Raw genomic sequence first — 55,109 nt, forward strand, 5'->3', positions numbered from 1 at the left:
CCGCCTCCGCCAGACCCACGCCTACTTCCGCAGCCGAACCACCGAGCAGCACCTCACCACTGCCGCCCCTTGGACCAGCCCCTGGCTACCCGAAGGTTTCGGACAAGACTTCTGGCCAGGTGCTTAGCGGTTCCACGGCCCGATCATCGAACGGCGGCAGGGCAGCGGCAACTTATTAAGGCTGAGGGTGACCGACGCCCCAGTCGTGCAACGCGGTCAGCACCGGCCACAACTCGCGCCCACGCTCGGTGAGTTCGTACTCCACCCGAGGCGGGATCTCCGGGTACAACGTCCGGGTCAGCACGCCGTCATGCTCCAGCGCCCGCAACCGGTCGGTCAGCGTCTTCGCGCTCGGATTCCCCAGCGCCGCCCGCAGTTCGCCGAACCGCAACGGCCCGCACAACAGTTCCCGGACCAGCATCGTGGTCCACTTCCCACTGAGCACCCGCAGCGCAACCTCGACCGCACCCGGCCGCGCCTGTCCACAAACCCCCTGCTCAACCCCAGTAACCACAACCCAACTATGCCACTTCCTGGGTACTGTTGTCGGCCCCCGCCTAGCGTCGAGGCCATGATCATCGCAGTGCACGGCCCCACCGGCGTCCAGGGCGCCCCCGTCGTCAGCCAGCTCCTCGCCGCGGGCCACGAAGTCCGCGCGGTGGCCCGCAACCCCCGCGACCTGCCACCCGGCGCCCAGCCCACCATCGCCGACCTGACCAACCCGGACTCCCTCGTCGCCGCCTACCAGGGCGTGGACGCGGTGGTGGTGCAACTCCCACTCGGCTTCGACAACGGAATGCACACCCAGGCCGAGTCGGTGCTGAAAGCCTTGTCCACCAACACAATCGACCACGTCATCTTCAACACCAGCGGCCCCTACCCCAGTCGCACCAGGGGAATCCCGTTCCTGGATGCCCGCTTCCAGCTCATCCGCGACCTGCCCGGCGTCACCCCCACCGCCTCGATCATCGGCCCCGCCGCGCTGTACAACGAGATTCTCGCCGACCCCGCGACCACGACGGACACCGAAGTCCGCCTCCCGCTCCCGGCGGAGATGCCCGTGCCCTGGACGGCTGCGGCCGACGTGGCTTCGGCGATCGTGGATCTCTTGGCCAATCCGGTTCCGGCTCAACTCATTGCCGGGCCGGAGGACCTGACCGGGCCGGACGTGGCGGCGGTGCTGTCGGAGGTGCGGGGGCGGGAGATTCGTTGGCGCACCATTGATCTGGCTGAGCATGAGCGGCTGATGACGCCGTATATCGGGGCTGAGCTGGCGGCGGGAGTGGCGGGGTCGTTCGCGGTGGTGGACGCGGATGAGGTGGATCCGGGGTTGATCCGGCTGGGCCGCACGACGTTGCGCGACTGGGCGGCTGTTTGACGGGAACTCACTCCGCGTGGTGGCTGACCGGATACAGTCAGTCACCATGTCGGAGCACGAGTTCGTCGCCCCCATCCTCGACCCGCCGGGCGATGGGAACCTGCCGGGCACGCCGCCGCCGTTCGTGGGCCGGACCGAGGAACTGGCCAGGCTGACCGAACTGATCGATCAGGCGCCGCCGAAACCGGTCGTGATCACTGGTGCGACCGATGCCAGAAGGTCAGCACTGGTCATGCATTGGGCCGACAACAACCCATCGCGTTTTGACGGCGTGCCGATTGTCCTCCGCACCACGCGGCTGCCGATGCGCAGGCTGCTGACCAGGCTGGGGGTGGCGCACGCGGCCATCCCGGAGGGACTGGCCGCCCAATTGCGACAGTATCGGGAGGCGGTCGGGTCCCAGCGACCGCTGGTGGTGCTCGACGGCATCGAGGAACCGGCCACGGTCGGACGCCTGCTCGGTGGTGTGCCAGGCAGCACGGTGCTGATCACCAGCCGGGCCGCGGTGGACTGGACGGCGACGCTGAGGCTGGCACCGGTCGACCAGGACCTGCCCCTGGGAATCCCGCCGGTGAGCAGGTCGGGCATGGCGCTGCTTGAGTGGTTGCGCAGCTCGCCGGGACTGGACATCAGCCTGGACACGCTGGTCGCGCTGATGCCCGATGGCCGGGCCGAGGCCGAGTTGGCGCTGCGGCCGCTGACACTGCACGGCCTGCTGGAGCGTCAGCGATCCCGGTTCTGGCTCGCGGACCGATCCCACCTCCGGCCCCCGGAACCGCCGTTGGCCGACGGTGCCCTCCAACCACGGCGGATCATCGACCACTACCTGAACTCCGCGCTCGATGCCGACCGGCTGCTGTCACCGATGAGGCCGCAGTGGGTTCCGGCGATCGCTGCCGACGTCACCCGCGATCACATCGCCGACGCGGGGGCGGCATTGGACTGGTTCGACGACGAGCACACTAACCTCCTTGCCATTCAACTGCTCTGCCTCCGAAAGGGCTGGTTCGAGCAGGCGTGGCAGCTTGCCTGGGCGCTGGAGACCTACCACCGCCGCCGGGGCCTGCTCGGCGACCCGGCGACGACCTGGCCCGCGGCCACCGACACCGCGCGGCTGCTCACGGACGCCGCCGGGATTTCCGTGGTGCGCCAGGCGGTCGCCGACCTGGACGACCCGGTCGGCGAAGCCACCCCGGAAGTCCTCGCGCTGGAGCGGATCGCCGCGGTGAACGCCGAACTCGGCGACTTCCAGGCCGCCCGTCGCAACTGGGACCGGGTGCGGGACCTCCGCCGTGGCCCGGTCACCGAGGTCACCGTCTACACCAGCGACAACGTCGGCGAGCCCCTGCGCGACGCCGTGGTGGAACTGCTCCAGGTAGCCGGGTTCGCGGTGGTCGGCAAGGACACGCCCGTGCGGGGTTCCTGGTTCCAGCGCCTCCGCGTCCGCGGTGACGCCAAAGCCGTCGACAAGCTCGGCGAGTTGGCTGGCAAGCTCGAACGCGCCGCCGAACTCAAATACATCGCCACCCCGCGCTCCGAGAATGACGAGCGCGAGGCCAACGCCATCGCCAAACTCGCCGAGGCCATGAAAGACGTCGACGAGGTGGTCATCCGCACCTCCTCCGTCCTGTTCGTCAAAACCGCGGGCTGCGTCATGTCGATCGTGCTCAGCGAGGAACAAATCCGTTGCCTGGACCGCAATCCCCAGCTCATGCAGGCCCCCGCCAAGGTCCTGGACGCGCTCGCCGAGCTGGTTCGCGGGGAGCCGGTGCCGCTCGCGGTCGAGGGACAAACCGGGTAGTGGCCGACCGGATGGGGTAAACCGGGACCATGCGAAGTCGAATTGTGCCGGTTGCCGGGTTGGTGCTGTTGCTCGCGGGGTGCGGGGGTAGCCCGACCGCGCCCGGGGGCACCACGCCCGCGCCGAGTTCCGGATCCTCCGCCACCAGCGCGCCGCCGCCGAGCAGTCCCGCGCCGACCTCGGGGCAGTTGACGTTGCAGGGCAAGGTCAGCGCCGGGGTGGAGTCGGGTTGCCTGGTCATGGAGTCAGGGGGCAAGCAGTACCTGCTGGTCGGCGGGGATCCGGCGGTGGTCAAGCCCGGCGCCGAGGTCGAGGTGCGCGGGGTGCTCAAGCCGGAGCTGGCCTCCTTCTGCCAGCAGGGTGAGCCCCTGGAGGTCAGCTCGGCCAAGGGCCGCTGAACCGGGTGTGGCACGGGGGCGTTGCCGATGCCACCGCCCGGGCGGTGCGCCCTCACTCCTCGATGGCGCCGCCGACCGCGCGCAGGTGATCGCGGAAGGTCAGGTCCGGATTCTGTTGGCGGGCAAGCAGATAACCGTCGAAGCCGACCTGAGCGCGCAGCGGCACCCCGGCGCGGATCCGGTCGGCCTGCGCGCGTTCGGTGTCCCGGATGCCCTCGGCCAGGGTGAGCAGTTCGGCGGCCCGGTCGGCCGGGGCGAAGAGCACGCCGTCCTCATCGCCGAAGACCAGGTCCGCGGTGGTCACCGTCCACGGGCCGACCCTGGCCGCGGTCAGCGCGTCCGCGGGGCGTGGGTCCAGGCGCAGCGGGCCGGTGGACAGGCTGCCCTGGCTGAACACCGGCAGGCCGATCGCCTGGATGTCCGCGGTGTCCCGGTGCAGGCCCCAGATCACGATGCCCTGCACCCCGGCCAGCTGCGCCTCCAGCACGACCAGATCGCCGACACAGGCCTCGTCGATCCGGCCGCCGTTGTCCACCACCAGCACATCGCCGGGCCCGGCCTGCTCGAAGGCCTCCAGGAAGATGTCCACACTGCCGACGTGCCGTGCGGGCAGCACCCGGCCGGCGAGCCGGGCGCCAGGGACCAGCGGGCGCATCGGGCCGGGCGCGCAGTGCACCGGCACCTTGGCCCGCACACAGGCGTCGGCCAGGTGTGCGGTGGTCAGCGTGGCGAACCGGCGCTGGAGTTCGTGCGTGTCCATGATTTTGTCCTTATCCGGCAAGGGTTTTCGCGAACCAGTGGTGAGCGTAGGGCTCGTCGTTGAACGCCGGGACCTCGCGGAACCCGGCCGCCCGGTACAGGCCGATCGCCTCGGCCAGTGCCTGGTTGGTCTCCAGCCGCAGCGTGCGCACCCCGCGCGCGGCGGCCCTGGACTCCAGCTCGGCGAGCAGGCGGCGGCCCAGGCCGAGTCCGCGTACGGTGGGGGAGACCCACATCCGTTTCACCTCGGCCCAGTCGGGCCGGTGCAGTTTCAGCGCGCCGCAGCCGACCGGCTCGCCGTGCAGCGTGGCCACCAGCAACAATCCGCGTGGCAGGGTCAGCTCGGCGTCCTCGGCCGGGATGCTGCGGGCCGGGTCGAAACCGTCGTCGAAGCGGGCGGCCAGGTCGGCGAAGTAGGCGTGCAGGCAGTGCCGCGCGCCGGGCGAGGCCGGGTCGGCCACCGCCACCTCGACCATCGAGGCCGCCAGTAACCGCTCCACCTCGCCCATCGCCGCGCTCAGCCGATCTCGCTGGGACTCGTTGAGCGGCGCCAGCATCGAGGCCGCCAGCTCATCCGACAACCGATCCAGCTCGGCCCGCTCGGCCAGTCCGGCCGCGGTCAGCCGCACCATCCGCACCCGCCCGTCCACCGGGTCCGCGCCGACCTCGACCAGGCCCTCCGCGCCCAGTGCCCGCAACATCCGGCTCAGGTAGCCGGAGTCCAGGTCCAGCCGTGCCCGCAGCTCGCGCACCTCGCGCCCGCCAGGGCCGATCTCCCACAGCACCCGGCATTGCCCGAGCGGCCGGTTGCGGGCCAGGTACGCCTCGTCCAGGGCGCCGAGCCGCTGGGTGACGGTGCGGTTGAACCGCCGCACCCGCTCGATCAGCCCAGGATCCATTCTCTGACCTTAGTCAGCGAATCAAGTCCTGTGCTGTGCTCAGTCGCGCGTCCACCGGCACTGGAGCTGATCAGTGGTGGATAATGATCGAGACCCAAGAGGCCGGAGGATCGGGATGCTCCTGCAGGTGCCCGGCTGGCTATGGGCAGCCACCATCGCCGCCCTGATCGCGCTGCTCGCGGTCGACCTCACCCTGGCCGTGCGGCGGCCGCACGCGGTCGGCGTGCGCGAGGCCACCGCCTGGCTGATCTTCTACTTCGGGCTGGCGGTGATCTTCGCCGCGGGGGTGTGGTACTTCGGCAGCGCCGAGTCCGGGATCGACTTCGTCACCGGCTACCTCACCGAGTACTCGCTCAGCGTGGACAACCTGTTCGTGTTCGTGGTGATCCTGTCCACCTTCGCCGTGCCCGCGGTGCATCAGCAGCGGGTGCTGCTGTTCGGCATCGTGATCGCGCTGGTGCTGCGGGCCGCGCTGATCTTCATCGGCGGGGCGGCGATCAACCAGTTCAGCTGGGTGTTCTGGATCTTCGGTGGGTTCCTGGTGTTCACCGCGGTGCAGCTGGCCCGGCAGCGCGAGACCAGCCACGAGTACCAGGAGGGCGCGCTGGTCCGGTTGCTGCGCAGGCGGTTCCGGGTCACCGAGGACTACGTGGGCGGCCGGGCGCTGGTGCGGATCGACGGCAAGCTGTGGCTGACCCCGATGTTCGTGGTGATGGTCGCGGTCGGTTCGGCCGACCTGCTCTTCGCGGTGGACTCGATCCCGGCCATCTACGGCATCACCCAGGACACCTACCTGGTCTTCGCCGCCAACGCCTTCGCGCTGCTCGGCCTGCGCCAGCTCTACTTCCTCATCGGCCACCTGCTCGACCGGCTGGTCTACCTCTCCTACGGCCTGGCCGTGATCCTCGGTTTCATCGGGGTCAAGCTGATCTTCCACGCGCTGAAGAAGAACGAGCTGCCCTTCCTCAACGGCGGCGAGCCGGTGAGCTGGGTGCCCGAGATCAGCAACTGGTTGTCGCTGGGTGTGGTGGCCGGAGTGCTCGTGGTGACCGCGGTGGCCAGCCTGGTCGCCACCCGCCGCCGCGCTGAGTGAGGCCGGGTAGCGTGCGGCCAATGACCTCGCGACACATCCCCTGCCGGGCCGTGCTCTTCGACTGCGACGGCGTGCTGGTGGACTCCACCGGCCCCGCCGAGGACGCCTGGAGCCAGTGGGCCCGCGAGTACGGCCTGGACCCGGCGGTGGTGCTGGACGGCATGCACGGCGTCCGCTCGCAGGACACCGTGGCCACCTACCTGCCCGCGGAACAGCGGGCGGAAGGGCACGTCCGGATCGAGCAGATCGAGATCGCCGGGGCCGAGGGCACGGTGCCGATCCCGGGCATCCCTGACCTGCTCGCCGCGCTGCCCGGGAACTGGGCGGTGGTCACCTCGGCCACCCTGCCGCTGCTGCGCGCCCGGCTGGCCGCGGCCGGCCTGCCGCTGCCGGAGGTCACCATCACCGGCGAGGCCGTGCGGCAGGGCAAGCCCTCGCCCGAGGGTTACCTGGCCGCGGCCGCGCGGCTGGGCGTGCCGATCGAGCAGTGCGTGGTGGTGGAGGACAGCGCGGCAGGCATCCAGGCCGGACTGGCCGCCGGGGCCGGGCACGTGCTCGGCGTCGGCAAGGGCGAGGCCACCGAGGCAGCGCACAGCGCGGTGCCCGACCTGACCGGGGTGAGCTGGGACGGCAGCGGGCTGCGGGTCGGCTGAGGCCGCTCCGGCCGGAGCCCGCCGCGGCCGCCTGCCTCACCCCGTCTGTCCACTCCGGACAGTGGCGGGCGAGCTGCCCGGCGGCCGCCTCGAATCCGGTAGTCCACAGTGGACGGCGCCGGCGATCGGGCTCTGGGGGAAGCCCGTCCGCCGACGCCGCTGATCCGTCACCGCCTGGCCAGTGGTGGCCCGCGGTGACGGAGGAATCGGTCGTGCCAAGGCGATCCGGTCACCGCGCGGCCCGCCGGCTCGGGCGAGTGGCCAGCTCCCCTGGCACGCAGCCGCGTTCCGGTCCGGTCCGCGGCGACCCGGCGAGCAGCACATCCAGTGGGGTGGCCGTGCCGGACTCGGCCGCGGTCACGAAGTCCAGGTCCAGCTCGGCGGCGTTGAGGCAGGCGATCGAACCCAGCGCGCCGCATTCCCGTTCCAGGCCGCCGAGCCGGTCCGATCGCCTGCCGTGGCTGACCCTGGCCAGGTAATGCCGGGCCCTGGCCGGATCCGCGCTCGCGCGCACCCTGGCCAGGATCACGTCCGCGACGTAGTCGGCGGTGCCGTGCACCAGATCGAGTTCGCGGACCGCGGCGACCTCCCCGGCACACCGGGACAGCCAGCGGTCGTACCAGTACGCGGCGATCCGCAGCTGCCGGTCCCGCTGCAACGGGTCGCGGAAGGCGCGCACCAGGGCGTCGTAGATCATCGACCGGATCAGCGCGGCCCCGGCAGGCCGCCGCCCCGCTGGTTCCGGCCGGGTGGAGCGCGGTGGCCAGCTGGCCTGCACCTGGTGCCGGAAGCCGGCTTCGGTGGCCTGCCGGAACCCGTCCAGGAGCTGATCGGCGAAGGGGCGGCCGGCGAAATCGGGGGCGAGGTCCAGCAGCAGCACGGGTTTGCCCCGCCAGTGCGCCGCGACACAGGTTCCCGGCAGGCCGGGTCCGCACACCTCCGTGGCAGGCACCTCGCTGATCCCGGTGCAGCTGACCAGTCTGGCGTGCGCGCCGTGCACCAGCAGCACGCTCAGCCTGCCCAGATCGGCGCCGGGCCAGCACCGGTTGCTCGCGCCCCAGCCGTACTGGAGGTGCCTGCCCAGCGCGCGGGCGTACCCGTCGAGGGTGGGCACGGCGGCGGGCGGGCGCTGCCCGCGCCGGTGGACGCTGCGTCCCGGAACCAGTTCGGTCATGTGGATCCCCAGTGAGTTGGTGCCAGGGCGACAACTCTGGCCTGATCCGCCGGGAAGTCAACAAGTCGCGGCCGGTGTCCAACCGCGACCGCTCGCACCCGCACGGCGTCACCGGAGTTCCAGTGGTGTCCAGCCGGTGCCGTCGCCGGAGCGCCGGTAGGGCAGCGGGATCTCCGTGGCGAGTCTGCTCGACCAGGCCAGGTAACCGCCGCGAGTCCACCGCACCCAGCCGATCTCGGGTTGTTCCGGTGCTGCGGCGGTGAAAGTGCGCCCGCCGTCGGCGCTGTGCCGTAACCGCCCGCCCGGCTCGGTGGAGACGAGCACCCGCTCACCCGGCCCGAACACCGGCACACCAAGGACCCGCAGCGGTGGGGTGCCAGGGGCCGGGCGCCAGGTGCGCTGCCAGCTCCGGCCGCCGTCGGCGCTGCGCAGGATCGCGAGCAGGCCGGTGCCAGCGGTGATCGAGGCGAACAGCACGCCGCCGCCCGTGCCTGCCAGGTGCACCACGGTCCGCTCCGGTCGAGTGTCCTGTGCGGACAGTCGATCCAGGCTGCCGCTCAGCGTCCAGCTCCGCCCGTCGTCCCGGCTCACCGCGAGCCGCCACCCGCCACTGGCCCGGTCCACCCCGGAGAGCCACCAGCTGCCGTCGGCGGTGGGCGCGGGGCCGGGGCGCAGCCCGGCCAGCCGGGGCACCCCGCGCAGCCGGGCCGTGCCGCCGGTGCTCGGTGAGACCACCAGGAACTCGCCCTGGCACGGGGTGTCGGCGGGACAACCGGATTCCGCGAGCGCACCCCTGGGGATCCGGTCGACCTCGCCATGGGGCGCGACCGGGACGCTGTGCCATTGCCGGCCCGCGTCGGCGCTGAACAACCGCCGATCGTGCTGCCGTGGCACCGAGAGCAGCACCGCCGCCGGGCCCAGCACCGCGAGTTCGCCGGGCAGGTTGACCTCCGGCGGGCGTGCCGAGGCCGCGGGCGCGGGCACCTGCTGCCAGGTCCGGCCGTCGCCGGTGCGCAGCAACTCATCCACGCAACCCGCCCGTGCCGTCTGCCCGCCCGCACAGTGCCTGCGCAGCGCGAAACCGGTGCGCTCGTCGGCGAAGTCCACCTGGGACACCGCGGTGTAAGGCGCGCGGCCGGCCTCGGTCCGCGCTGCTTCGGCGGTGGGTTCAGGGCGGGGTTCGGCGCGGTCGCGCAGCAGGGCGACCGCGGCGATCACCGCGACCACGATCAGACCGGACCAGGACTTGCGCCAGGACAGGTGATGCCACTTCACGGCGGAGATCCTGGCGCACCACCCGCCTGTCCAACTGCTGACTCAGGTGCGGGCCGCGCCCACCTTCCAGTACCCGGAGAACAGCACCCGCCGCCGGTCCAGGCCGCGTTCCTTGACCAGGTGCCGCCGCACTCCGGTGGCCAGCCCGGACTCCCCGCACACCCAGGCGTAGTCCAGCTCTGGCAGATCCGAGGCGCGCAGGGTGCGCACCAGTTCCGCGCCCGGCTCGCCATCGCGGGTCAGCCAGGTCACCGCGACCCGCTTATCCAGGGGCACCCGGTACTCCGTGCCGGGCACCTCCACCAGCACCCGCAGCCCGGCCACCGCGTCATCGTCCACAGTGGACAGAATCGCGGCCAGCGCGGGCAGCGCGGTGTCGTCGGCGGCCAGCAGCTGGGCGCGGGCGTCGGCCGGGGGCTGGTAGCAGGAGCCGCCGGTGCGGAAGCCGGCCACGTAACCGGGTTTGGCCGCGGCGGCCCAGGCCGAACCCGGGCCTGCGTCGGCGTGCAGCACGAAGTCCACGTCGATCTCGCCGTCAGCGGCGCGCAGGTCGCGGATGGTGTACCAGCGCAGCTCGGGCCGGACCGCCGCGGGCATCCGGCGGATCGCGGCCCGCACGTTCATCCGCTCGGCGGGCAGCAGTACGCCCTGTTGCCCGGCCCGCGGCATCAGCAACCCGAAGTACTCGTCGGGGCCGGAGCGGTTGAAGAACTCGAACTCGCTGGCGTGGAAGGTGATCCGCCGGACCTTGGGCGCCACCTGGCGGATGGTGGTGACCGTCATCAGGAACTGGTCCAGGTCCTCGCGTGCGGTCGGCGCGGCCATCACCAGTGAGGTGGCGGAGCTGAGTAGGTTCAACTGGAGGCGGTCGAACCGCGACAGCTTGGTCATGAGGGTAGCCTAACCTAAATTCCTGGCCGCTTGCGGGACTCGTCTGTCCTGTGGTTCATTAGTGGAGTAACGAACCACAGGACCGGAGTCCGGATGTTCAACGACGGCAGTCCGATCTACCGGCAGATCGCCGAGCGGATCGAGGCGGAAGTGCTCAGTGGCGCGCTGGCCGCCGATGAGCAGGTGATGTCGACCAATCAGTACGCCGCCTTCTACCGGATCAACCCGGCCACGGCGGCCAAGGCGTTCCAGCAGCTGGTCGAGCGGGGTGTGCTCTACAAGAAGCGAGGTCTGGGGATGTTCGTCAGCGCGGATGCCCGCGAGGTGTTGCGGGCCCGCCGGGGGGAGCGGTTCTTCGCCGATGTGGTGGATCCGATGGTGGCCCAGGCCAAGGCCATCGGGATTCCGCTGGACGAGGTCGTGCGACGGATCCGGGAACTGACTGAGGAGGGGGCATGATCACGGTCGAGGTGGACCGGCTGGAGCTGCGCTACGGCGCGACCACGGCGTTGCGGGACATCAGTTTCCGGCTGGACGGGCCGGGCATCTGCGGGGTGCTGGGGCACAACGGGTCGGGCAAGTCCAGCCTGTTCTCGGTGCTCGCCGCCTTCCGGCGGGCCAGCGGCGGCGCGGTGCGCATCGACGGCGAGCCGGTGTTCGAGAACCCGCGCAACACCAGGCGGATCTGCCTGATCCGGGAGGCCGGGGACACCGTGGAGAGCGGTGACCGGGTGGCCGAGGCGCTCGCCCTGGCCGCCGAGCTGCGGCCGGACTGGGACGCGGACTACGCCGCGGCGCTGGTGGACAAGTTCGGGATCGGGACGCGGAAACGCCTGCGGGAGCTGTCCCGCGGCCGGAGATCGGCTCTGGGGGTGGTGCTGGGGCTGGCCAGCCGGGCGCCGCTGACCATCTTCGACGAGACCTACCTCGGCATGGACGCGCCGTCCCGGATGGCCTTCTACGACGAGCTGATCGCCGAGCAGAGCGTGCGTCCGCGCACCTTCCTGCTGGCCAGTCACCTCATCGACGAGGTGGCCCCGTTGCTGGAACGTGTTGTGCTGCTTGACGACGGGCGGTTGGCCGCGTTCGAGGAGGTGGACGCGCTACTCGCCCGCGGGGTGTCGGTGACCGGACCCGCCGGGCTGGTGGCCGGGATCGTCGAGGGCCTGCAGGTCATCGGCGAGCGCACGCTGGGCCAGACCCGGCAGGCCGTCGTCTACGGCGAACTGGACGCCGACCGGCGGGCCGCGGCCCTGGCCGCGAACGTCGAGCTGGGGCCGTTGTCGTTGCAGGAACTCATCATCCACCTGGCTGGGAAGGGGGAACGGGCATGAGCGGGTATCGGCCGTTGCGGTTCCCGTTGCCGGGGATCTTCGCCTTCGTGACGTTGCTGTGGCTGGCCTACGCGGTGGTGGTCGGCCTGGTGCTGACCGGGATCGCGGTGTGGGGCACGGTCAGCCTGAGCGTGTGGGACAACGCGGTGCAGGTCGCGCTCTGGTTCGCTTTCGGGTTCACCGCCTGGCTGCTCTACACCTACCTGCCGGTGTATGTGGCCAACGGGATCACCCGGCGCGAGTTCACCGCGCGGGTGGCCGGGTTCGTCGGTGTGCTGGCCGCGGTGCTGGCGGTGCTGACCGCGGCGGGCTACCTGCTCGAAGGCGGGGTGTACGCGGTCGCGGAATGGCCGCAGGTGCTTGCCCCGCACCGGCATTTCACCGCCGTGACCGAGGTGCCGGTGGTGCTGCTGACCCAGTTCCTGTCCTTCGGCGCCTTCAGCGCGGTGGGCGCGCTGGTGGGGTCGAGTTTCTACCGCAACGCCGGGCTTGGGCTGGCATCCGTGCCGGTGGGCCTGGCGGTGCTCGTGGTCGCCAACATCCTGGCAGGCACCTGGGTCTCCGGCAGGATCGGTTTCACCTTCTTCGGGCCGCTGCCACTGGCCGTGGCCGTACCGTCGGGCCTGGCCTTGATCGCACTGGTGCTCGGCGGGGTCTGGTTGCTGCTGCGGGATATCCCGGTCCGACCGGTGTCCACTTAGGACTTTCTGGAGAATGGGGGAATTGATGGCTGTCATCGAGGTCGAGGGGTTGCACAAGCGGTACCGGGACACGGTCGCGGTACGGGACATCGGGTTCAGCGTCGCCGAGGGGGAGATCTTCGGCATCGCCGGGCTCAACGGGGCGGGGAAAACCACCACGGTCGAGTGCATCGAGGGGTTGCGTCGACCCAGTGGCGGGCGGGTGCGGGTGCTCGGGCTGGACCCGTGGCGGGACCGGGCGCGGTTGCGGCAGGTGGTCGGCTCGCAGTTGCAGGACAGTATGCTGCCGGACAAGCTGCGGGTCGGCGAGGCGCTGCGGTTGTTCCGTTCCTTCTACCGGGACGGCGCCGATCCGGAGACGCTGCTGGGCGAGCTGGGCATCGAGACCAAGCGGCACACCGCCTTCGCGGATCTCTCCGGCGGTCAGCGGCAACGGCTGTCCATCGCGCTGGCGCTGATCGGGAAACCGCGGATCGTGGTACTGGACGAGCTGACCACCGGCCTGGACCCGGTGGCCCGCCGCCGCACCTGGGAGCTGATCGAGAAGATCCGCGCAGGCGGGGTGACCGTCGTGCTGGTCACCCACTTCATGGACGAGGCCGACCGGCTGTGCGACCGGCTGGCCATCTTCCATCAGGGCAGCGTGGCCGCCCTGGACCACCCGGCCGCCCTGCGCGCCCGGCTCGCGGCCGATCGCGGTGTGCAGGACGTCTCCCTGGACGAGGTCTTCCTGGCACACACCGGCGCACACCCCGAACTGGCGGAGGAGGACGCATGAGCACCCTGACCCCGTTGCCGCGCAGCACCGGCTGGTTCGCGCTGACCGTCAGCGAGGCGAAACTGCTCTGGCGCGATCCGGGCGGCCTGATCATCCCGGTCGCGCTGCCGCTGCTGATCATGGTGATGAACGGTATGGGCGCCAAGGGGTTCAGCCCGCCCGGCGGGGTGCGCACCTTCGACACGGTGGCCACCCCGGTCGCGCTGGGGATGATCATCGCCACCACCGCGCTGGTGAACGTGCCCGCGGTGCTGGTCTCCTACCGCAAGACCGGGGTGCTGCGCCGGATGTCGGCCACCCCGGTCAGCCCGCTGGTGCTGCTGGGTGCGCAGGTCCTGGTCAACCTGGCGCTGTCCGCCCTCGGCATCACCCTGGCGCTGACCGTGGCCACCCTCGCCTTCGACCTGAGCGCCCCGGCCTCGCCGCTGGTGACGGTGATCGCGGTGCTGCTGGGCGTGTTCGCCAACTACGCCCTCGGTGTGCTGCTGGCCGCGCTGGCGCCCTCGGCCAACGCCGCGATCGGCATCGGGCTCGGCGTGTTCTTCGCGACCTTCGCCGCCGGCGGCGGTTTCCTGCCCGCGGAACGGTTGCCGCGCTGGCTGGCCGCGATCGGCGAGTTCACCCCGTTCGGCGCGATGCTGCAGGCGGTGCGGGACGGCTGGTCCGGCGCTGGACCAGCCGCCCCGCACCTGGTGGTGCTGGCCGCGCTGGGGGTGCTGCTGACCGCGATCTCGGTGCGGGTGTTCCGCTGGGAGTGACCCGGCGGCACACCCGGGTCAGGTGCTGACCTCCGCGGTCGGGCGCACCGACCGCAGCACCACCAGCACGAATCCGCTCAGCGCAAGGCAGGCCGCCGCGCCGATCCAGGCCACCCAGTGCAGACCGTCCACAAAGGACGTCCGGGCGGCGAGCAGCAGGGCCTGGCCCACCTCGCCGGACAGCTCACCGGCCAGCCGCACCGCGGTGGCCAGGGTGTCCCCGGCGGCGGCCAGCTGCTCGCCGGTCAGCCCGGCAGGCGGGTTGTCGAACAGCCCGGCGCGGTAGACCACCGCGCCCAGGCTGCCCAGGATGGCGATGCCCGCCGCGCCGCCGAACTCGTTGGCGGTCTCGGAGATCGCCGCCGCCGCACCGGCGCGCTCGGGCGGCGCGGTGGCCAGCACCAGATCGGTGGCGATGCTGGCCACCGCGCCCACACCCGCGGCCAGCACGACCTGCGAGCCCAGCAGCCAGGCCACCCCGCTCTCCACGCCGACCTGGGCGAACAGCGCGAACCCGGCCGAGGTGAGGATCAGTCCGGTGGCGACCAGCACGGCCGGGCGCACCCTGGCCGCGACCGCGGTGGCCAGGCCGACGCCGGTCAGCATCCCGGCGATGCCCGGCAGCGACCACAGCGCGGCCTCGAACGGGCTGTAGCCCAGCACCAGCTGCAGGTACTGCGAGACGAACAGCCCGATCCCGGCCAGGATCAGGAAGGTGATGGTGCAGGCGACGATCGAGCCGCTGAACCGGACGTGCCGGAACAGCCGCACGTCGATCATCGGCTGCCGCGCGCGCAGCTGCTGCCGGACGAACACCCAGCCCAGGATCAGGCCGAGGGCGATGGCCGCCAGGTGTGACCAGGCCACGCCCTCCTTGGCGATCTTCTTCACGCCGTAGATCACCGGCAGGATCGCGGCCAGCGACAGCGCCGCGCTGCCCAGGTCGAACTTGCCGGGGTCGGGGTTGCGGGCCTCTGGCAGCAGGATCGGGCCCAGCACCAGCAACAGCAGCATCACCGGCACGTTGAGCAGGAACACCGAGCCCCACCAGAAGTGCTCCAGCAGCAGGCCGCCGATCACCGGGCCGATCATGGTGCCGCCGGCGAAGCCCAGCGTCCACACACTGACCGCGATCTGGCGTTCCCGCGGATCGGTGAACATGGTGCGGATCAGCGACAGCGTGGACGGCGCCAGCGTCGCCCCGGCCACGCCCAGCAGTGCCCGCGCGGCGATCAGCAGTTCGGTGCTCGGCGCGTACGCGGCCAGCACCGAGGCCACCCCGAACAACGCGGCGCCGCCCAGCAGCACCCGCCGCCGCCCGAACCGGTCGCCAAGGGTGCCCATGGTGATCAGCAGTCCGGCCAGCACAAAGCCGTAGAGGTCCAGGATCCACAGCAACTGATCACTGCTCGGGCGCAGTTCGGCGCTGAGCGCGGGCACCGCGTAGAAGAGCACCGACAGGTCCATGGACACCAGCACGGTGGGCAGCGCCAGCACCGCGAGGCCAAGCCATCGCATGGGAGATCCCCCTGTTTACGTCGTAAACATCTCGAACGCTTACAACGTATACTTCGAATCGCCGCAGGGGCAACCGAGTGGAGGAACATGCGGGAGACGGCGACCCGGCGAGCCGGCCTGAACCAGGAGCTGATCGTGGCGACCGCGATCGGCCTGGCCGATGAGGGCGGGCTGGACGCGGTGACCATGCGCGGGGTCGGCCAGCGCCTCGGCGCCACCGGCATGGCGCTGTACCGGCACGTGGCCAACCGGGAGAAGCTGGTCGAACTCATGATCGACCGGGTCGCGGGGGAGTACGCCTACCCCGATCCGCGCCCGGCGCTCTGGCGGGACGCCCTGGAGGCGCTGGCCTGGCAGGACTGGCGGTCCTTCTACGCGCACCCGTGGATGCTGGCCGCCACCGCAACCGCCCGCCCGCCGCTGGGCCCCAACCTGATCGCCAACATGGAGTGGGCGCTGGCCAGCTTCGACGGTCTGCGGCTGGAGCCCCAGGAGCAGCTCTACCTGCTGGGCGTGGTCACCAGCCACGGCCACGGGCTGGGCATGGTGTGGCTGGGCGGGGCCGAGGTGCCCGACGTCAAGGCCACCACCGGCTGGTGGCGGGACCGGCTGCGCGAGTCCGACGCCTGCCCCCGGCTCAACGCGCTGGCCACCGCGCTCGGCCCGGAGGTCGACGTGCACCAGGAGTTCGAGTTCGGCCTGGCCCGCATCCTGGACGGCATCGAACTGCACCTCGTCCGGCGCTGAGCCGGCCATTAGACGCAGTCGGCGCTGAGCCGGCGGATATCGGGCTCAGCCCGCCGCGCGCACCGCCGCGGCCGTGGCGTGTTCCAGCGCCAGGTGCAGCGCGCCGTGCGCCGGGGCCAGCGCGCCGAGCACACCGTGGCCGAGCCGGACCGGCGCGGGGGAGCGGGCGGCGACCGCGGCGCGCACCGGTCCGAGCAGCGCCGGGTGGGTGCCGACCGGGCCGCCGAGTAGCACCAGCCCGGGATCCACCACCGCGGTCACCGATGCCACCGCGCGCGCGATCCCCGCGCTGAGCGTGCCGATCGCCTGGCTACGGACCGTGCTTTCGCTGGCGGACAACAGGTTCAGCACCGCGTCCACGTCGGTTCGGCCGAACCCGGCCGCGCTGAGTTCACCCGCCAGGGTGTCCTCGCCCGCGCCCGGCAGGTAGCCGATCTCCCCGGCCAGCCCGTGCGCGCCGCGGATGAGCCGGTCGCCCAGGTAGAGCCCGACACCCAGCCCGGCGCCGATGTGCAGGTAGGCGAAGCTGTCCGCGCCCGCCGCGCCGCCGCAGCGGTGCTCGGCCAGTGCGGCCAGGTTCACGTCGTTGTCCACCAGCACCGGCGCGGCGGTCACCTCGGCCAGGATGTCCGCCGGGCTGACCAGGCCCTCCGGGAACGGCGAGCCGGGCAGCGCGACCACCTCGCGGGAGCCGGGCGCGACCGGGTTGGCCACCGAGACCGCCACCGCCCGCAACGGCCCGCGCTCCGGCCCGATCGCCGCCAGCGCGTGCCGCACCACCGCCCGCAACCCGCTCGCCACGGCCGCGCTGTCACCGGGTTTCCCCGGCGGCCGGGTGTGCTCGTGCCGGATCGTCCCGGCCAGATCCGCCGAGCGCGCGCGGACCCCGGCCTGGTCCAGCACCACCGCGAGCACCCAGCCCGCGGCCGTGCCGAGTTCGTAGAACGTGCCGACCCGCCCGCGTCTGCCGGTCTCGGCCGGTCCGGTGGCATCCAGCAGCGCGGCCTCGACCAGGCGGCGCACCGACTCGGACACGGTCGGCTTGGAGATCCCGGTGGCGGTGGCCAGTTCCGCGCGGGTCACCCGGCCGCGGGCGATGACCTCGGCCAGCAGTCGCGCGTCGGTGCCCGTGCGCAGCACCGACTGCGGCAGTTCCCTGCTGAGGCTTGCGCGCTCTCGTGTCACCGGCCTAGCCTGCCATCAGGATCTAGTTAGGTGAGGTTACCAAATGACGTCAACCACCGCCGCTCCCGCCGACTTCCCGGCCGCCATCCGCGCCGCCAAGGCCGAACTACGGGCGCGGGTCGGCGATGTGGCGGGCGCGTTCGCCCAGGTGAGCGCGCAAATGCGGACCGAGGTCGCGGCGGTGCTCGCGCAGCGCGAGCGCGGCGAGGAGGTCTGGCCGGTGATCGAGTTCGCCGAGCTGGGCGTGGTCACCGCGGAGCAGCGGGCCGCGATCCGCCGCCGCGGCTGCGCGATCATCCGCGGCACCTTCCCGCGCGAGCGCGCCGAGTCCTGGGACGCCGAGCTGGTGGACTACCTGTCCCGCAACGACTTCGATGGCTCCTACCGCTACCTCGACGACGGCGTCTTCGGCGGCCTGGCCGCGGGCAGGCCGTCGATCTTCCCGATCTACTGGTCCGGCCCGCAACTGGAAGCCCGCTCGGACCCGAACATGGCTGCCGTGCGCGGTTTCCTCAACGGCTTCTGGAAACACGAGTCCGAGGGCCGGGTCTGGTTCGACCCGGCCCGCGACACCGCCTACCCCGACCGCGTCCGCCGCCGCGCCCCCGGCGCCAACTCCGCCGGACTGTCCCCGCACACCGACTCCGGCTCGGTGGAACGCTGGCTGCTGCCCGCCTACCAGCAGGTCTTCCGGCACGTCTTCGCCGGTGCGCCCGCGAAATACGACCCGTGGGACGGCGCGTACCGAACCGAGGTGCACGAATACGAGTCCACGGTGATGTGCTCGGCCTTCCGCACCTTCCAGGGCTGGACCGCGTTGTCGGACATGGCGCCGACCGAGGGCGTGCTGCACGTGGTGCCCATCCCGTCCGCCATGGCCTACCTGCTGTTGCGCGCCCTGCAGGACGACGTGCCCGAGGACGACCTGTGCGGCGCGGTCAACGGCCAGGCGCTGCCGATCAGCGAGCAGTGGCACGCGGAACTGTTGCCCGCGCTGACCCCGATCCCCGCGGTCGCGCCAGGGGACACGGTGTGGTGGCACGGCGACCTGATCCACTCGGTCGGCGCGGTCACCGGCCAGCGCGGCTGGGCCAACGTCATGTACATCCCGGCCAGCCCGCACTGCCCGAAGAACGCCGAGTACGCCGCCCACTGCGGCCAGGCCTTCCTGACCGGCGCCAGCCCAGCCGACTTCGCCCCCGAGAACTACGAAACCAGCTGGACCGGCCGCCCCGCCCCCGCCGACCTGAACCCCTTGGGCCGCAACCAACTCGGCCTGGACTGACCAGGGCGCCGCATTACCACACCGGATCGACCCCGAGGATCTTCACCGTCCGCTCCCACAGCTCCCGCCCGAACTCCGGGTCGTGCGGCTGGCGGCCCTTGGGCGGCTGCCGCTCCAGCAGGTGGAAGTAGGCGCCGTTCACCGACTCCGCGTCCGGCGTGGTCGCCAGGTGTTCCAGCGGCGCCGCGCCCTGGTCCGGGCTGACCGCCATCCAGCGCCCAAGCGGTGAGTTGATCATCACCTTGCCGAACAGCCCGAACACCCCGTCGTTGCGGAAGAAGTCGCTGGCGACCAGTCCCGGGTGGAAGCTGGACGCGGTCAGCCCGCTGCCCGCGGCCCGCCGGGCGAGTTCCTGGGTGAAGAGCACGTTGCCGAGCTTGGAGCGGCCGTAGACGTTGGTGCTGCGGAACCGGCCGCGGGCGGAGTTGAGGTCGTCCAGATCGAGCTTGGCCCAGGAGTGCGCGGCACTGGCCGTGGAGATCACCCGCGCGGTGCCGAGCGCCGGCGCGAGCAGGTGCGTCAGCAACACCGGCGCGAGGTAGTTGGCCTGGAAGGTCAACTCGTGCCCGTCCACGGTGGTGCTGCGCTTGGTGGCCTGTAATCCGGCGTTGTTGGCCAGGATGTCGATCACCGGGTGTCGCGCGAGCAGTTCGGCGGCCAGTCGCCGGACCTCGTCGAGCTTGCTGAAGTCGGCCAGGAACGACTGCGCGCCAAGCTTTTCGGCCACCGCCGCGGTCTTCTCCGGGGACCGGCCGACGATCGCCACGGTCGCGCCGAGCCTGCTCAGCCGCCGGGCCGCGGCCGCCCCGACTCCCGCGCTGGCACCGGTGATCACTACAACGCGGCCGTCGAGCCGCAGGGTTTCCGCCATGGGATCGATCTTGCCAGCATTGGCTGAGTTCGCGGGCACTGTCGTTTCAGTGAGGAGTGAAGTTAGTAGGGTGGGGCGCACAAGCGAAAAGCAGCCCGGAGACGGGGTGCCGGCGGAGGGGCTGGGGAGCATGGGGCGCTGGGGTGTGGCGGGGCAGGACGGGATTGTCGTGGGGCGGCGGAGGTTGACGGAGCGGGACGGAGTTCCCCTGGCGCGGCGGAAGTCCGCCCGTCGTGGCGGGATAGTCGTGGGCATCCTGGCCGGTGGGCTGATCGTGAGCGGGTGCACCGCCGCCGAAATCCCAGCACCGATGCCCGCACCCAAACCCGCCCCCGCCGACATCCACCCACCTGGCCGCTCACCCGTCCCGCGCCCCGCCACCCTCGAAGACGTGCCCGGCGACCCCGCCCGCCAGCGCTCACCGCGGCTCGAAGAGGAGCTTCGGCGGGCGCTGCCCGCCGGGTTGCTGGTCGAGCGGGTCACCTCCTCGGTGGAGCCCGCGCTGGGCAGCCGGTCCTACGAGATCGGCGCGCTGGTCACCGACGGCACCGGGTACGGCGTGGTGCTGGCGATCTTCACCAGTCCGCCGATCACCTCGGGCGAGCCGGGGTGTTTCAAGCACCAGGAGAAGTTCTGCCGGATCCTGCCGCAGGCCGGCGGGGACACCGTGTCCATGGTGGACCGTAGTGGCGAGAGCGAGCAGCGGGCGATCACGGCCGAGCGGTTCCGGCCGGATCGCAAGCTGCGGCTGACGATCCGGTCCCAGGACGGGGCCGACGAGATGCAGTCCCGGTTCTGGCGGGGCGGGCCGCGGCTGGGGCGGGTGCCGCTGACCGCCGACCAGGTGGTGGCGCTCAGCGGGCATCCCGGGTTCACGCCCGACTAGCGCCCGGCCCGCGCCGCTGTCCACACCGCACCAGCGTGACGCGGGAAAACCGGTGGTCCGTGACGCCAGGAACGAGCAGCATCGGTGATCGTGACCGTCGATCCGCGAGTGCTGGCCCTGATCGCCGCCCGGCACGGGCGGACCCTGCGCGAGGTCGAGCCGCTGCCGCCCGGCGTGGCCAACCACTGCTACCGCCTCGGCCCCGGCCTGGTGCTGCGCATCCCGCGCGGCGACCCGGCCGAGTTAGGCAAGGAGGCCGCCGTCATCCCGGTCGCGCGCGCCGAGGGCGTCCGCACCCCGGCGGTGATCGCCTACGACCCGGACCTGCCGTACCTGGTTCTCGAACACGTCCCCGGCGCCGAACTGACCACGCCCGACCCCGTCGCCCTGACCGAGCTGGGCCGCCAGCTCGCCCGCCTGCACCGCGTCACCCCGGCCACCGCCATCCCTGGCGTGCCCGCCGACACCGAGTCCGACCCGCGCCTGCTGGTGGACCACCTGGCCACCACCGGCCTGCTCGACCGGACCGCCGCCACCTGGCTCACCGACTGGTTCCACCACCTGGCCCGCTACCGCCCGGCACTGAAACCGGTACTCGTGCACGGCGACATCCACCCGCAGAACCTGTTGGCGCACAATGGTTCCATCACCCTCATCGACTGGGGCGACGCGGTCTGGGGCGATCCGGCCACCGACTTCGTCAAGCTCCCGCTCGACCACCTCCGCCCCGTGCTCACCGGCTACCTGCCCACCGCCACCGACCACCTGGACTGGGCCGCCCGGATCCTGTGGCACCAGCTGTCCTGGACCCTGGGCAGGCTGCGCGACCCGCGCCCCCGCCCGGACGAACGGCATTGGAGCGCGCCCCCGTACGCGCGCCTGCTGGACCTGCTCCGCTTTCTCGCCGAGGGCCCGCCCGAACCGTGGCGGTCACTGCTGCCGAACGCCCGCGCCGGGAAACACTGACCCACGGTTTACCGCCACCCGGTGGATCCGGCCGGGAACCCATTACCCGCGGCCAACTCGGGATCCGCGGTGGTAGCGCTTCCGCGTATTGATGCGGTACCACTATGCCTGTGGGATAACCATCAGTGACACGGGCATCGGTGGCTGACTGTTTGCCGAGGGGTGAGCGGGATGGGGGCACAGCCGCCAGAATCCGGCGAGAACGAGGAAACCGGGGCCACCCCGCCGGTTCCGCCACCCGGCTCGCACAACGATCTCTCTGGGCACATCTACGGCGGCGCGGTCCAGGGTTACCGGATCGGGCCAGTGAACTTCCACCAGGTACCCGGCCAGCGTCACCAGGTACCCAGGCAATTACCGCCCGCCCCCGCCTGGCTGGTCCATCGCGGTGACGAACTGGCCACCCTGGATCGCCTGGCCGAGGGCTATCGGCACCGTGGCCGGTCCATGGTGGCGGTGCTCAGCGGGTTGAGCGGAGTCGGAAAGACCGCGATCGCGCTCCAGTGGGCACACGAGAATCTGGCCCGCTTCGGTGGCGGGCAGCTCTATGCGGATCTGAACGAATACCGTCATCGCGGCGCCGTGGATGTGAATGAGGTGCTGGCCGGTTTTCTGCGCGCGCTGGGCGAGCACCGGCCGTTGCCGCTCCGGCTGTCGGAACGGAGGGCGAAGTTTCGCACCATGACCGCCGAGTCGAATGTGCTCGTGCTGCTGGACAACGCCGACCAGCCGGGCCAGGTGCGCGCCATCCTGCCTGGCTCGCCCGCGGGTGTGGTGCTGGTGACCAGTCGCAGCAAGCTCAGCGGGCTCGGCGAGGAGGACGCCGAGCTGATCCCGGTGCACCCACTGGATCCGGCGCACAGTGTGGAACTGCTGCTGGAGCAGGCCAGGCGGGGCAACGTGGAGTGCGATCGGGCCACGCTGGAGGTGCTGGCCGAGCTGTGTGCCGGGATACCGATGGCGCTGCGGGTGGTGGGCGCGCTGCTGGCGCACCGGCGGCACCGGTCGCCGCAGCTGCTGGTGGACTACCTCAGCGACGAACGGCATCGGCTGAGCAGGCTGTCCTCCCGGGACCAGGATCGTGATCCCTTCGACCAGCTCTTCGAGACCGCCGCCGGACAGCTCTCCGCTGACGGCCGCGCGATCTACCACTGCGTTGGCGCCCACCCCGGGCCGGATTTCGGCCAGCACGTGCTGGCCGCGGCCACCGGACTGACGCCGGAGGCGGTGGAGGACGCCCTGGACGAGCTGGGCGAGGCGCACCTGGTGGAAGTCACCGGGCCGGACCGCTATCGCATGCACGAACTGGTCAAACTGCACGCCGGTCAGTCCGCGCCCCAGGCCGCGGGGCACGCCGAGGTGTTGCGCGGCATCGTGGACTGGTACCGGCACGGGGCGGCCGCCGCGGACCGGGCGGTGCTCGGCGCGGACCGCTGGCGGCTGGCCCCGCGCAGTGAGACCGCGCCGACCTTCGTCTTCGCCGAGGGCAGCGGCACCGGCTGGTTCGAGCTGGAGCGGCGCAACCTGCTGGCCATGGTGCGCTGCGCGGCCGGACAGCGCTGGGACGAGGTGGTGTGGCAGCTGTGCGAGGCGCTCTGGCCCGCCTACCACACCCGCCAGCACTTCGCGGATTCCATTGCGGCACACCAGCTTGGTGTGGCCGCGGCGGAGCGGTGCGGGAACCTGGCCGCGGAGACCCGGATGCGCAGCCAGCTGGCCAGGGCCTGGCTGGAACTGGCCGAGTTCGCCGCGGCCGAGCGTGAGCTGGAACAGGCCCAGACCAGGGCGGCGGCCAGTGGCGAACCGAGGGCCCGCGCGGTGGTGGTGGAGTCCTACGGCGTGCTGCGCGGCAGGCAGAACCGGCTGGCGGAGAGTGCCGGGCACTTCCGGCAGGCGCTGGGCATCAACGAGGAGATCGGCGATGTGCGCGGCATCGCCATGCAGGGCTACCAGCTCGGCGGGGTGCTGCAGCGGCTGGGCGAGCACACCGAGGCGATCGCGGTGATCCAGCAGGCGCTGCTGAAGTTCTACCAGGTCGGCGACGAGTTCTCCGCGGCCCGCGCGCGGATCGTGCTCGGCGACGCGCACGTCGCGCTGGGTCAGGACCGGCAGGCCTGTGTGGAACTCCAGGTCGCGGCCCGGATCATGCGGATGCGCGGGCAGCCGGAGCGGGAGGTGCGCGCGTTGCGGGCGCTGGTGGAGATCGCCGGGCGGCTGGCCGATGCCGAACTCCGGCGCAACGCGCTGGACCGGCTGCGCGAGCTGACCGGCGGCGCCGCCTCAGACCTGCGGTAGCGGCCGCACGCTCTCCACACAGACCTCGACAACGGGGCCGTCGGTGAGCCGCGCGCTGAGTTTGACGCCCGATTCCAGCTCGCGGCGGCTGACCCGCCAGCGGTAGACCGCGACCGCGGCCAGGAACACCGGCAGCGGCCCGGCGGCGCAGGGCCACAACGAGACCACGCCCAGCGCCGGATCGCGGAAGGTGAGCACGCACCGGTGTTCCGAGACCGCGGCCACCAGCGCGGCCGTGCCCTCGGCCAGTGCCCGCGCGGCCCACTCGGCCAGCTCGGCTCCGGGCAGCGGGCCGGTGCGCACGATGATCTCGGCGGTGGCCCGCATCCCGGGGTCGACCTCCTCATCGTCGATCACCAGCAGGTAGTCGGCGGTGTCGCACAGGCGCCGGAACCGTTGCAGGATCGCCGGAAACCGCTCAATGTCCACAGTGGACTCGGCAACGGTGTCCAGCACGTGGAAGGCGGTGATCGCCGCACCGCGCACCGGGGTCGGCGCGCTGATCGGCAGCATCCGCGGCGGGTGCGCGGGCGGGTCGAGCTGGAGCAGTTCGTAGCAGGTCCGCCGCAGCGTGGCCGCGGATCCGCCGGGCAGGCCCAGGGTGTCGGCGGTGATCTCTGCCAGTTCGGCCGAGACGGTACCGCGCTCGATTTGTTCGCGCAGGTCACCGTGCACGTTGAGGACAGGGGCGGTGCACACCAGCCTGCCGGTGACCGAGCCGGGGGTCAGATCGTCCAGGCCGCTGGCGGAGTTGAGGAAGGGCCTGCCCAGCGCCGCGCCGTAGAAGGCGACCGAGCCGTGATCGCCGATGCTCACATCCGCGGCGATCAGCGCGGCCTGCCAGCTGTCCTCCGGCCGGATCAGCAGCAGCCCGCTGTCCAGGGCGTCCCGGAACCAGGCCCGCACGGTGCCGACCCCGTGGTAGGCCCACACGTTCGGGTGCAACACCAGGGCCACCCGGTAGTGGTCCACCGGCAGTTGCGCGAGCAGCCGCTCCACCAGCTCGTCCCGCTGCCCCAGCAGGGATCGCTCACCCCAGGTCGAACTGATCAGCACCAGCCGCTGCCCAGGCCCGACGCCCAGCGCCTCGCGGTAGGCCGGGCGCCGGACCTCGGCCGCGCGGATCCGGTCCCAGGTCGGATCGCCGATCACCCTGGCCCGGTCGATCGCCGCCGGGGTGTGCAGGGCGAGGTCGCCGCGCTGACGTTGGTGCGAGAGCCCGATGACCGCGGGGAAGACCTCGCCGTCCACGGTCAGCTCGTGCGGGGACAGCCCGACCGGGGCTTCCTTCTCGTTGGTGCGGCTGGGCAGGCGCCGGTTGTACCCGGCCCCGTGCGGCACCACCAGCAATGGCCCGTCCAGTGCGGCCAGCGAGGGATTGACGTGCGCGGCCAGCACGAGGTCGAAGCGGGATTTCGCGGCCACCTCCCAGTCGAGCAGGGTGATGCCGAAACGGTCCAGCTGACCGTGCAGACCGGCGGTGAATACCGAACCGGAGTCGAGGGTGAAATGCACCGCGACCCGGTTGTCGCAATCCAGTAGCGGCACGATGTCGAGCAACCGGACCAGGGAGGTCAGGTTGCGCACCACGGCGAGCACAGTGCGTTGTGGCCGCACTGTCGCCCACAGGTCAACATCGGGCAGCACGCGACCTCCGCGACAATGGCGCCTGCCAACTGGCGAAGGATACACAGGAACGGGAATCGGCAGAGTTCCGGGTAGAATGGCGCATTGCCAGGGGAAGAGGTGGGGATTGATGGACCCGGTCACACTGGCCGTCGGCGGTGGCCTGGTGCTGCTCGGTTACCTCGGCGGACTGCTCAGCCGCCGCAAACGCACCCCCGAACCCCCGCTCACCGCCGACTGCGGCTGCGGCCACTCCCTGGCCCTGCACGACCCCGAGGCTGGGACCTGTCACGCCCAGCTGGAGCGGATGACCGCGCACAACAAGTACGCGGGAACCTCCTACGAGCAATCCCAGTGCCCGTGCCGGCAGTACGTGGGCCCGCGGCCGATCGAGGAGTTCCTGGCGCCGAGGTACCTGCCGCCCGCCTGAGCTGGCTCGCCCGCCGCGGCGGGCGATGATCCACCGATTCCGCATCGCACGTCCTGGCCCACTTACCGGCGGTGGGTGCAGAACCACCTGTCCGGGAGCTGGGTTGATCCGTTGGTGGCCGACGCGGGTGTTCACCAACTCGGTCAGCGACGAGGCCGGTGTCTGCCAGCATGATCCGGCGAAGGGGGCGTTGCGGCCGACCGCCTGGCTGCGCCCCGCGGCCCCGACCACAAGCCCGCCCACCCAACCGCCCAGACGGCCCCCACCCGCGAGTGTTGGCCGTGGTCGTACGCCACGTTGGCCGTTGTCGTACGGCGAGTTGGGCCAACTGGTACGCCGGTTTGGCTCAAGTGGGCGTACCAGTTTGCCCAAGTGGTGCGGAGTTTGGATCACGCGGCCGATTCGCCGACAGAGTCGTACGACAACGGCCAACGCCCCGTACAACAAACGCCAACACACCGTACGACAACGGCCAACACACTGCGGGAGAACCGGGGGTTAGTGGATTGCGCGGAGGAGGCGGGAGACGTTGATGCGGGTGGGGTTGAGGCCTTTTTCGATTTTTTCCAGCATTAGTTCGGCGTTGAGGCGGCCGTAGGCGAGCAGGTCGATGTTGGCCAGGCTGAACTCCGGCCAGGTGTGAATGCTCAGGTGCGACTGGGACAGCACGAGAACCGCGGTCACCGCGCCGTTGGGGAAGATGTGTCCCGTCTCGCCGAGAATGGTCGCGTTGCCCGCGATCGCCGCTGAGCGCAGCAGGTCGAGCAGTACGGGTTCGTCGACCAGGATCGCCGGGTCGCGTACCCACACGTCCACCGCGTACGAGCACAGCTCGTCCACCTGTACCTCTGCTGCTGCCGGCTCGCTCATGCCGCCCAGGCTAGGGCTGATCGGGCCGGGCCGCAGGGAGAACACCCGCCCCGGCCAGGCGGTAGCCGGTGACGACGAGTTCCTGCAGGGCCAGGGCGTCCCGCGCCGGGACGACCGCGCCGGGGCCGATGCCGTTGAGGGCGTTGTAGAAAGCGGTCAGCGCGGCCAGTTCGGGGCGGGCCCGCGCCACCGTGACCGTGCCGTCGGCCAGCCGGAGTTCGCCGCGCCGGAAGTCCAGCACGTGCGCGCCCTCGGTGGTGTGCGCGGTGATCGCCATGGTGACCGTGCGGGCCGCCCGGTCCAGGCGCACCAGCGCGGGCACCCCGTCGAAGCTCAGTCCCAGCTCGGCCTGCTCCTCCACCGGACCACCCGACACCGCGCAGGACCGCACCTCCGGCAGCCCGAACACCGTGACCAGCACATCTAGGGCGTGCACGCCCAGGTCCAGCAGCGCGCCACCCCCGGCCAGCGCCGGATCGCGGTACCACGGGGTGAACGCCTGCCACAGCCGGTCGCCGGGGTTGCCCATGCCGAACTCGATGCCGGTGATCTCGCTGGCGCGCACCGCCGCGGTGAACGGGGGCAGCAACTCGTGGAAGCGGTAGGGCAGGTTGACGCCGAAGAGCGGTCCGCCGGTGGTCCGGGCGGCGAACTGGCGGGCCTGGTCGATGTCGGCGGCCAGGGGTTTCTGGCACAGCACGGCGACTCCGGCTTCCAGCGCGGCCAGCGCCGGCGCCACGTGCTCGTTGTTGGGGGTGCAGACCGCGAGCACGTCGGGCCGGGTCCTGGTCAGCACCTCGTGCACCGAGCCGCCGACCCACACCTCGGGTTCGCCGGCGAAGAGTTCGGCGGTGCGGGCCGGGTTGCGGTCGCAGGCGCCGACCAGCTCCAGATCGGGGCGGGAGTCCAGGAACGGCAGGTGGTAGCGCTGGGCCACCCGGCCGCAGCCGATGATCGCGACCCTGGTCATGGCGCGGCCTGCCGGGCGGGCGCGAGTTCGGCGGCGAGCTGGTCCAGACCGATCCGGCCACGCAGGAAGTCGCCGACCCTGGCCAGCCGCGGCCGTCCGTGCCGCTGCCCGACCAGGGTCCAGAACAGGCCAAGGTCCGCCGCGGTGTGGTGCCTGGCCTCGGGCAGGTGACAGGCGAAGGAGCCGATCAGCCGGAACTCCGCCCCGGCCAGCGCCAGCCGCAGGCCCAGCTCCAGATCCTCCCCGCCCCACAACGCGCCGAACCCCTCGTCGAATCCGCCCACCCGCTCGAACAACTCCCTCGGCATGCTGGTGCTGGTGCCGACACAGGCCAGCCAGCGCAGTTCGTGGTAGGCGGGAATCCCGGCCACCGCCTGGGCCACGCCCTCGATGAACGAGCGCTGCGGGCCCAGCCGCCGGTACCGCTGGGCCAGGCCGGGCAGATCCGCCGGGCCCAGGGTGCGGCCGCGCGCGCCGGTGAGCGTGTCGCTGAACCTGGGCGGGTCGGGGGTGAACAGGAACGCGGTCAGGTCGGTGATGCGGCCGTGCGCGACGGTGGCCGGGCCGTGCGCCATCGCGTGCCTGAGCAGCAGGTCCGGGGCGGCCAGGGTGTCATCGTCGAGGAAGAGCAGTTGGTCGCCGCGGGCCAGCGCGGCGCCGGCGTTGCGGGCGGCGGCCACGCCCCGGCCGCCGGTGCTCCGCCGGCGCAGCGGCAGTCCGGCGGGCAGGGCGGCGAGCACCGCGTCCACCGCGCCGGGGGCGGGGGAGTCCTCGACCAGCACCACCTCGAACTCGGCCCGGTCCAGGGTCTGCGCGAGCAGGGCGGACAGGGTCAGGTACAGCCGGGTGGTGCGGTCCCTGGTCGGGATGACGACGCTGATCATCGCGCCGCCCTTCTTTCCCTGGAGAACGCGGGTGTCTTCGTTCGCGCCATTGGGTCGCGAATACGCGATGCCGACTCGATGGCATTCGGCATTCCGCTCAATGTAGCGCAGCGCGGCCGCGGCCACTACTGTTCCTTGGTGTCACTGGGTAACTTGAGGGGTCATTGCTCCGACCGAATTAAAACAAGATGGCCGCCGGATTCACCTGGCGGAAAACGCTAGGATGCGCGATTGGCGGGAAGGGGGCCGGAATGCACTTGCCGTCCGGCGCGACGGAGTGCGACCACCTCGCGGAACTGACGCCGGTGGACGCCGAACCCGGCCTGGTCCCGCTCCAGGCCGATCCCGGGGCGATCGGACCCGCCGCTGTCCCGGCCACGGACCTCCGGTGGCTGGTCCTGGGCCCGCCGCGGGCGCCGAGCGGACCGCCGCCGGGCGCCACTCCGCGACGTGCCACCCCGGAGACCTCCCAGTAGCAGGCCGCCACCCGGTCCACCAGGTTCACCCGAACAACGTTCGGTGATCTGCCCGATAGGGAGCCTGGGTCACCCGTATCCCCGCTTACGCTCCCCCGGGATACGTGAGTTGATCAGGAGGAACAGGGTGACGGAGGCGACGGGCTTCGGCGCCGGGCTGCGCAGGCTGCGCACCGAACGGGGGCTCTCGCTGGCCCAGGTGGCGAGCCTGGTGCACTACAGCAAGGGCTACCTGAGCAACGTCGAGAACGGCCGCAAACCGGTCAACCCCGGCCTGGCCCGCCGCCTGGACAAGGCCCTGGACGCGGCGGGCGAGCTGACCGGACTGGCCCTGGAGGACGGGCAGCGCTGCCCGTACCAGGGGCTGGCCGCCTTCGAGGCGGAGGACGCCGGCTGGTTCTTCGGCCGGGACCGGGCCACCGCGGCACTGCTGGGCAGGCTGGCCGACTCCAGGACCGCGGGGCTGCCGCTGGTCGTCTTCGGCGTCTCCGGCGCCGGCAAGTCCTCGCTGCTGCGCGCCGGACTGGTGCCCGCGCTGGACCGGGGCGCGCTGCCGGAGGCCGGCGGGGTCCAGGTGATCACGCCGACCGCCCGGCCGATGAGCGTGCTGCCCGCACCGGGCGGGGTGCTGGTGGTGGACCAGTTCGAGGAGGTCTTCACCCTCTGCGAGGACCCGGTCGAGCGCCGGGAGTTCATCAACGCGCTGTGCGCGGCGGCCAAGGCGGACACCCTGGTCGTGCTCGGCGTGCGCGCGGACTTCTTCGGCGCCTGCCTGGCCAACCCGTGCCTGCTGGCCGCGGTGCGGCACAACCAGTTCACCGTGGGCGCGATGCACCGGCGGGAACTCGTCGAGGCCATCACCGGACCCGCCGGGCGCACCGGGCTCGCGGTGGAACCCGGGCTGGTCGAACTGCTGCTGCGCGATCTCGGCGTGGCCGGTGACGACCCGGCCGCCGGGTACGACCCCGGCGCGCTGCCGCTGCTGTCCTACGCGCTGATGGGCACCTGGCAGCAGCGCACCGCCGAGGCGATGACGGTGGCCGGGTACCAGGTCACCGGCGGTATCGACGGCGCGGTGGCCGCCGCGGCGGAACGCGCCTACGAACAGCTCGGCCCGGAGGCCCAGGACGCGGCCCGGCGGGTGCTGTTGCGGCTGGTGCGCATCGACGAACGGGACGAGCCCGCCCGCCGCCGGGTCCGGTTCGACGAACTGCTGTGCGGGGAGGAGAAACCGGCCCAGGCCGCGATCGAGACCCTGGCCGAGGCCCGGCTGCTGGTGCTGGACCGGGACACCGTGGAGATCACCCACGAGGCACTGCTGCGCGCCTGGCCACGGCTGGGCGACTGGATCGCCGCGGACCGGGAGGGCCTGCGGCTGCACCGCCAGCTCACCCAGGCCGCCCAGGAGTGGACGAGCCTGGGCCACGACCCCGGCGCGCTCTACTCCGGCGCCCGGCTCACCCTGGCCACGCAGTGGGCCGCCGAGCACAACACCGAACTGACCGGCGGTGAACGGGACTTCCTGCGCGCCAGCGCGGCCGACGGGCAGCGCCGCGCCCGCACCCGGCGCAGGCTGGTCGCCCTGCTCGCGGTGCTGCTGGTGCTGGCCGCCAGCGCCACCGTGGTGGCCACCCAGTCCCAGCGGGCCATGGCCGAACAACGCGATCTCGCGCTGTCCAGGGGCACCATCGCCACCGCGGCCTCGTTGCAGGAGTCCGATCCCGCGCTGGCCGTGCAGCTGCGCCTGGCCGCCTACCGCCGCTCGCCTGGCCCGGACACCCGCGATGCCCTGCTGGCCGCGTTCAGCCTGCCCTACCGCGGCCGGTTCGCCGGGCACAGCAGCGATGTGGTCACCATGGCCTTCGCCCCCAACGGGCCGCTGGCGGCCACCGCGAGCTGGGACCACACCGCCAGGCTGTGGGACATCGCCAACCCGCGGCGGCCGGTCGAACTGGCGCAGCTGCCACTGGCCGAACAGGCCCGCGCGGTGGCCTTCCACCCTGGCGGCAAGCTGCTGGGCGTCGCGGACGCGAGCAGCACGCGGCTGTGGGACATCACCGAACCGCGCGGGCCCCGGCCGGTGGCCATCCTGCGCGGCGAGATGACCTGGGTCGCCTTCAGCCCGGACGGCCGGACCGCGGCCACCGGTGACCTCAAGGGCGGCACCACGCTGTGGGACATCAGCGATCCGGTGCAGCCCAGGGAAACGCACCGGCTGTCCGGCCACACCACCGGGGTCACCTCGATCGCCTTCAGCCGGGACGGCCGCCTGCTGGCCACCTCCGGCGACTCCACCGCCCGGATCTGGGAACTCGGCGGCGGCGCGCCCCGGCTGCGCGGTGTGCTCACCGGGCACACCGCCTCGCTGCGCACCATCGCGATCAGCCCGGACGGCGCCACCCTGGCCACCGCCAGCTGGGACCACACCGTCCGGCTGTGGCGCACGGCCGACCTGAGCGCGCTGGCCACCGTCAACGCGCACCAGTCCATCGTGTGGTCGGTGGCGTTCAGCCCGGACGGCCGCAGGCTGGCCAGCACCGGCGGCAACACCATCCTGTGGGAGGTCGCCGATCCGGCCGCGCCGCGCAGGCTGAGCACGCTGCCCGGCGGCACCTACGGGGTGGCCTTCAGTCCGGACGGCAACACCGTGGCCACCCCGGACTGGGTGCAGGACCTGCGCGAACTGCCGCTGACCGGGCACGAGGACGTGGTCACCTCGGTGGTGTTCAACCCGAAGGGCGACCTGCTGGCCACCGGCAGCTGGGACCGCACGGTCCGGGTGTGGGACGCCCGCCGCCCGCGCCCGCTGGCCGTGCTGACCGGCCCGGCCGCGTTCGTGCGCGCGGTCGCCTTCAGCCCGGACGGCACCCTGCTGGCCGCGGGCAGCGAGGACGGCTCGGTGTGGCTGTGGGATGTCCGCGACCCGGCCGCCATCCGGCCGCTGCCGCCGATCGTGGTGGGCGCGGGGGAGGTCGGCTACGTCGCGTTCAGCCAGGACGGCAAGCTGCTGGCCACGGCCGGGCACTACTGGGTGACCCTGTGGGATCTCCCGCAGCGCCGCGAGCTGTCCCGGCTGAGCAACTCCACCACCGGCAACCTGCGGCTCGCCTTCAGTCCGGACGACCGGGTGCTGACCACCTGGACCAGGGCGAGCCCGCCCCGGCAGTGGCTGATCACCGAGCCGGAACGCCCGACCGAACTGCCCCGGCCCGCCGGTGACAAGCCGGCGAACACGGGCACGCTGAGTCCGGACGGCCGGATCCTGGCGCTCTACCACTACGAGGAGCGCACCGTGCGGCTGCTGGACCAGAGCGGTGAGCTGGCCGCGCTGCCCGGACAATCGCTGCTGTACCGGCTGACCTTCGCCCCGGACGGCAAGCGGCTGGCCGGGGCCGCGGAGGACGGCGTGGTGCGGGTGTGGGACCTGAGCGATCCGCGGGCGCCGGTCGAGCAGGCCCGGCTGGCCGGGCACAGCGGTCCGGTGCCAGGGGTGATCTTCAGCCCGGACGGGGCCCAGTTGGTCACCAGCGGCAACGACCGTTCGGTGCGGCAGTGGGACACCGATCCGGACCGGGTGGCGGCCAAGATCTGCCAGGTGGCCTACCCGCGGATCAGCCCGGAGGTGTGGGAGCGGTACTTCCCCGGACTGGAGTACCAGCCGCCCTGCCCGGCCTGACCGGGCCTGCGCGGCCTAATCGGGATCGCCCGGTGGCCCTGGCGCGCACCCGCCCGCCAGGGCCACCGGGCCGGGCTCAGAAGCGGAACAGCCAGGTCTGCTGGGGTGACCCGTTGCACGGCGTGGAGTCCGCGACCCTGGCATCGTGGTTGGCGGTCAGGCAGAAGGTGCTGTTGCGGTACAGGATCTTCCCGTCCGGCCGGGGATCCCAGGTCTGGCCGAGGTAGTTCCACGGCTTGCAGCGCAGCGCCTGCACCGGGTTGCGGTCGATCTCCAGGCAGTCACCGGTCCGGGTGTTGACGATCGTGGACCCGCTGCCGCGCACCCACCTGGCCGAGTCGGCGAAGACGGGCAGGCAGGGCAGGAGCGACAGTCCGGCGTCGGTCTGGGTCAGGCACGGCCCGATCGCGTTGCCTGCCCTGATGGTGGTCCCCGCCGCCGCGGGCCCCGCCGCGGCGGTGGGCGTGCTGGTCAGTGCCACCAGGGCCAGTGCGATCCCCAGGACACGGCTGCGTGCCTGCATGCTGTTCTCCTTCGTGCGTGGATACCTGGACAGGATCCTGGCAGCAAGATCACGGCACCGGCCGCGCTGGACCGAAGGGCTGCCCAGCTGACCGCCCGAACGGACCCGCCCGTGACAAAACCATTACGCGGCAAGGACAAAACGCGGACACAGCCAGCCGAGAGTGGACGGGTCGACGGCGGGTGCGCCCGCCGGACCCCTGTTCACCCGCTGAAGGAGTGGTTGTCCTGAAACACCTGTCCGTTGCCGCCGCGACCGCGGCAGCGCTACTGCTGACCACCGCGTCACCCGCCGGCGCCACCGCGATCGGCGATGTCCAGCAGGCCATGGCGAAGGTGGCCGCCACACCCGGCGCCGTGGGCGTGATCGGCGGTGTCTACCTGGATGGCAGGCTCGCCGGCCGGGGCACCGCCGGATCGCGGCTGCTCAACGGCGAAGGCGGCCCGATCCCGGCCGACGCCCGGTTCCGCATCGGCTCGCAGACCAAGACCATCGCGGCCACCGCGCTGCTCAAGCTCGTAGAAGAGGGCCGGATCGGCCTGGACGGCAAGCTCGCCGCGCTGCTGCCCGAGGTGGCCGCCGACGGGCTGGTGGCGCGCGCCGACGAGATCACCGTGCGGCAGCTGATCCAGCACACCTCCGGCGTCCCCGACTGGTACTCCCGCCCCGGCTCGACCGAACCGGCGTTCGACGTCTTCGACTTCACCACCCACTACCAGCCCCTGGACATCGTGAAGATGACCAGGGGCCTGCCGCGCACCGGCGAGCCGGGCGAGAAGTTCACCTACTCCAACACCGGCTACACCCTCATCGGCATGATCATCGAGAAGGTCACCGGGCGCCCGCTGGCCCGCGAACTCGACCGGCGGCTCTTCCAGCCGCTCGGCATGACCCAGACCTATCTCGCCACCAAGCCCCCGGAGGGCATCAAGGGTCCGCACGGGCACGGCTACTACCCCGACGCCACCGGCACTCCGCGCGATGTGGACCGCCTCAACGCCAGCTTCGGCGCCGGCGCAGGCGGCGTCATCTCCACCACCCGCGACATCAGCGCCTTCTACCGGGCCTTCTACCAGGGCAAGCTGTTGCCGCCGGAGCTGCGGAAGGTCCTCACCGGTGGCCCCCAGGGCCGTGCGCGGCAAGGCTCGGGCGCGTGCGGTGACGACCTGCTGATCTTCGGCGGCACCGCGCCCGGCTACAGCGCGGTGACCCTCACCTCGACCGATGGCAGGCGGCAGATCGCCGTCGGCGCCACCCGGAGTCTGGCCGACGACAACGCCGTCATCTCCGCGATGATCGAGGCGGCCCAGGCCGTGCTCTGCCCGGCGGGCTGACGCTCCGCACTGGCGAGCCACCTGGCTAGGTCGCCGCTCCCGGCGGAGAGCGACGGCCCGGTCAGGTGGTCAGCCGTGCGGGTTGAACGGGATGCCCGCCGGCTTGGCCTTCTCCAGCTCCCAGCCGAACGCGCTGTCCTTCAGCCCGAACCCGGCACTGCCGAAATCGGCCTGCACCAGGCGATCCCGGATCCCTGCCGGGTAGTTGTCCCAGCCAACCAGGGTCGGATACTGCCAGGCGCCCTTGTGGTTCTCCGGCGGTTCGGTGGCGCTGGCGTGCCGGAAGCAGTGCGTGCTGATCCCGTCCTTGTGATAGACGATCTTCGCGTGCGTGCCCTCCCAGGCGACCTGGGAGGAGGGCTTGGTGGTGTATTTGCCGTGCGCGGAGGTCGAGACGTGCTGCGCGGCCCCGTTCTGCACCCAGATCACCACGTGCTCGATGTCGTGCCGGTGCCCGCTCTCGATCCCGGCCAGGGCCTGGTCCTTCTCGAAGTACAGGTCGTACATGTAGGCGCACCAGCCGTTGTTGCAGCGGGCGCGGGAGTAGGAGTTGGTGTTGTTCAGGTCGGAGAGGTCCCGGCAGTTGCCGTTGAGCGCGCCGGTGGGCTTGAGCCCCGGGTTGAGCGTGCCGTCCGGACCGATCGCGGGACTGGAGTAGCAGCCGTCCCCGTCGTAGTCGAAGGCAGGCTGCCAGCGCTGATCCTCCGCGGGCGCGCTGCCCGGCAACGCCCGCGGCGGATCAGCGTGCGCCGCGCCGGGTAGCAGCATCGCCACCGCGGCCGCGCCAACGATTGCATTCGGGGCGAAGGAAAGCTTGCCGAACCGCCGTTTCCTGCCGTTCTCGGCCAATGGCACAGCACCGTGCTGCATGGGGGGACCTCCCGGACCGGTGGGGGCGGCGGTTGTTGTCGTTGACCATGGTTCAGTGCGCACCCGCCGGTCCGTCAAGGGCCGGGCGGCGGTCACCGCCCGGCCACTCGAAGGTTCCCGGATTGATCAACTGACGTTCACCGGGCGGTGCGCCGATCAGGCTTGCGCCCGGCTACCCCGGCGGCGCGCCCCGCCAGCGCCAGCCGGTCTGCCGCGGCTGGTCCGGCAGCCCCGCCCGGTCGGTCGCCCACAGCAGCACCAGCCACGGGTCCAGCCCGGTGAGCTGGGCCGTGGTGTGCGGGAACATCCGGGTCAGCACCCGCGCGCACACCGCCCGCGACGGATCCAGCGTCAGCCCGAGCCCGGTGGCCAGGTCGTGCCCGTGCACCAGCATCTCCACACAGCCCATCCCGGCGAACCCGGCCGGATCCGCCAGTCCGGTCGGGTGGTACGCCCTGGTCTCCGGCGGCGCGGTGCGCACGGCGGCGGCCAGCAGGCGGCTGCCGGTCACCGCGAACTCCAGCAATTCGGCGCTGGTGGCGTCCTTGTCCGCGAACGCCTCGAACCGGACGTAGTGATCGGTGGGCCGGGCGACCAGCTGGGCGGCATAGGACAGCAGGCAGTCGCCGAGGTGTTCGGCGGTGCGCCGGGCGGTCCAGTCGCCGGTGCCGGGCGCGGCTGACCAGTCGCGGCCGGTGGCAGGGGCGAGGATCGCCGCGACGTGCGCGGTGACCGTGTCGAGGTCGTCGGTGTGCACGGTGATCAGTGTGCCTGGACCTCGGCGCCGAGCCGCTGGTCGAGTTCGGCGCGGTCGGCCAGGAACCAGATCTGGTTGCCGCGGTTGATCTCGCGCACGTAGCTGGCCAGCGCCGGACTGCGCTGGACGTGCTCGCTGATGTCCCCGAGGAAGGCCAGCCGCACCCGGTAGTTCACGAACTTCTGAGTGAACTCCCCGAGAGCCCGGGTCTCCAGCCGGAAGAAGCCCTCGGCCAGCCGGGACACCGGGATCGCGATCAGCCTGGCCTGCCGCGACCACGCCTCGCCGATGAGGTCGGCGGCGTCGCGTTCGGTGCCCAGCGGTGGGCCTTCTGGCGCGCAGTGGAACACCGGCACGCCGTGGGTGGTCTCAAGCATGTCGCCTCCCCGCGGTGGTGGTGGTCAGGAATTCGAGTTCGGCCGGGTCGGTCGGCACCAGGTGGCCGGTGCCGGGTAGCAGGCGCACGGTCGCGTGTGGGAGGGCCGCGCTGAGTCGCCGGGCGGCGATCCTGGAGTCCCACATGACATCCAGTTCGCCGAGCAGCACGTGCACCGGCATGGTCAGCCTGGCCAGGGCCTCGTCGGTGAAGACGGGCAGGTCGCCGCCGCGGTAGCGGTAGTGCTTGCTCATCAGCACGGTTCGCGCCACCACCGCGGACTCGTCCACTGTGGACAGACCGGGGCCCAGCATCATCCGCACGGTGCGCAGCTTGCCCCAGTGGCCGAATGGGGCCAGCAGCAGTGCCTTGAGCAGGTAGCCCTTGCGCTGCTTGGTGATGCCGGGCGGGCAGGACAGCGCGAGCCGGTCCACCCGCTCCGGTCGCCGGGTGGCGTAGTCCAGGGCGAGCCAGCTGCCCAGCGAGTAGCCCAGGATCGCGGTGCGGCGCAGGCCGAGGTGGTCCAGCACGGCGTCCAGCCAGCCTGCGTGCCGGTCGGTGTCCGGGTCGGGCCGGGTGGGCGCGCTCAGGCCCGGTTCGCCGATGATGTCCACCGCGTGCACCCGGAAACGTGTTGCCAGTTCAGGGATCCGGCCCAGCCACTGGGCCGAGTTGCTGCCGGAGCCGTGCAGCAGCACCAGCGGCGGCGCGTCCAGTGGACCGCAGCTGAGCACGAAGGTCTCGCCCTCGGGTGTGGGCACCCGCCGCTGCTCGTGGGGCACCGGCCAGGACGCCAGCTCCGCGAGGTACAGCTCGCGGAGCCGGCGCCGGCCAGCCTCGGATCGGTAGATCATGCAAGGGACTCTAACATTCCCTAAAGTTCCTCGCTAGAGGATTGATAGGGAGTGATGGGGAACTCAGGGTCAGCCGCCGTTGATCACGAAGGAGGATCCAGGTTCGCGGACGATGTTGCCCTTGGCCGAGTTGGTGATGGTGACGCCGGTCAGCGTCGCGCTGCCCCGCGCCCCGCCCATGGCCAGGATCCCGGCCCCGTTGTTGCTCTTGTCGATGCGCACGTTGGTGATGGCCACGTTCGGCATCTCCCCGCCGCCGGTCTTGAACTGGATGCCGTCGTAGGTGGAGTCCAGCACCTCGGTGTCCCGGATGACCACGCCAGGGATGGGCAGGTTCTGCGGGAACAGCGTGATCGCGCCGAATTCCTGCGCCTCGCCCCAGAACACCCCGCCGCAGCGGTGCAGCGCGTTGTTGGCGATCAGGGTCTGGCCGGAGAAGGGCAGTGGGTCGTGGTCGGTGGCCAGCATGATCCCTGGATAGTTCATGGTGTCGTAGACCAGGTTGTTCTCGATGCGGTTGCCGTAGCCGCCGTAGACGGCGATCCCGTTGGCGCGCCAGGGCAACTGGATGGTGTTGTTGAGGAACTTGTTGTCGTGCGCGATGTCCACCGCCTGGTTCTTCACGTACTTGTTGGCCCACACGGCGAGGGCGTCGTCCCCGGTGGTGCGGAAGGAGGAGTTGAACACGGTGGAGTTGCGGGTGCCGTTGGTGAAGTTGATCCCGTCGGCGTAGGTGTTGCGGATCCGCATGCCGCTGAACTCCAGCCCGTCACCGGGCCCCCACAGTTCGGGGATGTTGTCGAAGTCGCGGCCGACCCAGACGCCCACGTTGGCGTGCTCGATCCAGACGTTGCTGATCTTGGTGCCGGTGCCGAAGCGGCCGTTGAGGCCCACCCCGCCCTCGGCGTTGCCGTCGCCGCCGCGGATCCGGCCGGAGCCGAAGATGGCGATGTCGGAGATCTGCGTGTTCTTGTCGATGTCGAAGCCGAAGTTGCCCTCGTGCGGGTGGTTGAGCCCGCCGGTGGCCAGGTGTGGCTGGGTCAGCGTGTACAGCTGGGAGTGCCACATGCCCGCGCCGCGGATGGTCACGTTGCTGATCCCGACCTGGTTGTACTGCCCGCGGTTGTGCGGGTCGTCGGTGAGGATCTTCTTCTCCTGCCGCCACTGCCCGGCCGGGATCCACACGCAGCCGATCACGCCGTTCTGGTCGTCGGTGACCGCGCGCTGGATGGCGTCGGTGTCGTCGTTCCCGTCGTTGGGGACCGCGCCGTAGTTGGTGATCGAGGTGCACCCGGCTGGCTGGCTCGCCGCCGGCGCGACCTGTTCCAGGTCGATCAGGTCGATGATGTAGAACTGCGCCGAGTCACCGGCGTCGCGCTGCAACTTGAACCTGGTGCCGGGCGGGTAGGAGTTGGCCAGCAGCGCGTGCGATTCGTCGAACAGGCGGCGGGCGTCGGCCTGCGGGTTGTTGGTCAGTGATTCGGGTCCGTCGCTGTTGCCGTAGAGCCAGCTGTGCCGCGAGGACAGGGTGAGCTTGCGGACGAAGGAATCGTTGACGTACAGGCTGATCGTGGCCTCGATGCCGCCACCGCCGGGCGCGTCCGGGATCGAGTTGCGCACCACGATGGAGTTGGCCGCCTTGGCCGAGGTGAACTCGACGAACTGCCCGGTGCTGTTGAGCCGCACCGACTGGCGGCCGGAGGATTCGGTGGCGAAGTTGGTGTGCCCGAAGGTGCGCAGCGGATCGGCGGTCAGCAGCTGACCCTGGTAGCGGGCGGCCTCGGCCTCGTACTCGACGTAGGGCACCGCCGCGCCGCGGCCGACCACGATCGCGCGGGCCAGGGAGTTGTTGTTCTCATTGGTTTCGGTGAGCACGCCGGTGGCATCGGCGGTGGCGGTGATGGTGGCCCCGCCGCTGCTGGCGGTCCAGGTGCCGCTGACCGCCACGGTGGCTTCCGCGCCCGCGGCGATCGGGCCGGTGGGGGTGTTCAGCGTGGTCCCGCCGACCGCGAGCCGGGTGACGGTGTTCCCGGCCGCGCTGGTGCCGCGGTTGCGCAGCTGCACCGCGAAGCTGACCTGCGCGCCGACCGCCGGACTGGTCGGGTTCGAGGTGACGCCGAGGACCTCCAGGTCCGGGCCGGGCGCCTGGCCGACGGCGAGCTGGTTCGGCGCGGTGAGGCCGTTGTTGGCGTCGTTCTGCTCGACGATCGTGTTGGCCGGGTCGACCAGCGCGGACACCTGGTAGCTGCCCACCGCCCTGGTCCCGGCATTGACCGAGACGCTGGCAGTGCCACCGGCGGCCAGCGCGCCCACCGGGGCACTGCCGACCACCGCGCCGCCCAGGCTGAAGTTGACCGTGGTCGCCCCGGCCGGGGCCGAGCCGATGTTGCGGACCTGCGCGGTCAGCGTGATCGGGTCGGTCTCGCTGGGACTGGCCGGACTCCAGGACACCGTGGACACGGTCAGGTCCGGGTTGGGCACCGGGGTGCCGATGACCTGGATCTCGCCCACCTGGCCGCCGGGCGCGCCGGTATTGCCGAAGAACTGGAGTCGCAGGTCAGCGGCCCGCCCGGTAACCGGGATGGTGATCGAGTTCTGGTTGCCCGCCGGACTGAACTGGTAGTCGGCGCGCTCGCGTAACGAGCTGAACCCGCCCGCGGCCTGCTCGCGGCCGAGCACCTGGATGCTCTGCGTGCGCGGGCCCCAGATCGGATCCGGGTTGAGCTTGACGACCACCGACTCCAGGTCGGCGTTGGACCCGAGCTTGACGGTCAAGGTGGCGGGGTAACCGGCGGATTCCCAGTAGCTGCCGATGTTGCCGTCATTGGCGTTGGCCGCCACGTAGTTCTGGGTGACCGAGGACGCCTCGATCGCCTTGCCCCGGGCCAGATCGACCGGCGCGGCCAGTGCGGTGGCGGGGGTGAGACCGGCGCTGATCAGGCCGATCGCCAGCAGGGCGGTGCTGAGCCGTCTGAGCTGCTTCCAGTGCATGGGGACCTCTGTTCGGTTTTCCGCGCAGGGCGGGACGCCGCGGGGCCAGGGCGAAGGGCGGCGACCGCGGGCGTGACAGGGCGTATGCGATGAAGTTGCAGATGATCGCTGATGATTTGAGCGATCACAGTCGACTTTTTGCGGACAGGGGAGTCAAAGGTTGCAGACAGATGACGGTGACGTCAACGGTCCGCAGGCGTCGAGTTGGCCAAAATGGGACGCCCGGTTGGGCCAACCCGGTGTACGAGTTGGCCCAACTCGCCAGGACAGGGCTCGGTGGCTACGCGCCCAGCGCGGTCGGGAGCTGGTCCCTGGACTGGATGCCGAGCTTGCGGTAGGCGCTGGTGAGGTGGACCTCGATGGTGCGGCGGCTGACGAACAGGGTTTGCGCGATGGCGCGGTTGGTCTCGCCGCCGGCGGCCAGCCGGGCCACCCGCAGTTCGCTGGCGGTGAGGGCGTCGACGCCGGTGAGCAGGGTCCGCCGGGGCCGGGCGCCGGTGGCGACCAGCTCCTGTTTCGCTTGGGCGGCAAGGGGATGGGCGTGTCGGCGGCTGGCCAGGTCCAGGCCCTCGCGGAGGTGGCGCTGGGCGTCGGTGCGGTGGCCTGCCCGGCGCAGTGCGCTGCCGTACTCGATCAGCGAGTGCGCGAGTTCGAGCACGCCGGTGGAGCGGCGCAGCACGTCCACGGACTCGGCGAGGCGGTCCAGCCGGGTGCCGCCGCCCTCGATCAGGCCGAGGGTGCGCAGCGCGATGCCGTGCGCTCTGGGCGCGCCGAAGCCTTGGGCCAGTGCGAGTTCCTCCTCGGCGAGGTCCCTGGCCGCGGTGGGTTCGCCGAGGGCGAGCTGGGCCAGCGCGGCGTCGGCCCGCCAGTGCGCGAAGCCCGGGTTGACCACGCCGGCGCCGGTCAGTCCGGCCCCGCAGGCGAGCAGGTCGGCCAGGGCGGCGCGGGGGCGTTGCTGGCGGAGCCGGAGGCGGCCGCGGGCCAGGTGCACGAAGTGGCCGATGAGCATCCGGACTTCTTCCTCGGAGTCCAGTTCGTGTTCGGTGAGCACGGCCTGGGCCTCATCGAGGTGGCCCTGTTCGGCGAGTGCGTCGACCAGCACGGCCGCGGCCAGGGGGAGTTCGCGGTCGCCGTCGACCTCGTGCAGGGCCAGTGCGGCGCGGCCGTCGGCCTCGGCTTCCTGGAGGTGTCCGGCGGTGAGCGCGGTGCGGGAGCGCAGCACGGCCAGGTAGCGGAATTCGGCCAGATTGCCGCGGCTGCGGGCGTGTTCGACGCCGCGGTCGAGCACGTCCAGGGCCTCGGGCAGCCGGTCGGCCATGACCAGGGCGGTGCTGGCGAAGTTGGCCAGGATCCACTGGTCCCGGGACGGCAGCGAACCGGCCACGGCGCGGGCGGCCAGTTCGCCGACCACCCGGGCCGGGCGGTCGGCGGTGGCGCAGGCGCCGAAAGCCAGGCAGGCCAGCACCATCCGGCCCGCCTCGGTCGCCGCGGACACGGTGTCCGCGAGCTGGTCCAGGCGGGCGATCCAGGAGGTGGGCGGGCGCATGCTGACGAAGCTGGCCATGGAGAAGGCGACGGTGAGCTGCAACGGCAACTCGCCTTCGTCCAGGGCCAGGGCCGCGCGGGCCAGTTCGAAGGTCTCCATGGCCGCGTCCGGGCGGCCGGTCTGCACCATCACCGCACCCAGGTCCAGGGCCAGTTCGCCGCGGGTGACCGGGTCGGTGCTCAGGTCGAAGGCGGTGCGCAACGCCGGGGCGGCCTCGGCCGGGCGATTGGCCATGCCCAGTGCCCGGCCCAGTTCGGCGTGCAGCCGAGGCAGGTCTTCGGCGGCCGGGGGTTCGGCCAGGGCCCGGCGCAGGCAGCTCGCGGCGGCCTCGGGCGCACCCCGGCCGAGCGCGGTGGCCGCGGCCGCGACCAGGGCGGTGACCACCGCGGGGTCGGCGCTGGGCGCGGCGGCCAGCAGGTGCGGCACGAGGTGTTCGGCGGGGGCCGCTTCGGCGGTGAGGATCTGCACCGCGCGGCGGTGGTCGGCGGCGCGGCGGATGTCGGTGCCGTCGGCGTAGACCGCGGTGCGCACCAGCGGATGCGCGAAATCGAGGGGATAGCCGCCGGTGAGGATGGACTCGCGGGCGAGCAGGTCGGCGAGTTCGGTGGCGGTGTCCAGGGACAGGTCGGCCAGCCGGGCCGGGCGGCGCAGATCCGCGGCGGGACCGAGTACCGCGAGGGCCCTGGCCAGCCGGACCGCCTCGGGGCCGAGGCGGCTGAGCCGGGTCAGCACGGTGCGCGCGATCGGCGCGGCCCGCAACCCGGGCACCCGGCCCGCCTGCGCGGCCACCGGCGGCACCCGGTCGGCGCGCAACGCGGTGATCGCCTCGGTGAGCAGGAACGGGTTGCCGCCGGTGGCCTGCGCGCAGGCGCGGCAGAACTCGGCGTCGGCGGCGGGGGAGAGGCGGTCCCGGACGAACCGGCCGACCGCCTGCTCGGACAGCGGAGCCAGGGTCAGCCGCACCGGGTCCACCCCGCCCAGGGCCAGGGTGAGCGCCGCGTCCGGGGCGACCGGGCGGCTGCCGAGCAGGAGCAGCACCGGCAGGTCGGCCATCCGCCGGGCCAGGTGCGAGACGAACCGCAGCGAAGCCTCATCCACCCAGTGCGCGTCGTCCACCGCGAGCAGCAGCGGCGCGGGCTCGGCCAGGTTGGAGCACAGCCAGTACAGCCCGTGCACCACGCTGCCCACCGCGGCCTCGCGCCCGTCGGCGGCGAAGACCGGCGCGGCCAGTGCCGCGGCCCCGGCCCGGACCTCGGGATCGGCGGTGCGCAACGCGGGCTCGAACAGTTGACGGATCAGCGCGAACGGCAGATCCTGCTCCAGTTCGCCGCCGGTCGCGGTGAGCACCCGGAAGCCGCGTCCGGTCGCCAGTTCGCCCGCGGCGGCAAGCAACGCGGTCTTGCCAATCCCGGGTACCCCCTCGACCAGCGCTGACGTGCCCCGCCCCGCCGCGGCCGCCTGCAGCAGCGCACCGATCCGCCCCAGTTCGGCGTCCCGCTCGAACAACCCCACCCGCACCCCTGCCCGGCAAAAGACTTCGGTGCCGACCACAATGCCGAGACGGTCGCGGAAAGTCATCGTGGTGTCTCAGGTTGTTACCTGCCTGGGAGGGGCCATGCGCAGAACCGTGATCGCGGGACTCGCGATCGCACTCGTCGCGCTGCTCAGCGGCTGCGACGACCTGGGGGATCAAGCACTACCCGTGTCGGCGACCAAACCGCAGGTCATCGCACAGACCACAGTCAGTCCGGCCACCGCGGGGGACTGCAACCGCACCGGGCCGAAGATCCGCTCCGTGCTGCCGACGCTGACCAGCAAGTTCCACATCGCCAAGGCCAACCCGTGCGTGCCGCTGATCGGCCTGGTGGAGGAGGTGCTCGGGGTGGTGCCGCGGTCGGAGCGGGCCGCGCTGGCCGCCTTCCAGGACCGGCTCGGCAGGCTGGTGGGCGCGGCGAGCCACGTCAACACCGTGCTGACCTGCGCCTACCAGACCGACCGGGTGGGCATCGTGCTCTACCAGGAGAAGGCCGCGGCGCTCTCGCTCGGCCTGGTGGTGGCCATCCGCGGCAAACTGGACGCCGCCGCCGAGGTCGCGGCCTGCTACCTCAAGGTCACCCTGACCGGTTTCCTGGCCGACCCGCCACCCGGCAAACCGAAGGCGCCGTGCTTCCACCGCGGCTCCCGCAAACAGGGCGGCGAGGACTACTCGCTGTTCTGGGTCGGCTCCAGTGAGGCCATGTGCGGCGCGCTGGCCAAGCTCGCCGGCTAACGGCGCTTCCTGCGGGGTGCGGGCAGGCCGTGCCGGATGGCATGGCCCGCGTGCACCCCGTAGGCCAGGTCAGCGGCCAGATTCCGCAACTCCCGCAACAACTTTCGCATGGGGTCAGCCTCGCCGGGCAGGCCGCGCCGAACCAGTGGCGGTAACGACAACCTTCGCTAAGATCCCGCCATGGCCAAGACCGTGGCGGTACTCGCCTACGACGGCATGACCTCCTTCGAGACCGCGATCGTCACCGAGGTCTTCGCCCTGCGCTGGCCCGAGCTGGACCTCGGCGAGGACTGGTACGAGGTACGGATCTGTGCCGAGCGCCCAGGCCCGGTGCCGGTGCTCGGCGGTGCGGAACTACTGGTCCGGCACGGCCTGGACGTGCTGGCCGAAGCGCGGACCGTGGTGATCCCCAGCGTGGCCGACGTGCACGCCGAACCCGCGCCCGCGGTGATCGCCGCGCTGCGGCTGGCCAGCAGCCGGGGCGCGCGGATCGTGTCCATCTGCTCCGGGGTCTTCGTGCTGGCCGCCGCCGGACTCCTGGACGGCCTGCGCGCGACCACGCACTGGCGCTACACGGATCTGTTGCAGCGCAGGCATCCGGCCATCCAGGTCGACCCGCGCCCGCTCTACATCGACAACGACCGGATCCTCACCAGCGCGGGCTGCGCGGCCGGCCTCGACCTGTGTATCCACCTGCTGCGCAAGGACTTCGGCGCCGAACTGGCCAACGCGGTGGCCCGGCGGCTGGTCATCCCGCCGCACCGGGACGGCGGCCAGGCGCAGTACATCGAGAGCCCGGTGGCCGCCCAGCCCGGCGACGACCGGATCGGCGAGAGCATCGCCTGGGCCCTGTCCCACCTGACCGAGCCGATCTCGGTGCGCGTCTTGGCCGAGCGGGCCCGGATGTCCGAACGCAGCTACCTGCGGCACTTCGCCAGGACCGTCGGCGCGAGCCCGATCACCTGGCTGATCGCCCGGCGGGTGCAGGCCAGCCTGCCGCTGCTGGAGAGCACGGACACCCCGATCGAGCAGGTGGCCGCCGCGGTCGGCTTCGCCACCGCGGTCACCTTCCGGCACCACTTCACCGCGGCCCTGCGCACCAGCCCCTCGGCCTATCGCCGGACCTTCCGCGCCACCGACTAGCCAAATTTGGCTAGCGGGTGCTAGGCTCCGTTCCGGCAGGTAGCCAAATTTGGTTAGTGGGGAGATTAGATGGCCGGCTTGACCCCGTACGTGATGGTGCGCAGCGCCAAGGAGTTCGTCCAGTTCATCACCGACACCTTCGACGCCGAGGTGTCCAACGTGATCCCGCTGCAGCAGGACCCGGAGCGGGTGGTGCACGCACAGGCCCGGATCGGCGAGGGCGTGCTGTTCTTCGGCGACGCGGGCATGGACGGCCGCCAGTGCCTGCCCACGCCGGAGGAGTCGGCGCACGTCCAGCTGTGGACCGTGGTGCCGGACCCGGAAACCACGCACGCCAAGGCCCTGGCCGCCGGCGCGAGGGAGGCGCTGCCGGTGACCAAGGAGGAGGACGGCACCCTGATGAGTGGCTTCATCGACCCGTTCGGCACCCTGTGGTGGTTGAGCGCGACCGGGCTCTGAGCGCGGGCTAGGGAAAAGGGGTTAGTCCATGTCGGCGGTTCGGTTGCTGGTGCTCGGCGCGGTGCGGCGACACGGGCGCGCCCACGGCTACCAGGTTCGCGCGGACCTGGAGAGCTGGGGCGCGCACGAGTGGTCCAACGCCACCTCCGGCTCGGTCTATCACGCGCTCAAGGCGATGACCGGGCAGGGATTGCTGGTGCTGCACGAGACCAAACCGAGCGAGGCGGGCGGACCGCCGCGGATGGAGTACGAACTCACCGAGCAGGGCGAGCAGACCTACTTCTCGTTGCTGCGCAAGGCCCTCAGCAGTCACGACCCCGGTCTGGACCAACTCGCCGCCGCGGTCGGCCTGATCGAGGACCTGCCTCGTGCGGAGGCGATCGAGCTGCTGGGCAAGCGAGCCGCGGCGACGGCGCAGTGGCGCGCCAGCGTCATGGGGGGACTGCCGCCGGAGACGGATCTGGACGGCTGGGGGCCGGTGGGTGAGGTGTTGCGGTTGTGGCTGCACACCGCGGACAGCCGGGCGGAATGGACCGCCCGGCTGCTCCGGCGGCTGACGGAGGGCGCCTACCGGATGGCAGGCGAGTAGGTGATCCCGGCCCACCCGCGTGCTGCGGGTGGGCCGGGATTCCTCAGTACCGGCGGGTGAACGGGCTGCGGTTGATCAGGCTGTCCAGTGCCGCCAGGGTGTTGGCGCCGATCTCGCCGAACTCGTCGTCGAAGCCACCGAACCAGCGGCCGTCCTCGGCGAGCAGCAGGGCGAGGTGCCCGGTCTCGGCCACGCCGATCGGGATGAGCGGCACGCCGACCCTGGTGGAGTATTCGCTGGTCCACTCCGGGAAGAGCTGCTCGCAGACCCGGGCGGCGGACAGGTGTACCTCGTCGTTCGGGCGGATCGGCAGGCACAGACCGGAGTACTCGCGCAGGAACTCCGCCGCCCACGGCGGCACCTGGTACCCGTCAGCTTCGAGCGCGCTCAGCTCCGCGCCGACGTCGACGGACCGTCCGGCCGTCCACCCGGCTTCGCGCAGCGCCACCAGTGCGGGGTGCTCGGTCATTTCGGCTTCTTCGGCAGCCATACCGCGCAATTGTCGCAGGGGATCCACACCTTCCCGTTCTTGACGCCGACGGTGACCACTTCCAGGTTGTCCAGGTGGGCGCCGTTGGACAGGGCCTGCGCGCAGGCCGCGACCTCGGCGCAGTTCTCCACCGCTCGTTTCGGGTAGAACGAGTGCGGTGGCAGGACCTCCCGCAGCGCCGGTGGGATGTAGATCTTGGGATTGCCGTTGACGCCGACGTAATACCGTCCGGTGACCCGGTCCAGGGCGACGGTGACCACGGCGGGGCGGGTGCTGCCGGTGGTGATCGAGCGCAGCAGCGCCGCTTCCTCCCTGGCGCGTTGCAGCACCTGATGGGAGAAGCTGACCTTGACCTGGCGGGGGCCCTGCTGGCCGAACAGCTCCAGCAGCAGCACGCCAGCCCCGGCGACGGTGGCCTGCCGTTCGCAGGCCTCCATGTTCTCCAGGCAGTAGTTGGCGGCGATCCGCTTGGCGCCCGCGACGTCGCTGGGGTTGCGGAACAGGTGGTTGTACGCCTGCTCGCAGGCCAGCCGGCCGAAGCACAGGTGCACCCAGTTCCCGTTGGGGTCCTTGGTCTGCTTCGGCTGCCACCAGTCATCGCCGGTGTTGACCAGCGCTGACCACAGGTCGGCCCGCAGTTCGGTGGGATCGTTGGTGAGTGGGGAGTAGCGGCCGATCCAGGAGTCCTCGGCGGCCTTGATCTCCTGTTCGATCTCGGCCTGGAGCCGCTCCTCCTCTTCCTTGCGGGCCTGATCCCCTGCCCTGGCGAGCTTTTCCTGGATCTCCCTGGCCAGCCTGTCCGCGTTGCGCGCGGCTTCCGCGGCCCCCTTGGCATGGTTCTCCGCGTTGGTGGCCGCCTCATCGGCCTGGGCGGCGTAGGTGGCCGCGCGCCCGGCTGCCGCCTGGGCGGCTTGGGCGTCGCGCTGGGCCTGGGCTGCCGCCGCGGTGGCCGCTTGCGCTGCGGCGGCGGCGATTTCGGCGGCTGCTCTGGCCGCGGCGGCGGCTCGGGTGGCGGTGTCGGCGGCGGCTCGGGCGGCCTTGGCGTCGGCGCTGGCCTGGTCGGCGGACCGGCCCGCCAGTGCCGCGTCGGAGGCGGCCTGGTTGGCGGCTGCTCTGGCTGTCTTGGCGTCTGCCTGGGCCTGGTTGTCCACCTCGGTGGCGCGGGCCCCGGCCGCTCTGGCCGCCGCACCGTCGGCAGCGGCGTCCGCGGCGGAGCGGGCGGCTTCGGCCGCGGACTGGGCGGCGGCGGAGGCCGCGCGGGCGGCATCGGCGGCGGCCCGGAACGCCGCGGCCACGTCGGCCGCGGCCCTGGCTGCGGCGTCGGCGGCGCGCTGGGCCTGGACACCGGCGTGGTCTGCGGCCTGACGTGCCGCCTTGACCTGGGCGTCGCCGATCTCCTTGGCGCGCTTGGCCACCAGCACCGCGAAATCGGCGTCCAGGTCGGTGGCGGCGAACGGGCCCGCCTTGCCGATCGCCTCATCCGCCGGGGCCGCGATGCCCGAGGCCGACTGGGTGGCCGCGCCTGCCGAGCGCACCGCGATCCCGGCCTGGGTGGCGGCGGTGGCGGCCTCGACGGCACTGGCATCGGCCTCGGCCTTGGTGTGCTGCGCGGCCCGCAGCGAACCGCCCGCTTCGATCAGCGACTGCTGGGCGAGGACGGCGGCACTGCCTGCGTGTTCGGCCGCCTTGGCCTCCAGGGCGGTGGCTTCTTCGGCGGCGGCGTTGGCCTGCTGGGCCGCGGCGTGGGTTGCGGCGGCTTCGGATTCGGCGCTGTCGGCGGCCTGGCCGGCGCGGGTGGCGGCGGCGTGTGCCTCGTCGGCGGCTGCCCTGGATCGTTCGGCGGCGGCCTCGGCCTCGCCTGCTGCGGCGCGGGCCGCGGCCGCGGCGGCGGTGGCCCGGTCGGCGGCGGCCTTGGCACCGGCGGCCGCGCCCTGGGCCTCGATGGCGGACTTGCGGGATCGGCCCGCGGCGGCGCTGGCCTCGTTCGCGGCGGTGCGGGACCGGCCCGCGCCGGCATCGGCCTGGTTGGCCAGGTCGCGGCCTTCCAGGGCGTTGATCCTGGCTCGTTCCTTGGCCTCGGCGGACAGCTCGCTTGATGCCTGAGCCTTGGCGTTGATCACTTCCAGGGCCTCGGCCCTGGCCACCGCGTTCTGCCGGGTGTTGTCGTTGGCCGCGGCCTGGTCACTGGCCGAGCGGGCGTTGCCCTCGTGCTCGATGGCGGCCCGTTCGGCCTCGGCGGCCAGGCGTTCGTGCACCCGGGCCTGGTCCCTGGCGCCGAGGGTGTCGCGTTCGGCGGCCTGGGCCGCGGCCCGCTTGTTCGCGGCGATCTGGGCCTGCTGCCGGGCCTTGTCGCGGGCGGCGACCGCCTTGCCCGCCTCGGTCTTGGCCACATCGCGGTTGCGGACCGCGATCTGCTTCTGCTGCTCGGCGATCCCGCGCTGCCGGGCGGCCTCGGCGCGTTCGCGTTCGGCGACCTGGCGTTTGGCCGCGGCGACGTCGCGCTGCGCTTCGGCGGTGGCGCGGTGCTGGGTGACCTTGTCGGCGTGGGTGAGGGCCTGCGCCAGTGCCTGTTCGGCCCGGACCCTGGCGTCCTTGGTGCGCGCGGCCGCGTCGGCGGCGGCGACGGCCTGTTCCCGCGCGGCCTCGGCGAGCGTGGCGGCGGCCTTGGCGTGCTCCTCGGCGTTGCGCCGCCAGCGGGCCGCGTTCTCCGCGCGGGCCGCGGCCTTGGCCGCCGCGTCGGTGGCGGCGTCGTCGGCGACGATCGCGTCCACCGCGTGCCGGGCGGTCTCGGCGGCCTTGGCGGCGGCGGTGGCCGCGGCGCCCATGCCCTCGACGACCTTGACCCACTGGGTGCCGTGCGGCAGACCGGTGTCGACCAGGATGCCGGCCTGGGTGATCGCCTTGGCGGTGGCCCGCTGAGCCTGCTCGGCGGCGGCGCCCGCGTAACCGGACTGCCGTCCGGCCTCGCGCACGGTGTCCTCGAACCCGCCGTGCCGCCCGGCCGCGGTATTGGCCGCGAGCAGCTGTGCGGCGTCGCGGGAGGCGTTGGCGGTGGAGGTCATCGCGTTGGCGGCGAGCTGAAGTGCCCGCACGCCTTCGCCGTGCGCGGTGACCAGCTGGGTGCGGGCCTCGGCCGCGCGGCGGGCGCGCCGGGCCAGTTCGGTGAGTTCCTCGGCCGCCTTGCGCTGTTCCTCCTGCGCGCGCAGCTGGGCTTCCCGCGCCTGTGCGTCCCGGTCGGCCGCGGCCAGGTAGCCGGTGGCGAGGAACTCCGCGATGGCGGCGTCACCCGCGTCCAGGGCCGCGCGGGCCGCCTTGGCCACCTCCGGCCCGGCCTGTCCGGCCAGGGTCTGCACCCTGGCGCGCAACAGTTTCCGGTGTTCCTGCTCGGCCACCCCGGACTGGCGGTCCCGGTCGGCGGCGATGTCCCGGCCGAAGGCGAGGAAGTTGGCCCGGTCGAACGGGCCCGCCGCCAGCACCCGGTCGGCCTCGGCGTTGAAGATCGGCCCGCCGGTGCCGGCCAGGGCCTGGATGGTCTCCCGATTGCGCTGGTCGGTCTGCTTCCGGCGTTCCTCGGCCTGGGTCTGCGCGGCCCGCTGCCCGGCGTCCAGGAAGTCCAGGATCGGCTGGTGACCGCCCGCCGCGAGTGCGGCTCTGGCCGCGGCCCGGACCTCCTCGTCCTCGGCCAGCCCGGCGACGTTGCCGACCAGGTCGCGTTCGCGTTGCTGTTGCAGCAGATCCCACGGATCCGGCTCCGCCGCTTCCGCCTTGGCCACCGGGGCGGGGGCCGACCACGCCGGTGGTGGTGGGCCGGCCATGGTGGACACCAGCGCGGTGATCACCAGGATCGTGACCACCCGCCACAGCCACGCCAGGCCGGTCAGCCGATGGGTTTGTCCGCTCATGACCCTGACCCCTTCGCGTTCTCCTTGGCCTTGGCCTCATCGGCGGTGGCCCGCCAGAACCGGGCCTGCTCCTCGGCCCAGCCCTGCTCCGCCAGCCAGGCGGCGTGGTTGCGCTCCGCCTGGTCGCCGAGGGCGGCCCAGGACGGGCGGTTCAGCAGGCCCGCGGCGTGTGCGGCCACGGCCTGCCAGTTCCGGGCCTGGTCGGCGGCCCGCTGGTGCTCGGTCAGCCAGTTCGACCCGGCGGTGTTCGCGTGCTCGCCGGTGCTGCGCCAGGCCCGTCTGGTGGCCGCCTTCGCCTGTTCCAGCAGCGCGCCGGAGAGGCCAAGCTCGGCCTGTTCGGCGGCCTGGGCCTCCAGCAGCAACTGGTTGAGCGTGCGTCGCCAGGCCGCGTCCCGGTCGTTGACCGTGCCGCGGTGGGTGGCCTGGTCCAGGGCGGCGGCCGCGGCCCAGTCGTAGCCGAGGAACTCGGTGAGATCGGCGTCGGTGGACCCCTCCCGCACCGCGTACGCCGCCGCGGCCCGCACCTGCGGACCCGGATCCCGTTGTGCCAGCAGGCGGACGAAGTCCCGGTCGGCCGCGGTGATCCGGTCCGGCGGGCCCTGTTGCTCGCGGGCCCGCTGGTCCCTTGCCCTGGCCTCGGCGAAACCGGTGCGGACGAACCAGGCCCGTTCCGCCGCGGAGTTGTTGTCCAACGCGGATTTCGCCGCGGCGTGCAGTTCCGGGAAGTGCGCGGCCGGATAGGTCTCCAGCGCCCGGTTGATGAAGTCCAGGTGCCGTTGCCCGTCCTGGCCCGCCCGTTCGATCGCCCAGTCCAGGCCGCCCAGGTAGAGGAACTCCACGATCGCGGCGTCGCCGTCATCGCTGATCCAGGCCGCCCACGCGGCCACCCGCACCGCGGTCCGGGCATCGCCTCTGGCGAAGCGCTGCACCGCGTTCCGGTCCGCCGCCACTCGCTGCGGCGTCCGGGGCGGCACCGAGGCGCTGCTCGGCGCGGACCGGCCTGGTGGCGCGGGTGCGCTGTGCGCGAGCACCGGCAGCGCGGCGAAACCGACCCCGGTCACCACCAGCACCGCACAGGCCCGGCGTAGTTGGAAATTTCCGCCCATTCGACTTCCCCCTTGCTGTCACTGCGCATTCGCGGACGGCACTGCAACACGGCAAAGGCAAGGGGGACAACGGGATGGTTGCCCGGTTGCACACCGCGTTGACCGGCAACCGGGTCCGGTGACAGGTTCACCGCCGACCAAGGGGGTGTCTCGCTGTATGCGAAGAATCCAGAACGCAAAGCCGGTGACCCGGAGTGTGCTCGCGGCGGTGGCCGTGCTCGCGCTGGTGACCGGTCAGGCCGGTCCGGCAGCCGCGGCGCCCGGACCCGCCGTCGCCGCGGCCACGGCCGACCAGGGCACGCCGTCAGCCTCCCCGCAGGCCAAGGCCAAGGCGGCCGCCGCGGTGGGCTACACCGCCGACGAACTCGACCCGTTGCTGCTGCTGGGTGACCGGGACCTGGTGTTCAGGCTGTGGCAGAAGCTGCACGCCGACCCGAACCGGGAGGAGGCCACCGCCTCGGCCGAACTCGCGCTCAACGCGGCCACCAGCACCGCCTTCGCGGCCTGCACGCACTTCATCACCACCGGCCTGCACGAGGCGATCGGCCGGGACATCGCCAAGGAGGTGCAGAACGCGCAGGCGGCCCGGATCCTGCGGGAGGCCAAGCGCCGGGCCGCCGCGGTGCTGGGCATCGTGGCCTCGCCGGAACTGCTGGTGCTGAGCAACCGCGACTTCATCTACGAGATCGTCAAGCGGGCCACCGGACCCGAGGTGAAGGACGCCGCGCTGGCGGCCTTCGGCGGCACCGCGGCGCAGCAGCAGGCCTTCATCGACAACGGGCTGCGCGAGGCCTACGAACAGCAGCGGCGGCGGGAGATCGAGGAGGACCACCAGCAGACCGAGGCGGAGAAACAGCGACTGCGCGAGCGGGATGCCAAGGCCCGCGCGGCCTCGGTGCTGGGCATCGTGGCCGGGGAGGACGTGCTGGTCCTGACCGATGACAACTTCGTCCGGCTGATCTGGAAGCGGGCCGCCCCCAGCACCGAGGTGGCAGGTGCGGCCTACCTGGCCCTGCTCAGCCCGGCCCCCGCCGACTGGCGGACCTTCATCCACACCGGCGTGCACGAGGCCAGCAAACGAGATCTGGCCAAGGAACTGGCGGCCAAGGAGAAAGCCGACCGGGACCGGGTGCAGGAGATCCTGGTCAAGGCCGAACGGCACGGTGGCAGGCCGAAACTGGTCGCCGCCGCCCGCGCGGCCCTGGCCGGCACCGCGGCCCAGGTGGAGGACTTCCTGCGGGTGGGCCAGTACGAGGTGGTCGAGGACGAGCCCGAACCCGGCCCGGCGCCCTCGGCCCAGGTGTTCAACGACCGGCTGACCTTCTACGGCCGCGGCGCGGACAACACGTTGCAGCGCTGGGCGATCAGCGCTGGCCAGTCGCACCGGCAGGACACCGTGGGCACCGGCGTCGGCGGCAAGCCCGCGGTGGTGGCCTTCCACAACGGCTCGCATACCGAGCAGGTGATCTTCGCCCGCGGCCTGGACGGTTCGTTGCAGCACTGGTGGACCAGGGCCGACGGCAGCGTCGCCGGTCAGGACAGCTGGGGCGCCGGGCTGGCCGGCGATCCGATCGCGGTGGTCCACCAGGGCGTGCTGACCGTGTTCGCCAGGGGAGTGGACGGGAAGCTGCTGCACTGGTGGTGGTCCCCGGCCGAAGGCGTGGTGCGGCACGACAACTGGGGCGACGGACTGGGCGGCGAGCCCACGGTGGTCAGCAATCGCGAGGAGCTGACCGTGTTCGCCCGCGGTGCGGACGGCTCGCTGCAGCACTGGTGGTGGACCGCCGGGACCGGGTTGCGCCGGGACACCTGGGGCGGCGGCATCGCGGGCAACCCCACGGCCCTGGTGTACCGGGACTCCCTGACCGTGTTCGCCAGGGGAACCGATGGTTCGCTGCGGCACTGGTGGCTGAACCCGGCGGACGGGATCGCCCGGCAGGACAGCTGGGGTGGCGCGTTGGCCGGTAGTCCGGTGGCGTTGCTGCACCGGGATGAGCTGACCGTGTTCGCCCGCGGCGCGGACGGCTCGCTGCGGCACTGGTGGCTGAGCCCGGCGGACGGGATCGCCCGGCAGGACAGCTGGGGTGACGGCGTGGCGGGCAACCCGGCCGCGTTGTCCGACCGGGACCAGCTGACGGTGTTCGCCCGGGGCACCGAAGGGTTGTTGCAGCACTGGTGGTTGAGTCCGGTGGACCACGTGCTGCGCCGGGACAACTGGGGCCCGGCCCCGCTCCAGTGACCCGGAGCGAGGTCCGGTGGCCGATCAGGGTCACCGGGCCTCGCGGGTCAGTGCTCCGCGGCCAGCCGGTCCAGGTCCTCGGCCAGCCGCCGCCAGTGCTGCGCGCAGTCCCTGGCCAGACCGGCGACCAGGCGCGCCGAATGCGGGGGTAACGCCGTGAGCAGGCCGGTCTGGTCGCCGGGTCCGAGCACGCGTGCCTCCAGCCAGCGCAGCGCGGCCCGCCCGTGTTCGGTGAACCGCACGGCCGGGTCCAGCCGCAACCGCGCCAGCACTTCCTCGGCCCGCACCGGGTTCGCGCCGCTGCTCCGCCTGGGCAGCACCGGATCCTCGCCCCGCTGGAGCCGGTCCCGGACATCCCGGGCGGTGGCCGGGGAGATCCCGGCCGCCCTGGCGATCTCCCGCAGCGAGGCATCCGGCCGGGCCAGCACGAACTCCCTTGCCCGCCGCCGCCCCTCGGCCCCGTCGACGGGCCGGGCCCGCCCGTCCCGGCCGATCCTGGTGGCCAACTGTCCGAGATCGACGGTTGCCCGCCGCCGCAGCGCGCCCACGGTGTCCGCGGACAACCCGACGCTGGCCGCGATGGCCCGGTCCGACCACCGCGGCTCGGCCCGGATCACCCTGATCGCGGCGGCCTCCCGGTCGGCCCTGGTCAGTGGCAGGCCGTGGGCGATGTTGGCCGAGACCGCCAGCACGAACGCCGCGCTCTCCGGCCCGTCGAAGAACCGGGCCTCGATCTGCTCCCGGCCGGCCAGCAGCGCCGCGTTCACCCGGTGCATCCCGTCGATCACCCGCATGGTGGGCCGGTGCACCAGGATCGGCGGCAGGTCGGCCGCGGCTTCGGCGAGCAGCCGGACGTGCTGTGCGTCCACCCCGGCCGCCCGCAACGCCATGGCGGGACGCAACGAGCTGATCGGCACGATCGCGAGGCCGGCGGTCGCCGACCCGGGCGCGAGCTTCATGGAACCCCCCAGTAGGTCTGCGGGGACGGTAGGCGGGTGATCTAGGACGTTTCTTGAATGAATCTTGGTTTTCCCGGCCGCAGGCTCAGCGCCGGGTGGTCCAGGCCGCGCCGCGGGTGATGAAC

General features: G+C 72.2%; 49 protein-coding genes and 1 pseudogene (1 of these 50 running past the window's edge). 25 read left to right on the forward strand and 25 right to left on the reverse strand.

Annotated elements, in window-relative coordinates:
- Positions 1–127: pseudogene (locus ACTOWY_RS20635) on the forward strand (IS630 family transposase); the annotation flags it as partial.
- A gap of 48 nt (positions 128–175) precedes the next feature.
- Here the strand turns inward: ACTOWY_RS20635 and ACTOWY_RS20640 are convergent.
- A complete protein-coding gene (locus tag ACTOWY_RS20640; protein ID WP_441311283.1) occupies positions 176–445 on the reverse strand; it encodes a winged helix-turn-helix transcriptional regulator in 270 nt (89 codons plus the stop codon).
- Positions 446–571: 126 nt separating this feature from the next.
- On the opposite strand from ACTOWY_RS20640, the gene ACTOWY_RS20645 reads away from it, so the two are divergent.
- From ACTOWY_RS20645 to ACTOWY_RS20655, 3 genes are read left to right on the forward strand one after another with little or no spacing between them, the layout of a single operon-like run.
- Positions 572–1,378 (forward strand): SDR family oxidoreductase, encoded by an 807-nt coding sequence (locus ACTOWY_RS20645; RefSeq protein ID WP_441311284.1) that lies wholly within the window; start codon positions 572–574, stop codon positions 1,376–1,378.
- 46 nt (positions 1,379–1,424) lie between these two features.
- The gene (locus tag ACTOWY_RS20650; RefSeq protein WP_441311285.1) at positions 1,425–3,179 is read left to right on the forward strand and encodes a hypothetical protein; all 1,755 of its coding nucleotides are present in this window, start codon (positions 1,425–1,427) and stop codon (positions 3,177–3,179) included.
- 29 nt (positions 3,180–3,208) lie between these two features.
- Positions 3,209–3,577: a hypothetical protein gene (locus tag ACTOWY_RS20655; RefSeq protein WP_441311286.1), complete on the forward strand. Its 369-nt coding sequence runs from the start codon at positions 3,209–3,211 to the stop codon at positions 3,575–3,577.
- Positions 3,578–3,629: 52 nt separating this feature from the next.
- On the opposite strand, the gene ACTOWY_RS20660 is transcribed toward ACTOWY_RS20655, so the two are convergent.
- Together ACTOWY_RS20660 and ACTOWY_RS20665 are read right to left on the reverse strand one after the other, a co-directional pair.
- Positions 3,630–4,337: an RraA family protein gene (locus ACTOWY_RS20660; RefSeq protein WP_441311287.1), complete on the reverse strand. Its 708-nt coding sequence runs from the start codon at positions 4,335–4,337 to the stop codon at positions 3,630–3,632.
- Between the two features lie 10 nt (positions 4,338–4,347).
- Positions 4,348–5,235, reverse strand: coding sequence for a bifunctional helix-turn-helix transcriptional regulator/GNAT family N-acetyltransferase (locus tag ACTOWY_RS20665; protein ID WP_441311288.1), 888 nt, complete (start codon positions 5,233–5,235; stop codon positions 4,348–4,350).
- A gap of 115 nt (positions 5,236–5,350) precedes the next feature.
- Here ACTOWY_RS20665 and ACTOWY_RS20670 point away from each other — a divergent pair, with 115 nt between their 5' ends.
- Entirely contained in the window at positions 5,351–6,328 is a 978-nt protein-coding gene (locus tag ACTOWY_RS20670) for a TerC/Alx family metal homeostasis membrane protein (protein WP_441311289.1), read from the forward strand.
- Between the two features lie 20 nt (positions 6,329–6,348).
- Positions 6,349–6,981: an HAD-IA family hydrolase gene (locus tag ACTOWY_RS20675; protein WP_441311290.1), complete on the forward strand. Its 633-nt coding sequence runs from the start codon at positions 6,349–6,351 to the stop codon at positions 6,979–6,981.
- Positions 6,982–7,210: 229 nt separating this feature from the next.
- On the opposite strand, the gene ACTOWY_RS20680 is transcribed toward ACTOWY_RS20675, so the two are convergent.
- The 3 genes from ACTOWY_RS20680 to ACTOWY_RS20690 form a co-directional block, all read right to left on the reverse strand.
- Positions 7,211–8,155 (reverse strand): hypothetical protein, encoded by a 945-nt coding sequence (locus ACTOWY_RS20680; protein ID WP_441311291.1) that lies wholly within the window; start codon positions 8,153–8,155, stop codon positions 7,211–7,213.
- Between the two features lie 108 nt (positions 8,156–8,263).
- Complete coding sequence (locus ACTOWY_RS20685) at positions 8,264–9,430, reverse strand: WD40/YVTN/BNR-like repeat-containing protein (protein WP_441311292.1); 1,167 nt, start codon at positions 9,428–9,430, stop codon at positions 8,264–8,266.
- A 42-nt stretch (positions 9,431–9,472) separates the two neighbouring features.
- Entirely contained in the window at positions 9,473–10,321 is an 849-nt protein-coding gene (locus ACTOWY_RS20690; protein ID WP_441311293.1) for a siderophore-interacting protein, read from the reverse strand.
- 93 nt (positions 10,322–10,414) lie between these two features.
- Here ACTOWY_RS20690 and ACTOWY_RS20695 point away from each other — a divergent pair, with 93 nt between their 5' ends.
- From ACTOWY_RS20695 to ACTOWY_RS20715, 5 genes are read left to right on the forward strand one after another with little or no spacing between them, the layout of a single operon-like run.
- Entirely contained in the window at positions 10,415–10,780 is a 366-nt protein-coding gene (locus tag ACTOWY_RS20695) for a GntR family transcriptional regulator (protein ID WP_441311294.1), read from the forward strand.
- The gene (locus tag ACTOWY_RS20700; protein WP_441311295.1) at positions 10,777–11,655 is read left to right on the forward strand and encodes an ATP-binding cassette domain-containing protein; all 879 of its coding nucleotides are present in this window, start codon (positions 10,777–10,779) and stop codon (positions 11,653–11,655) included. Before ACTOWY_RS20695 ends, ACTOWY_RS20700 begins: the two co-directional genes overlap by 4 nt.
- Positions 11,652–12,356: a hypothetical protein gene (locus ACTOWY_RS20705; RefSeq protein ID WP_441311296.1), complete on the forward strand. Its 705-nt coding sequence runs from the start codon at positions 11,652–11,654 to the stop codon at positions 12,354–12,356. The genes ACTOWY_RS20700 and ACTOWY_RS20705 overlap by 4 nt, the downstream gene beginning before the upstream one ends.
- Before the next feature lie 25 nt (positions 12,357–12,381).
- Complete coding sequence (locus ACTOWY_RS20710) at positions 12,382–13,134, forward strand: ABC transporter ATP-binding protein (RefSeq protein ID WP_441311297.1); 753 nt, start codon at positions 12,382–12,384, stop codon at positions 13,132–13,134.
- Positions 13,131–13,892, forward strand: coding sequence for an ABC transporter permease (locus ACTOWY_RS20715; protein ID WP_441311298.1), 762 nt, complete (start codon positions 13,131–13,133; stop codon positions 13,890–13,892). The genes ACTOWY_RS20710 and ACTOWY_RS20715 overlap by 4 nt, the downstream gene beginning before the upstream one ends.
- 18 nt (positions 13,893–13,910) lie before the next feature.
- Here the strand turns inward: ACTOWY_RS20715 and ACTOWY_RS20720 are convergent, their stop codons facing one another.
- A complete protein-coding gene (locus ACTOWY_RS20720; protein WP_441311299.1) occupies positions 13,911–15,410 on the reverse strand; it encodes an MFS transporter in 1,500 nt (499 codons plus the stop codon).
- 87 nt (positions 15,411–15,497) lie between these two features.
- Here ACTOWY_RS20720 and ACTOWY_RS20725 point away from each other — a divergent pair, with 87 nt between their 5' ends.
- Positions 15,498–16,157, forward strand: coding sequence for a TetR/AcrR family transcriptional regulator (locus ACTOWY_RS20725; RefSeq protein WP_441311300.1), 660 nt, complete (start codon positions 15,498–15,500; stop codon positions 16,155–16,157).
- A gap of 45 nt (positions 16,158–16,202) precedes the next feature.
- Here ACTOWY_RS20725 and ACTOWY_RS20730 read toward each other — a convergent pair whose 3' ends face one another.
- The gene (locus ACTOWY_RS20730; protein WP_441311301.1) at positions 16,203–17,342 is read right to left on the reverse strand and encodes an ROK family protein; all 1,140 of its coding nucleotides are present in this window, start codon (positions 17,340–17,342) and stop codon (positions 16,203–16,205) included.
- Between the two features lie 43 nt (positions 17,343–17,385).
- Here ACTOWY_RS20730 and ACTOWY_RS20735 point away from each other — a divergent pair, with 43 nt between their 5' ends.
- Complete coding sequence (locus ACTOWY_RS20735) at positions 17,386–18,627, forward strand: YbiU family protein (RefSeq protein WP_441311302.1); 1,242 nt, start codon at positions 17,386–17,388, stop codon at positions 18,625–18,627.
- Between the two features lie 13 nt (positions 18,628–18,640).
- On the opposite strand, the gene ACTOWY_RS20740 is transcribed toward ACTOWY_RS20735, so the two are convergent.
- A complete protein-coding gene (locus tag ACTOWY_RS20740) occupies positions 18,641–19,498 on the reverse strand; it encodes an SDR family NAD(P)-dependent oxidoreductase (RefSeq protein WP_441311303.1) in 858 nt (285 codons plus the stop codon).
- 184 nt (positions 19,499–19,682) lie between these two features.
- On the opposite strand from ACTOWY_RS20740, the gene ACTOWY_RS20745 reads away from it, so the two are divergent.
- The 3 genes from ACTOWY_RS20745 to ACTOWY_RS20755 all read left to right on the forward strand — a co-directional run bounded on the left by ACTOWY_RS20745 (position 19,683) and on the right by ACTOWY_RS20755 (position 23,645).
- Positions 19,683–20,384 carry a hypothetical protein gene (locus ACTOWY_RS20745; protein WP_441311304.1) on the forward strand — a complete coding sequence of 234 codons (702 nt, stop codon included), beginning with the start codon at positions 19,683–19,685 and terminating at the stop codon, positions 20,382–20,384.
- An 84-nt stretch (positions 20,385–20,468) separates the two neighbouring features.
- Complete coding sequence (locus ACTOWY_RS20750) at positions 20,469–21,350, forward strand: phosphotransferase family protein (protein ID WP_441311305.1); 882 nt, start codon at positions 20,469–20,471, stop codon at positions 21,348–21,350.
- Between the two features lie 171 nt (positions 21,351–21,521).
- Entirely contained in the window at positions 21,522–23,645 is a 2,124-nt protein-coding gene (locus tag ACTOWY_RS20755) for an NB-ARC domain-containing protein (RefSeq protein WP_441311306.1), read from the forward strand.
- Here the strand turns inward: ACTOWY_RS20755 and ACTOWY_RS20760 are convergent.
- On the reverse strand, positions 23,631–25,292 hold the full coding sequence (locus tag ACTOWY_RS20760; protein ID WP_441311307.1) for a hypothetical protein: 1,662 nt from the start codon (positions 25,290–25,292) through the stop codon (positions 23,631–23,633). The two genes, ACTOWY_RS20755 and ACTOWY_RS20760, sit on opposite strands and share 15 nt — an antisense overlap.
- Before the next feature lie 109 nt (positions 25,293–25,401).
- On the opposite strand from ACTOWY_RS20760, the gene ACTOWY_RS20765 reads away from it, so the two are divergent.
- Positions 25,402–25,701 carry a hypothetical protein gene (locus ACTOWY_RS20765; RefSeq protein WP_247756542.1) on the forward strand — a complete coding sequence of 100 codons (300 nt, stop codon included), beginning with the start codon at positions 25,402–25,404 and terminating at the stop codon, positions 25,699–25,701.
- Between the two features lie 498 nt (positions 25,702–26,199).
- On the opposite strand, the gene ACTOWY_RS20770 is transcribed toward ACTOWY_RS20765, so the two are convergent.
- From ACTOWY_RS20770 to ACTOWY_RS20780, 3 genes are read right to left on the reverse strand one after another with little or no spacing between them, the layout of a single operon-like run.
- Complete coding sequence (locus ACTOWY_RS20770) at positions 26,200–26,571, reverse strand: S-adenosylmethionine decarboxylase family protein (RefSeq protein ID WP_441311308.1); 372 nt, start codon at positions 26,569–26,571, stop codon at positions 26,200–26,202.
- Between the two features lie 10 nt (positions 26,572–26,581).
- On the reverse strand, positions 26,582–27,541 hold the full coding sequence (locus tag ACTOWY_RS20775) for a Gfo/Idh/MocA family protein (protein WP_441311309.1): 960 nt from the start codon (positions 27,539–27,541) through the stop codon (positions 26,582–26,584).
- Positions 27,538–28,425, reverse strand: a complete 888-nt coding sequence (locus ACTOWY_RS20780; RefSeq protein WP_441311310.1) for a glycosyltransferase family 2 protein — start codon at positions 28,423–28,425, stop codon at positions 27,538–27,540. Before ACTOWY_RS20780 ends, ACTOWY_RS20775 begins: the two co-directional genes overlap by 4 nt.
- A 251-nt stretch (positions 28,426–28,676) precedes the next feature.
- Here ACTOWY_RS20780 and ACTOWY_RS20785 point away from each other — a divergent pair, with 251 nt between their 5' ends.
- Together ACTOWY_RS20785 and ACTOWY_RS20790 are read left to right on the forward strand one after the other, a co-directional pair.
- Positions 28,677–28,901: a hypothetical protein gene (locus tag ACTOWY_RS20785; protein WP_441311311.1), complete on the forward strand. Its 225-nt coding sequence runs from the start codon at positions 28,677–28,679 to the stop codon at positions 28,899–28,901.
- 127 nt (positions 28,902–29,028) lie between these two features.
- Positions 29,029–32,577 carry an nSTAND1 domain-containing NTPase gene (locus ACTOWY_RS20790; RefSeq protein WP_441311312.1) on the forward strand — a complete coding sequence of 1,183 codons (3,549 nt, stop codon included), beginning with the start codon at positions 29,029–29,031 and terminating at the stop codon, positions 32,575–32,577.
- 76 nt (positions 32,578–32,653) lie between these two features.
- Here ACTOWY_RS20790 and ACTOWY_RS20795 read toward each other — a convergent pair whose 3' ends face one another.
- On the reverse strand, positions 32,654–33,100 hold the full coding sequence (locus tag ACTOWY_RS20795; RefSeq protein WP_441311313.1) for a ricin-type beta-trefoil lectin domain protein: 447 nt from the start codon (positions 33,098–33,100) through the stop codon (positions 32,654–32,656).
- A 218-nt stretch (positions 33,101–33,318) separates the two neighbouring features.
- Between ACTOWY_RS20795 and ACTOWY_RS20800 the strand changes: the two genes are divergently transcribed.
- Positions 33,319–34,434: a serine hydrolase domain-containing protein gene (locus ACTOWY_RS20800; protein WP_441311314.1), complete on the forward strand. Its 1,116-nt coding sequence runs from the start codon at positions 33,319–33,321 to the stop codon at positions 34,432–34,434.
- A gap of 69 nt (positions 34,435–34,503) precedes the next feature.
- On the opposite strand, the gene ACTOWY_RS20805 is transcribed toward ACTOWY_RS20800, so the two are convergent.
- The 6 genes from ACTOWY_RS20805 to ACTOWY_RS20830 form a co-directional block, all read right to left on the reverse strand.
- Positions 34,504–35,202: an NPP1 family protein gene (locus ACTOWY_RS20805; protein WP_282105399.1), complete on the reverse strand. Its 699-nt coding sequence runs from the start codon at positions 35,200–35,202 to the stop codon at positions 34,504–34,506.
- Between the two features lie 274 nt (positions 35,203–35,476).
- Entirely contained in the window at positions 35,477–36,061 is a 585-nt protein-coding gene (locus ACTOWY_RS20810) for a maleylpyruvate isomerase N-terminal domain-containing protein (RefSeq protein WP_441311315.1), read from the reverse strand.
- A 5-nt stretch (positions 36,062–36,066) separates the two neighbouring features.
- Positions 36,067–36,438, reverse strand: coding sequence for a DUF4180 domain-containing protein (locus ACTOWY_RS20815; protein ID WP_441311316.1), 372 nt, complete (start codon positions 36,436–36,438; stop codon positions 36,067–36,069).
- Positions 36,431–37,291, reverse strand: coding sequence for an alpha/beta fold hydrolase (locus ACTOWY_RS20820; RefSeq protein WP_441311317.1), 861 nt, complete (start codon positions 37,289–37,291; stop codon positions 36,431–36,433). The genes ACTOWY_RS20815 and ACTOWY_RS20820 overlap by 8 nt, the downstream gene beginning before the upstream one ends.
- A gap of 69 nt (positions 37,292–37,360) precedes the next feature.
- Positions 37,361–40,282 (reverse strand): CARDB domain-containing protein, encoded by a 2,922-nt coding sequence (locus ACTOWY_RS20825; RefSeq protein ID WP_441311318.1) that lies wholly within the window; start codon positions 40,280–40,282, stop codon positions 37,361–37,363.
- Between the two features lie 280 nt (positions 40,283–40,562).
- The gene (locus ACTOWY_RS20830) at positions 40,563–43,340 is read right to left on the reverse strand and encodes an ATP-binding protein (protein WP_441311319.1); all 2,778 of its coding nucleotides are present in this window, start codon (positions 43,338–43,340) and stop codon (positions 40,563–40,565) included.
- Between the two features lie 103 nt (positions 43,341–43,443).
- Between ACTOWY_RS20830 and ACTOWY_RS20835 the strand changes: the two genes are divergently transcribed.
- The 4 genes from ACTOWY_RS20835 (at position 43,444) to ACTOWY_RS20850 (ending at position 46,288) form a co-directional block, all read left to right on the forward strand.
- Complete coding sequence (locus ACTOWY_RS20835; protein WP_441311320.1) at positions 43,444–44,097, forward strand: hypothetical protein; 654 nt, start codon at positions 43,444–43,446, stop codon at positions 44,095–44,097.
- 180 nt (positions 44,098–44,277) lie between these two features.
- Positions 44,278–45,240: a helix-turn-helix domain-containing protein gene (locus ACTOWY_RS20840; protein ID WP_441311321.1), complete on the forward strand. Its 963-nt coding sequence runs from the start codon at positions 44,278–44,280 to the stop codon at positions 45,238–45,240.
- 69 nt (positions 45,241–45,309) lie between these two features.
- A complete protein-coding gene (locus ACTOWY_RS20845) occupies positions 45,310–45,699 on the forward strand; it encodes a VOC family protein (RefSeq protein WP_441311322.1) in 390 nt (129 codons plus the stop codon).
- Between the two features lie 28 nt (positions 45,700–45,727).
- Complete coding sequence (locus ACTOWY_RS20850) at positions 45,728–46,288, forward strand: PadR family transcriptional regulator (protein WP_441311323.1); 561 nt, start codon at positions 45,728–45,730, stop codon at positions 46,286–46,288.
- Positions 46,289–46,331: 43 nt separating this feature from the next.
- Here the strand turns inward: ACTOWY_RS20850 and ACTOWY_RS20855 are convergent, their stop codons facing one another.
- The 3 genes from ACTOWY_RS20855 to ACTOWY_RS20865 are packed head-to-tail and all read right to left on the reverse strand — an operon-like array spanning position 46,332 to position 51,786.
- Entirely contained in the window at positions 46,332–46,757 is a 426-nt protein-coding gene (locus ACTOWY_RS20855; RefSeq protein ID WP_441311324.1) for an SUKH-3 domain-containing protein, read from the reverse strand.
- Complete coding sequence (locus ACTOWY_RS20860; protein WP_441311325.1) at positions 46,754–50,680, reverse strand: hypothetical protein; 3,927 nt, start codon at positions 50,678–50,680, stop codon at positions 46,754–46,756. The genes ACTOWY_RS20855 and ACTOWY_RS20860 overlap by 4 nt, the downstream gene beginning before the upstream one ends.
- Positions 50,677–51,786, reverse strand: a complete 1,110-nt coding sequence (locus tag ACTOWY_RS20865; protein ID WP_441311326.1) for a hypothetical protein — start codon at positions 51,784–51,786, stop codon at positions 50,677–50,679. The genes ACTOWY_RS20860 and ACTOWY_RS20865 overlap by 4 nt, the downstream gene beginning before the upstream one ends.
- Before the next feature lie 157 nt (positions 51,787–51,943).
- Between ACTOWY_RS20865 and ACTOWY_RS20870 the strand changes: the two genes are divergently transcribed.
- The gene (locus tag ACTOWY_RS20870) at positions 51,944–54,025 is read left to right on the forward strand and encodes a hypothetical protein (protein WP_441311327.1); all 2,082 of its coding nucleotides are present in this window, start codon (positions 51,944–51,946) and stop codon (positions 54,023–54,025) included.
- A 47-nt stretch (positions 54,026–54,072) separates the two neighbouring features.
- Here the strand turns inward: ACTOWY_RS20870 and ACTOWY_RS20875 are convergent, their stop codons facing one another.
- Positions 54,073–54,984, reverse strand: coding sequence for a hypothetical protein (locus ACTOWY_RS20875; RefSeq protein WP_441311328.1), 912 nt, complete (start codon positions 54,982–54,984; stop codon positions 54,073–54,075).
- A gap of 85 nt (positions 54,985–55,069) precedes the next feature.
- A protein-coding gene (locus tag ACTOWY_RS20880; protein WP_441311329.1) for an NAD(P)/FAD-dependent oxidoreductase crosses the window boundary here: on the reverse strand, positions 55,070–55,109 show its 3' end. The gene runs 1,019 nt beyond the window's last position; the window shows 40 of its 1,059 coding nt (coding positions 1,020–1,059); the start codon falls outside the window, past its right edge; it ends in the stop codon at positions 55,070–55,072.

The organism is Crossiella sp. CA198, assembly GCF_052078295.1.
GTDB lineage: Bacteria > Actinomycetota > Actinomycetes > Mycobacteriales > Pseudonocardiaceae > Crossiella.

What these genes read in the sequence shown, in the direction of transcription:
- ACTOWY_RS20645 (WP_441311284.1), top strand. Translation starts at nt 572, where the DNA reads ATGATCATCGCAGTGCACGGCCCCACCGGCGTCCAGGGCGCCCCCGTC.
- ACTOWY_RS20650 (WP_441311285.1), top strand. Translation starts at nt 1,425, where the DNA reads ATGTCGGAGCACGAGTTCGTCGCCCCCATCCTCGACCCGCCGGGCGAT.
- ACTOWY_RS20655 (WP_441311286.1), top strand. Translation starts at nt 3,209, where the DNA reads ATGCGAAGTCGAATTGTGCCGGTTGCCGGGTTGGTGCTGTTGCTCGCG.
- ACTOWY_RS20660 (WP_441311287.1), bottom strand. Translation starts at nt 4,337, where the DNA reads ATGGACACGCACGAACTCCAGCGCCGGTTCGCCACGCTGACCACCGCA.
- ACTOWY_RS20665 (WP_441311288.1), bottom strand. Translation starts at nt 5,235, where the DNA reads ATGGATCCTGGGCTGATCGAGCGGGTGCGGCGGTTCAACCGCACCGTC.
- ACTOWY_RS20670 (WP_441311289.1), top strand. Translation starts at nt 5,351, where the DNA reads ATGCTCCTGCAGGTGCCCGGCTGGCTATGGGCAGCCACCATCGCCGCC.
- ACTOWY_RS20675 (WP_441311290.1), top strand. Translation starts at nt 6,349, where the DNA reads ATGACCTCGCGACACATCCCCTGCCGGGCCGTGCTCTTCGACTGCGAC.
- ACTOWY_RS20680 (WP_441311291.1), bottom strand. Translation starts at nt 8,155, where the DNA reads ATGACCGAACTGGTTCCGGGACGCAGCGTCCACCGGCGCGGGCAGCGC.
- ACTOWY_RS20690 (WP_441311293.1), bottom strand. Translation starts at nt 10,321, where the DNA reads ATGACCAAGCTGTCGCGGTTCGACCGCCTCCAGTTGAACCTACTCAGC.
- ACTOWY_RS20695 (WP_441311294.1), top strand. Translation starts at nt 10,415, where the DNA reads ATGTTCAACGACGGCAGTCCGATCTACCGGCAGATCGCCGAGCGGATC.
- ACTOWY_RS20700 (WP_441311295.1), top strand. Translation starts at nt 10,777, where the DNA reads ATGATCACGGTCGAGGTGGACCGGCTGGAGCTGCGCTACGGCGCGACC.
- ACTOWY_RS20705 (WP_441311296.1), top strand. Translation starts at nt 11,652, where the DNA reads ATGAGCGGGTATCGGCCGTTGCGGTTCCCGTTGCCGGGGATCTTCGCC.
- ACTOWY_RS20710 (WP_441311297.1), top strand. Translation starts at nt 12,382, where the DNA reads ATGGCTGTCATCGAGGTCGAGGGGTTGCACAAGCGGTACCGGGACACG.
- ACTOWY_RS20715 (WP_441311298.1), top strand. Translation starts at nt 13,131, where the DNA reads ATGAGCACCCTGACCCCGTTGCCGCGCAGCACCGGCTGGTTCGCGCTG.
- ACTOWY_RS20720 (WP_441311299.1), bottom strand. Translation starts at nt 15,410, where the DNA reads ATGCGATGGCTTGGCCTCGCGGTGCTGGCGCTGCCCACCGTGCTGGTG.
- ACTOWY_RS20725 (WP_441311300.1), top strand. Translation starts at nt 15,498, where the DNA reads ATGCGGGAGACGGCGACCCGGCGAGCCGGCCTGAACCAGGAGCTGATC.
- ACTOWY_RS20735 (WP_441311302.1), top strand. Translation starts at nt 17,386, where the DNA reads ATGACGTCAACCACCGCCGCTCCCGCCGACTTCCCGGCCGCCATCCGC.
- ACTOWY_RS20740 (WP_441311303.1), bottom strand. Translation starts at nt 19,498, where the DNA reads ATGGCGGAAACCCTGCGGCTCGACGGCCGCGTTGTAGTGATCACCGGT.
- ACTOWY_RS20755 (WP_441311306.1), top strand. Translation starts at nt 21,522, where the DNA reads ATGGGGGCACAGCCGCCAGAATCCGGCGAGAACGAGGAAACCGGGGCC.
- ACTOWY_RS20765 (WP_247756542.1), top strand. Translation starts at nt 25,402, where the DNA reads ATGGACCCGGTCACACTGGCCGTCGGCGGTGGCCTGGTGCTGCTCGGT.
- ACTOWY_RS20770 (WP_441311308.1), bottom strand. Translation starts at nt 26,571, where the DNA reads ATGAGCGAGCCGGCAGCAGCAGAGGTACAGGTGGACGAGCTGTGCTCG.
- ACTOWY_RS20775 (WP_441311309.1), bottom strand. Translation starts at nt 27,541, where the DNA reads ATGACCAGGGTCGCGATCATCGGCTGCGGCCGGGTGGCCCAGCGCTAC.
- ACTOWY_RS20780 (WP_441311310.1), bottom strand. Translation starts at nt 28,425, where the DNA reads ATGATCAGCGTCGTCATCCCGACCAGGGACCGCACCACCCGGCTGTAC.
- ACTOWY_RS20785 (WP_441311311.1), top strand. Translation starts at nt 28,677, where the DNA reads ATGCACTTGCCGTCCGGCGCGACGGAGTGCGACCACCTCGCGGAACTG.
- ACTOWY_RS20795 (WP_441311313.1), bottom strand. Translation starts at nt 33,100, where the DNA reads ATGCAGGCACGCAGCCGTGTCCTGGGGATCGCACTGGCCCTGGTGGCA.
- ACTOWY_RS20805 (WP_282105399.1), bottom strand. Translation starts at nt 35,202, where the DNA reads ATGCTGCTACCCGGCGCGGCGCACGCTGATCCGCCGCGGGCGTTGCCG.
- ACTOWY_RS20815 (WP_441311316.1), bottom strand. Translation starts at nt 36,438, where the DNA reads ATGCTTGAGACCACCCACGGCGTGCCGGTGTTCCACTGCGCGCCAGAA.
- ACTOWY_RS20820 (WP_441311317.1), bottom strand. Translation starts at nt 37,291, where the DNA reads ATGATCTACCGATCCGAGGCTGGCCGGCGCCGGCTCCGCGAGCTGTAC.
- ACTOWY_RS20825 (WP_441311318.1), bottom strand. Translation starts at nt 40,282, where the DNA reads ATGCACTGGAAGCAGCTCAGACGGCTCAGCACCGCCCTGCTGGCGATC.
- ACTOWY_RS20835 (WP_441311320.1), top strand. Translation starts at nt 43,444, where the DNA reads ATGCGCAGAACCGTGATCGCGGGACTCGCGATCGCACTCGTCGCGCTG.
- ACTOWY_RS20840 (WP_441311321.1), top strand. Translation starts at nt 44,278, where the DNA reads ATGGCCAAGACCGTGGCGGTACTCGCCTACGACGGCATGACCTCCTTC.
- ACTOWY_RS20845 (WP_441311322.1), top strand. Translation starts at nt 45,310, where the DNA reads ATGGCCGGCTTGACCCCGTACGTGATGGTGCGCAGCGCCAAGGAGTTC.
- ACTOWY_RS20850 (WP_441311323.1), top strand. Translation starts at nt 45,728, where the DNA reads ATGTCGGCGGTTCGGTTGCTGGTGCTCGGCGCGGTGCGGCGACACGGG.
- ACTOWY_RS20855 (WP_441311324.1), bottom strand. Translation starts at nt 46,757, where the DNA reads ATGACCGAGCACCCCGCACTGGTGGCGCTGCGCGAAGCCGGGTGGACG.
- ACTOWY_RS20860 (WP_441311325.1), bottom strand. Translation starts at nt 50,680, where the DNA reads ATGAGCGGACAAACCCATCGGCTGACCGGCCTGGCGTGGCTGTGGCGG.
- ACTOWY_RS20865 (WP_441311326.1), bottom strand. Translation starts at nt 51,786, where the DNA reads ATGGGCGGAAATTTCCAACTACGCCGGGCCTGTGCGGTGCTGGTGGTG.
- ACTOWY_RS20870 (WP_441311327.1), top strand. Translation starts at nt 51,944, where the DNA reads ATGCGAAGAATCCAGAACGCAAAGCCGGTGACCCGGAGTGTGCTCGCG.
- ACTOWY_RS20875 (WP_441311328.1), bottom strand. Translation starts at nt 54,984, where the DNA reads ATGAAGCTCGCGCCCGGGTCGGCGACCGCCGGCCTCGCGATCGTGCCG.